Below are 57,671 nucleotides of genomic sequence, written 5' to 3'. Positions count from 1 at the left end.
GGGCAGCAGACAGCCGGCCGCCGCCCGTCTCAAGCGCGACTCTTCTTCCGGTAATCGAACCAGAAGGACAGACCCACGCTCGCCAGAATCACGATAGTCGCAATCACGGTCGAGTGCGTGACCGGCTCCCCGAGCAGCAGTGCGCCCAGCGCCACCGCGACCACCGGATTCACGTACATGCAACTGCTGGCGATGATCGGACTCGTGTGCCGGATCAGAAAGCCATACGCAACATAGGCGGTCATCGTGCCGATCAGCATCAGGTAGACGAAGGCCACTATCGGCAGAAAATGCACCTCCATCATCCGCTCGCCCGAGACCCACGCCACCATTGTCGACATCGCGCCGCCCAGGCCGATCTGCAACGACGTCGACAGAAACAGGTCCGACGGCAGCTTCAGCCGCCCGGCCAGGTGCGCGCCGCCTGCCCAGAAGAGCGCGCCGCAGAGAATCGCAAGACTGCCGCCCGCCGACCCCGGCGTGCTGTCGCCGTGACTCAGGATCGCGATGCCGACGAGGCCGAGGCCCACCGCGAACCACTCGCCTCTGCCGATCTTGCGCCCCGCCACCGCCGCGATCACCGTCGCGAATAGCGGCACGGTCGCCACCATAACCGCCGCAGTGCCGGTGCCGACGGTGCGCATGCCATAGGCCAGCATGCCGCTCGACAAGCCGACCAGCATCGTGCCGACAAGGCCGGCATTGCGGATTTCCGCCGCACTCGGCCAGACCGGATTGCGGCGCGCCGCGAAGACGAAAAGCCCTACGCCGGCAAACAGATTGCGCAGCCCCGAGAGCAGCAGCGGCGGAAACGAACCGAGCGCGACGTGCACGGCGAGATACGTCGAGCCCCACACGAGATAGACGACGGCGAGCGCGAGCGTGATCTGTCCGTTGCGGGACTGCGGCAAACGGATCGGGAAACCACGCGGAAAACGGCTTGGGAATTGCAGCGACATGCGTTCAATCCGCCGGTGCCGCTCGAGGTGCTGCGCCCCCGCTGAAGACCCTGTGGCGGGATGGCGGACATCGCATCGGCGATGCGGTCTGACGGGCGAGGCTGGCGGACATGTCGGTGGAACGGAAGGACGATAGATGGCCAATGGGGCCACACCGCCGCGGCAGTCGAAAGAAATCGATCCGCGGCTGACACGCGCCAAACGTTTGGCGCGAATCGCATTATGCAGTAAGCGCCCACCGCGTCGTCTGAAAGAATCGTCACTTATTTGCGTGCCTGCAACAAAAAGCCGGGGACGTTTCCCCGGCTTTTGCCGCACAGGTAAAACCGGCGCTAAAGCTATGCGGCCGGCATCGACAGCAAGGCTCAGTTGGCCATCGCGCCCGACGCTTCGTGCTTCATGCCCATCCCGTCGCTGCCCTTTTTCATCTTGTCGTGCTTCATCGTGCCCTTCTTCATGTTGTCCTTCGACATGTTGTCTTTGGACATCGAATCCTTCGGCATGTCCTTGGACATCGAATCGTTGGACATGGCGCCGCTTGCCTGAGCGAACGCGGCGCCGCCGCTGGTCAGGAGGGCGACGGCCATTGCTGCGATTGCGAACTTTTTCATGGGATGACTCCGTTTCGTTATGGATGAATCTGAACCGGCTCGTACCTCTTGCCGGGGTGTTTCCGAAGCTTCTGCCGCTCGGGGTCGAGCATCCGGCTTTGCATGCGCCGACCCGCGCGCGTCAGGAGCCTCCGAACCAGTTGTAGCCCTGGTCGACCCAATAGCCGCCGGGAAACGTGTTGGTGACGAACATCTCGACAATGTGCTTCGGATTCTTGTAGCCGAGCTTGGTCGGCATGCGCAGCTTCATCGGGAAGCCGTATTTCGCGGGCAGGCGCTCGCCGTCGTACGAGAACGTGAGCAGCGTTTGCGGATGCAGCGCGGTCGGCATGTCGATGCTTTCGTAGTAGTCGTCGGCGCATTTGAAGCCAACGTACTTCGCGCTCGTGTCCGCGCCGATGCGCCGCAGGAAATCGCTGAACGGCGTGCCGCCCCAGCGGCCGATCGCGCTCCACCCTTCCACGCAGATGTGCCGCGTGATCTGCTCGGCATGCGGCAGCGCGTACAACTCAGGCAAGGTCCAGACACGCTGACCGGTGACGAGGCCGCTGATCTTCAGCTTGTAGTCGGACGCGTCGACATCGGGCACGTCTTCAATGCCGTAGAACGCGTTGAACGGGAACGGCCGCGTGATTTCCGCTTCGGTATAGGTCGGCGCGAGCTGCTTCGGATCGAACAATGCGGCTTGCGCGCGGTCGTTCAGACGCGACACGGCCGTCAGGAATGCGTTGACCGAATCGTTGTCGGTGAGCGAGCAGCCGGTCAGCATCGAGAGGCCGCCGAGCGTGAGAAGCCGCTTGCCGAACAGGCGCCGCGACGGCATCGCGAGTTCGCGCCGTGCGTCGATCAGGATCGACTCGCGGTCGAGCTTATGAGCCAGATTCAGGCCGGGCTTTCGATCGGGGTTTGTAGTGGGCTTAGTCATGATTCGATGTCCTTAAGCTTCGCGTATCCGTGGCGCAGCGGCTCAGCGTCCGCGCAGCATCGCCAGCAGCGAGCGCGGCACGAGCGCCACCATCGCCAGATGCACGCCGATGAACGCGGCCATCAGCGACATGGCGCAGAAATGGACGACGCGCGCGTTGTCGTAGCCGCCCATCAGGCCGCGCAGCAGCGGAAACTGCACCGATTTCCAGATCGCGAGGCCCGAGAGCACGAGCACGATCAGATCGCAGACGACGAACAGATAGGCGAATTTCTGCACCGCGTTGTAGACGCGCAGATCGGCGTGCGAGAGCTTGCCGGTCAGGGCCGCGATGAAGTCGTGCAGCACGGCGCGCGGCGAGACCGGCAGGAACTTGCGCACGAAGCGTCCGCTCAGCAGATTCAGCGCGAGATATAACAGACCGTTGAAGACCAGTAGCCACATCGCCGCAAAGTGCCATTGCAACGCGCCGCCGAGCCAGCCGCCGAGCGTGATTGCCGGGGGAAACGTAAAGCTTTTGAAGATCGGCGACGCGTCATAGATGCGCCAGCCGGACAACATCATCACGATGGCCGCGAGTGCGTTGAGCCAATGCGTGACGCGCACCCACACCGGGTGAATCGTGCCGCTCCTCGGCGTGGCGGGCGGAGCGGTTTCGCGAAGTGCATGAGGCGTTGCCATGAAAATCTCCCTTGAATGAGGGCGCCGCGCGGTCAACGACAGGCGGCCAGTTCGGCCACTTGCAGCACGTCGCCGGTGGCGGCGTTTTCGACGAAGGCGACTACGCCGAAGTTGTCAGCGGGGGCGTTTGCATCGGCATCGTCGATGCGAACATCGCGGTGGATTTGTGCGTTGCCCGCCACCAGCGGCACGGGACCGATCCATTGCCGCACGACGCGTTCGTGATGCAGCGTTGCACCGCTGTTTTCGCCGGCTTTGACCTGCGAGTTCAACGCGTTTTCGTAGACCGCTACATAGGCGTTCAGCTGGCCGGCTGTGGTGGCCGCCTTGGTGGTGAATTGCGCATCGACGTTGAATGCGCCCTTCGTCTGGGTTTTCAGTGCCAGCGCCACGTTTGCCTGCGCCGGTTCGGCGACAACCTGGCCGATGCGGCTCTGAAAACTGTCGCGTTGTGACCAGCTGCGCAGTTCGCGGCCTGATACGAAGATCTCGGGCGTGTAGATGGTGTGGCCGCCGGCGAGGTCAGCGAGGGTTTGCTGACGTTCGGTAAAGCGATGCTGCGAGAAGCGGTCGGTCCAGCCGAGGCTGTTCCAGTAGTCCACGTGCAGGGCCAATGGCACGATGCTTTGGGTTGTGCCGCTGTTTTTCCACTGGCTCAGCCAGTTGTCGGCTGGCGGGCAGCTGTTGCAGCCTTCACTGCTGTAGAGCTCCACTAGCGCTACGCGGTGGGATGGGCTATGGGACGTGCACATGGCCGTGGCTGCGGTTGCCATGCCGCTGGCCGACAGCGTACTCAGCGCTACGGTGAGCGCGATTACTCGGGTGAAAGGCCGATCGGCTCGGCGGGTTCGTGCGATTTGCATGGCGTGCTCCATCAGGATCTGCACGTTTGTCGAACCACGAGACCGCTTATGACAGCCGGTTCTGATTTTTATTTTAGTTTTGGATGTTCGCTTCTCCGAGGCAATTAAAAAGACACCCCGGCCCGTGCTAACATTCACCTTTCGATTACGCCGATCCAAGCTTTTTCCCGGCGCTCACCCTAATACCTTTCGCTTTCTGCCGGTTACACCGATGCGCTTTCCGATCTCCCGTGCCTTCAACCGCTTGCGCCCCCGCCGCGCAGCCGGTGGCGCGCGCGCGGACGTATCAGCGCCTCACGCCGGCCAGCCGTTCCGAACGCTCCCGCTTCTCGCCGCCCGGCGCCCGATCTAACGCAGCTCCCTCCATCGCCGGGGCCGCGTCGTCGGGTTCCGGGCCGATCTCATCCGCACGCTGTTCCCTTACATGCAGATCGAATTGGAGTACCCGTCATGAAAAAGACGAAAACCTGTTACCTCACCGAACTCGACGTCGCCCGTCTTGAAAAGCACGCGGCCGCGCCCGGCGCCGACGCCAAATTGCAAGACATGCTCGACGACGTTCTCGAACGCGCCGTGATCGTCGAATCGCGCGATATCCCCGCGAATGTCGTCACGATGAATTCGCAAGCCACGCTGGTCGACGAAACCAGCGGCGAACAGATGACCTGGACGGTCGTCTATCCGCCCGACGCGGACTTCGAGCACGGCCGCCTGAACGTGTTTTCGCCCGTTGGCCTTGCCTTGCTCGGCGCCAAACGCGGCGAACGCATCCGCTTCACGCCGCCGAGCGGCACGGAGAAAGTGCTGAAGCTCGAAAAAATCCTGTTTCAACCTGAAGCCGCCGACGATTTCACGCTGTAAGCAAAGCACGCCCGCCTCCCAACGCTACTGCGCCGTAGCATGCCAGGCAGCCCTATCACAATAAGAATAGTGCGCGGCTGACCGGCGTTATCTCCGATATCTGACTTTTTCAAGACGGGTTGCCAAGCAGCGCCCCGGCGGTGTATCGTGTGCGCTGCTAACGCGGGGGTCCTGCGTGGCACGGAGGTAGGAGGTCCGTGTTGCGTGGGTGAGAAATACCCTTTGAACCTGATCTGGATAATGCCAGCGCAGGGAAGCGTACGGATTTCGCACCGGGTCTACTGTTTCATCTCTCGCGACTTCCGACTACTTCCGTCTCGTCTCCTGCTTAGCCGCCCCACATTGCTTTGCATGAGGAGATATGCATGAACGCCAACCCGAAGTTCCTTTCCGCCGACGCCCACGTCGATGCCGCCGCTGTCGCGCCGCTGCCGAATTCCCGCAAGGTCTACGTGACCGGCTCGCGCCCCGATATCCGCGTGCCGATGCGCGAAATCTCCCAGGCCGATACGCCGGATAGCTTTGGCGGCGAGAAGAATCCGCCGGTCTTCGTCTACGATACGTCGGGCCCCTACTCCGATCCGGAAGCCAAAATCGACATCCGCGCCGGTCTGCCCGCGCTGCGTCAAGCCTGGATCGAAGAGCGCGGCGACACCGAAGCGCTGACGGGTCTGTCGAGCGACTTCAGCCGCGAACGCGCCGCCGATACCGCGACCGCCGATCTGCGCTTCAAAGGCCTGCACCGCACGCCGCGCCGCGCGATCGCCGGCAAGAACGTCTCGCAGATGCACTACGCGCGCCAGGGCATCGTCACGCCGGAAATGGAATACATCGCGATTCGCGAGAACCAGCAGCGCGCCGCGTACCTGGAAAGCCTGAAAACGAGCGGTCCGAACGGCGAAAAGCTCGCCGCGATGATGGGCCGCCAGCATCCGGGCCAGGCGTTCGGTGCGAGCGCATTCGGTCCCGACGGCCTGAAGGAAATCACCGCCGAATTCGTGCGCGAAGAAGTCGCCCGCGGCCGCGCGATCATCCCGAACAACATCAACCACCCGGAAAGCGAGCCGATGATTATCGGCCGCAACTTCCTCGTGAAGGTGAATGCGAACATCGGCAACTCGGCGGTGACGTCGTCAATTGGCGAAGAAGTCGACAAGATGACGTGGGCGATCCGCTGGGGCGGCGACACGGTGATGGATCTGTCCACCGGCAAGCACATCCACGAAACGCGTGAGTGGATCATCCGCAATAGCCCGGTACCGATCGGCACGGTACCGATCTATCAGGCGCTGGAAAAAGTCAACGGCAAGGCCGAAGACCTGACGTGGGAAATCTTCCGCGACACGCTCATCGAACAAGCCGAACAAGGCGTCGACTACTTCACGATCCACGCGGGCGTGCGTCTGCAATACGTGCCGCTGACGGCCAAGCGCATGACCGGCATCGTGTCGCGCGGCGGTTCGATCATGGCGAAGTGGTGTCTGGCTCACCACAAGGAAAGCTTCCTGTACGAGCACTTCGAAGACATTTGCGAAATCATGAAGGCGTATGACGTGGCCTTCTCGCTCGGCGACGGCCTGCGTCCCGGCTCGATCTACGATGCCAACGACGAAGCGCAACTCGGCGAACTGAAGACGCTCGGCGAACTCACGCAGATCGCCTGGAAGCACGACGTGCAGACGATGATCGAAGGCCCGGGCCACGTGCCGATGCAGCTCATCAAGGAAAACATGGACCTGCAACTGGAATGGTGCGACGAAGCACCTTTCTACACGCTGGGACCGTTGACCACCGATATCGCTCCGGGCTACGACCACATCACGTCAGGCATCGGCGCTGCGATGATCGGCTGGTTCGGCACTGCGATGCTCTGCTACGTCACGCCGAAGGAGCACCTCGGTTTGCCGAACAAGGACGACGTCAAGACCGGCATCATCACCTACAAGCTCGCCGCGCACGCCGCCGATCTGGCGAAGGGCCATCCGGGCGCGCAGGTGCGTGACAATGCGTTGTCGAAGGCGCGTTTCGAATTCCGTTGGGAAGACCAGTTCAATCTCGGTCTCGACCCGGACAAGGCACGCGAATTCCATGACGAAACCTTGCCGAAGGATTCCGCCAAGGTTGCGCACTTCTGCTCGATGTGCGGCCCGCACTTCTGCTCGATGAAGATCACGCAGGACGTGCGCGAGTTCGCAGCGCAACAAGGCCTTTCCGACGACGATGCACTGAAGAAAGGCATGGAAGTGAAGTCGATCGAGTTCATGAAGAAAGGCGCTGAGATTTATCAGCGGCAGTGAGGTCGGAAGGTTCGGATCGCGGGCGCACTAGGACGCGTGCGCCATCAGCGCTCTCTGCATCACTGCATTGCAGTATGGAAGCCCGCCACTGGCGGGCTTTTGCGTTTCTGGGCGGCCTGACACACCGCATGCCAGGCGCCAGGGAACATGTGATTACGAAACCCGATAGTTTGCTGACAAGCTCACCCATCTGAATACCGGCCGGGGCGAAACGATCAAATGTATGGACGGCGCGGAGTGTCCCGGTCGCGGCGGGAGACGCTCCGCAATGAGGTGAAATAAGCCGTTACGGTTTTGCAATCCTCCTGGCGCTCCGGCGGCGTAAGCTCAAGCCATGACGCCCCGGATGGCGGCGTCCGATGTAACCAGGAGCGCGTCATGAAGTCCCCCGTCATCAACTCGTTTTGCGCGATCCGCCCGCGGCTGCCGCGCGGCTTGCCCCGTATTGCACAAGCAGGGATTGCGCTCACCGGCGCGGCCTGCATGCTGACCTTGTCCGGCTGCTATTACCCTTACGGCTACTATCCGGGCTACTACCCGTACTACGCCACGGTCCCGGCAGCCGGCGCCCAGCGCGAAGTACCCGTAGGGACTGCCGGCGACCCGGCAAGTCAGCAACAACAGCAGGCTCAAGCGGCGCAGCAAGCGCAAGCCAATTCGCAAACCCTGCCGCCTGCCTACGTGGTCGCTCAACCGCCACCCGTGTATGTTGCGCCGGCTTATCCCGCCTACTATCCGCCTCCTGTTTACCCCGCCTACTACGGGTATCCGGGCTGGTATGGGCCGTCTGTCTCGATCGGCTTCGGTTTCGGCGGCTATTGGGGGCGCGGCCACGGCGGATGGGGTGGTCACGGCCACTATCACTGAGTCGTGCTGCCCCGACTTACCCGCCGTGCCCCTCGTACGATGCGGGCGCATGGCGAGTCCGGGCTTTCCAGCGCACGCATCATGACGTGCCCCGCCCGGCCCGCACGACGCTGCGCGCGCCTTTCTTCCCTCCTTCGCCCGTAGTTTCCCTTCTTGACGCCCTACGCCCGGGCTCTATGCTTGGGGAAGCCACACAGTACTCGTTTAAATATGCGAACCGGCGCGTCATGCAAGCGTCGCGGACGCCCATCCGTCATGCCATAGCGACGCGCCCGCAGTGCGTGGTCTTGCGTCGAGTTCGAACAACAACGAAGGAGACGCGATGTTTCACCAACTACTCACACCCGTCGGCAATTCGCTATTGCCATCGTTTCTTGTCGCCGCGCTGCCGATCATCGTCGTTCTGCTACTGCTTGGCTGGGCGCGCAGGCCGGCCTGGCAGGCGTCGCTCGCGGGACTGATCGTCGGCTTCATCGTGGCGGTCTTCTTTTGGCAATTTCCAGTGGGGCTTGCGGTCGATTCGGTGGCCAACGGCGTGGTGTTCGCCTGCTGGCCGGTGATGTGGATCGTGTTCGCGGCGATCCTGCTGTACAACATCGCGCAACGCTCAGGCCGCTTCGCGGCTTTCCGCATGTGGATGATCGACAATCTGCCGAACGACCGGCGCGTCGTGCTGGTCGTGGTCGGCTTCTCGTTCGGCGCGCTGCTCGAAGGGATTTCCGGTTTCGGCACGCCGGTTGCGATCACCAGTTCGCTGCTGATCCTGCTGGGCTTCCCCACACTCGAGGCGCTGACCTTCACGCTCATCTTCAACACCGCGCCGGTCGCGTTCGGCGCGCTCGGCGTGCCGATCACCGTGCTCGGCGCGGTCACGCACCTGCCGGCCGACTCGCTTGCGAAGATGGTCGGCCGCCAGTTGCCGTTCTTCGCGTTCCTGCTGCCGTTCTATGTGATCGGCGTGTATGCAGGCTTTCGCAACATGCTGCGCGTGTGGCCGGTGCTGCTGGTGTCGGGCGCGAGCTTCGCGCTGACGCAGTTCGTCGCATCGAACTACGTGAACTACAGCTTGACCGATGTGTTGTCGTCGATGATGTCGCTGATTCTGACCATCGCGTTTCTGCGCGTGTGGAAGCCGGCGGCCGATCCCAAATTCGCGATCAATATCGACCGTGTCGGCGAGGTGCGCGGCAAAATCGGCGGCACCCAGGGATGGTATCCGTGGATCATCGTCTCGGTGGTGGTGATCATCTGGACCGTCGCCAAAATTTTCCTGATCGGCGACGTCAAGGTGCCGTGGCCGGGACTCGACAAGGCGGTGTTCATCACGCTGTATAACACCCCGTACGGCGCGACCTGGGACTTCCAGCCGTTGGCGACCGGCACGGCGATTCTGGTGGCCGCCATCATCACGTCTTTCGTGGTGAGGCTCGGCGCGCGCGAATTCGGCGCGGCCATCGTCGACACGTGGGTCCAGACGCGCATTGCCATTCTGACGGTGGCGACGATTGTCGGCCTCGCCTATCTGATGAATTACTCGGGGCTCACTTATACGCTCGGGCTGGGTGCCGCGTCGGTTGGAGCGTTCTTTCCGCTGGTGTCGGCATTTCTTGGCTGGGTCGCGGTGTTCCTGTCCGGCAGCGATACATCGGGCAATGCGCTGTTCGGCAACCTGCAGGTGGTGGCGGCCCATCAGCTGAACCTCAACCCGATCCTGATGGCGGCGACCAATTCGTCGGGCGGCGTGATGGGCAAGATGATCTCGCCGCAAAACATCTCGACCGGCGTGGCGACGACCGAACTCAAAGGCAAGGAAGGCGTCGTGTTCGCCAAGACCTTCAAGCATTCGATTCTGTTGACGGTGGTACTCGGCGTGCTGGTATGGCTGCAACAGAATTTCCTGCAGGGGATGATTCCGCACTGAGGTGTGCGTGCTCGCACGCTGGTTGGATGCAGCGGGCCAACGCCTTGGCGTCGTCAATGCCGGCGCGACGGGCCCGCTCCGCTAGCTGACCTCTAAGTGGATTAATCGGCGGGCGCACCCCCAGGGTGCGCCCCCCTCCTTTTAAAGATAAGGTCCACCCGCCCCAAGCGGGCCGCGCTGCTGGTGCACTGCCGTAAAATAACTCACGTCCCCGGAACACACCCCTCCCCGGGTCCGCCTGCGCCTCTCAATCGCGTCAAATTCATCGTAATTTTTCTCACAACAGCGTGAAAATTGTTCGTTTTGCGGACGCCTCGGTTACGCTTACGATCACGACTATCAAACGCCCTCCTCCCTCGAATCTTGCCGTTTCATTCCTGCCTGAAACGTTTCGCGCGATCGCGCTGCTACGATGCACAGGCGTCTCGACTCAACCGCGCGCGGCGCCACCACGATGAATGCTAAAAACCTGCTGCAGTTGTTATTCCTGGCCGCCCTATGGGGCGCCTCGTTTCTGTTTATCCGCGTCGGTGTGAGCGACTTCGGCGTCGCACCGCTCATGGCGCTGCGTGTCGGCATCGGCGCCGTCTTCCTCTCGGTGGTACTGATCGCGCGGCGGCCGCTGCGCCAGTCCGCCGCGATTCTGAGCACGCGCGCGTTGCCGCTGCTGGTGGTCGGCATCCTGAATTCGGCGGCGCCGTTCTGCCTGTTCGCGTATGCCGAGCTGACGCTGTCGGCGGGTGTGACGTCCGTGATCAATGCGACCACGCCGCTATGGGGCGCGGTCGTCGGCTTTCTATGGCTGCGCGATCGCCTGAGCGCGCTGCGCACGCTCGGTCTCGTGATTGGCTTTCTCGGCGTCTTGATGCTGGTGTGGGATCAGATCGCCTCACCGAACGGCTCGGCCGCCACACCGCTTACCACGGCACTCGCGGCCGCCGCGGCACTCGGCGCCACACTGCTGTACGGCATCGCAGCCAATTACACGAAGCGTCACCTCACCGGCGTCGACGCATTGACGATCGCGGCTGGCACGATGATCGGCGCCACCGTCGTGCTGCTGCCGCTCGCGGTGATCTATTGGCCGGCTGCGCCGATCTCGCTGCACGCCTGGGGCGCGGTGATTGCGCTGGGCGTCGCGTGTACCGGCGTTGCGTACATGCTGTTCTTCCACCTGATCGCGGTGGCAGGGCCGGCGCGCGCGATTACGGTGACCTTCGTGATTCCGATTTTCGGCATTCTGTGGGGCGCGCTGTTTCTCGGCGAAAACGTGTCGCCGGGCATGCTGGAAGGCTGCGGCGTGATTCTCGTCGGCACTGCGCTTGCCACCGGCGTGATCAAACGTCTACCGTGGGCCGGGCCGCGCCGCGCCGACACCTGACCCGCTGGGCGGCGCGTCCGGCGTCGCCCTCTCTTTCCCCTCCGCATCGGGCCAACTCGCCGCCCACACCCGGTAAGGGATCACGTCGAACATGGCCACCTCCCGTTGAGATCCGGTTCATGCCGGTGTTTCATACGGAAGCAAAACACGCGCACGCAAGGGCTGCGGTCTATGGATCGTGGCGTGAGAGAAAATCTGGGCATGAAAAAACCCGCCCGGACTGTATTCCGGGCGGGTTTTCAAACAGCGTTTTGCTGCGTGCTACGACTTCGCTCAGTGCAACTGGTCGACCATCAGACTCATGATCTGCTTGGCCTGCGGGCTCTGATCGATACCGCCCTTGTCGTCGACCACGGCCACACGGGTCTGGTCAGGCGTCACCGCGCGCACGTTCACACGATACTGCTTGGCGACCTTTTCCTTCCTGCCGTGGAACACCTGGCTCCAGAAGCCCTGCTCCGCCGAAGTCATATCCTTCGGATCGACGTAGCGCACGAAGTACAGCCCGCGGCTCGCATCGCGATCGTCGACGGTGAAGTTGCTGCGGTCGAGCGCGAGGCCCACGCGCAGCCAGGCACGGTCATACGGCTCGCCGAGCGTCAGCTCGGTGGACGAGAACTGTGCCGGCGTGCCGTTCGACGAGTTCGCATCCGGCATGGCCGGTTGTGCCGATAGCGCGACATTTTGCGCCGCCGTGGCCGCAGCCGCCGACTTCGCGCCCGCCGTAGCCGCGTTCGGTGCCGTTTGCGCGCCCGCCGGCGACATCTCGGCGCTTTGCGTTTCGCCTGACTTCGTGCGCGAATCGGCCAGCGCGAGCGCCGCCATCAGCCGCTTCAGGTATTCCTGTTCGAGGCCCGGATCGTTCGGCTTCGCTTCCCACTTGGTCGAATCGTTGTTCGGGCCGGTGATCGCCTCGCGCATGCCCTTCTGGCTGACAAACACGTAAGTGCCGCCGTTTGGCGCCTTTTCGAGACGCGTACGGTACTTGTTGCGCTCCGAGCTCACGTAGCTGTTGCCCATTGCCTTGGACAACGTATTGCGGATCAGGCCGTCGTTGATCTGCGCGTGCGTTTCGTTCCAGTCGGTTTCCATCACGCCCTTGTCGCGCTGGTCGACCACCAGCAGGAAGCCCTGCTCCTGCCAGAAGCGGCGAATCTGCGCCCAAGCCTGATCGGGCGCCTTGTTGTCGATCACGAGCCAGCTTTCCGTGCCGTCGCGCTGGATGTGCATGCCGCTGACCGGCGGCACCACCGCGAGGGTATTGCCGGCCGGTGCTTGCGCCTGGACCTGCTTGAGCGTGGACAACGAGGTTTCGCCGCCTTGCGGGGGCAACGAACGTTGATCGGACGTCTCATCGATCATGTTCGGCGGTACGGCAAGAGACACTTGCTTCGATTTCGAGTCGCTCTTGTAGTCGATTTTGGTCGGCGACGAGGTGCTGCAGCCGGCGACCAGACCGCCTGCCATCAGCATTACTGCAAACCGCTTGGTAAGACGAAGATCAGTCATGTTCGGGGAATCCTTCCGCTACGCCACGGCAAGTTTCCGTGGATCAACCCAACATTTTACCGATCCCGGCGAGTCGTGTGCAAAAACCGGGGTTTGCCTGCGAATTGAGCAGCGCGCGGCGGGTAAAACGCTTACGGCAGTGAAGAGCCTGGATACCGCTGAAGCACGCTGTCTGTCGCGAGTCCTCTTTGAAGAAAAACCCCCATTTCGCGGCAGCGATCATCCCCTTCGGCCCAGATTTAACAATCTACAACACTTCCTAATCGACCGTCAGGTATGCCCTACATCAACGTTAGGTCATTGTTTTAAAAGACACTTTCCGTCCTCGTCGTGCGTCCATTTTTGAGACCACCTGAAGTCAGGCAAAGCGTTCCTGACAACGATCAGGAAACCTGAGTGTTATCTTGAATTGGACATCTCAATAAAAATTTCGCGCCTGACTACGAGACAGATTGCCATGCCAGATCCCTGTTTTTCCCGGACCGTTGCCGCCTCGGTGACGGCAGTTGCTGTGCTGTTCGCAAACGCCGACGCGCGAGCCGAATTGGGTGGCACCGCGCCCATCCAGGCAGATTCGACAGCCGCCGCGCCTCAAACCTTGCTGAACGGCGCGCTGCGCGTGCGCACATCGACCGACGCGGGCAATACCACCATCAATGAGTACGCGACGAGTACCGGCCAGATCATCGCCTATACGTGGCAGGGCCCGACCATGCCGGACCTGCGCACGCTGCTGGGAACGTACACCGGCTCCTATCTGACAGGCGCCGCCACTTCGACGCCGGACGGCAATCTGCACGCCTCGCGGGTGGCCCGCCCCGACGTGATCGTGGAATCCGGCGGTCCGATGCGCGGCTATGTTGGGCGCGCATGGTTGCCCGCCGCACTGCCGCCCGGCGTCACAGCCGACGACTTCCGCTGACGCCGCGCACGTCATCAAGAAAACGCCTCGACGATCGATTGCCGACACCATCATGAAGACCCATTTTCATCTCCATGCCCTGCTTCTGGTTTGCGTGACACTCGTCGGTTGCGGCGGTGGCGGCGGCACGCCGGCTGACACGTCCCAAACAGGGTCGGCCAGCAGTCCGAGCGCCGCGAGCCCGTCGGCCGCCAGCGCGCCTTCCGGAAACGCCGTCTCCAGCGTGCCCCCCTCGGTGCCCCAGTCGAACACGCCGAACGTCCAGCCGATCACGGTCAGCACTGCACCGGGCCTGACGCGCAACATGCTGACCACCAGCGTTACAGTCTGCCAGCCCGGCACCGGCAACTGCGCGACGATCGACAACATTCAGGTCGACACCGGCTCGCATGGCTTGCGAATTCTCGCGTCCGCGCTGCCGGCGAGCCTCTCGCTGGCAGCAATAGGCTCGGGCAGCGGCATCACGGGCGAGTGCGCCGTATTCGGCGGGGGTTACACCTGGGGCGCGGTGCGCAACGCGGACGTGCGCATGGCCGGTCAGTTGGCCGCCGCGATTCCGATCCAGCTGATCTCCGACCCCTCGCTGCCCACCGTGCCCACCGATTGCGCGGGCTCGGGCCGGGCGATGCTGACCGTCTCCAGCCTGCGCGCCAACGGAATTCTCGGGGTCGGCCTGTTCGCGGCCGACTGCGGCAGCGGCTGTGTCAATACCGCGCTGCCGCGCTGGTATTACAGGTGCGACGCCAGCGGCGCCTGCCTCGCGAGCACGCAAGCGCTCGCGCAGCAGGTGACCAATCCGGTCAGCCGCTTCGCACTCGACAACAACGGCGTGGTGATCGACCTGCCGGCGATTGCCGACGCCGGCGCGGCCAGCGTGTCAGGCTCGATGATCTTCGGCATCGGCACGCAGGCGAACAACACGCTCGGCAGCGCGAGCGTGGTCAAGACGAATTCGCAGGGGTTCGTGGTCACCACCAGCGGCGGCCAGACTTATGCGCAAAGCTATGTCGACAGCGGCTCGAACGGGCTCTTCTTCAACAACAGCCAGTTGCCGCAATGCGGCTTCTGGTACTGCCCGAGTTCGACTCAGACGGCGCATGCCGCGATCGTGGGTACCGATGGCGCGTCGAACCCGGTGTCGTTTGCGATCGGTAATTCGGCCGCGCTGTTCGCGTCGTCGAATAACGCCTTCAACAACCTGGCCGGTATTGCCAGCAGCGGCTTCGGCTGGGGCCTGCCGTTCTTTTTCGGACGACGGGTCTACACGGCAATCGCGTCGCGCTTGACGTCGGCCGGCCCCGGTCCGTATTACGCGTTCTGAATGTTCGACATGGGAATCCGCCTTGCACAAGATAGTGCGCCAGGCGGATTCGCTTAGGCACCCAAGCTTACCCCCTACCACGTGCCAAACTCCCGCGCCGAAACAGAATAAAACCTACAGGCCAATGGAATTTTCCCGCACGGAAAATTCCCAAATTCTCATCCCGCGCTTATTTGATACGTCCTGACTGCAATAATCGTCGTTTCCGGCTAACGTCATCTCGATATCGTTAGTCCTGCATATCTAACAATAGTCAAACGATGGAAGTCACCTTTTCGCTCGACCAGTTCGAGCAACTCGTCTACACGCAGCAGCACGCACAAGCCTCCGTCCAGCTCATCGCCGCGCTGGCGCTGCTTCAACATAATCGTGGCGAGCTGGACGGCAGCTTCAAAGCCTCGGGCATGTCCGGCCTGTCTCCCGAAGAACAACGCCAGCGTTTCTGCACGCGCCTGACGAGCGCGGTATCGACATTGTTCGCCGCCCCGGATTTCCGGCCGCCCACCGAGTGCTTCAGATTGTTTCTCACGCTGCATGAATGGATCGGCATGCTGTTCTCGGCCACGGCGTCGGGCAATGCGGACCACGTGATCCGTCACCTGAATCCCCGTGGCCCGGCGGATGCGCAGTTTCTGCCGGGGGACAGCTTCATCGAGAAGCTATGCGTGCTCTATTCGACCGAGTCCGAACTGGAACTCGACTTCGCCGCGCTCTGGGCATACGACAAAACCATCGCCGCCTGTCTCGCCCTCGTATTGCTGGCGCCGATTTTCAAGGGCAGCGCGAGCGCGCACCTCAAGCGCGAGGCGCTGCTGGAGTGGCTGCCCGGCAGGCTGCAGCAGATCGACAACCTGGACGACCTGCCCTCGGCCCTGCTGCACAACGCGTATATGTTCTGCAGCTATGCCGACACGCCCCGGCGGCATGCGATCAAACAGGACATCAACGCGCTGGTGCGCCGCAAACTGGGCCAGTTGGGCTTGACCGATCTGCCCGCGCCGCAGCGCGCGCCTGCCAAGGATAAGCCGCGGCGCGGCAAGAAGCCGCTGATGGTGGTCGTGCTCGAATGGTTCAGCGGCGCCCATTCGATCTACCGCACGCACTCCCGCACGCTTGAAGCCGCGCGTGAGCATTTCGAGGTAGTGGGCTTCGGCTTCGGTTACGCCGTTGACGAAATCGGGCGGGACGTCTTCGACCGCTTCATCGAACTGGAGCAGCCGGACTATATCGGGGAGTGCCTGAAAACGATTCGCGACTTCGCCGAGGCCGAGCAGCCGGACGTGTTGTACATGCCGAGCGTCGGGATGTTCGTGCTCACGGTGTTCCTGTCCAACCTGCGCATCGCGCCGTTGCAGATTGCGGCGCTCGGCCATCCCGCCACCACGCATTCCGACAAGATCGACTACATCAGCGTCGAAGAAGATTATGTCGGCGATCCGGCCTGCTTCAGCGAACGCCTGATGAAGCTGCCGAAAGACGGGCAACCGTACCGCCCGTCCATCGCGCTGCCCGACATCGTCGCGCAGATTCCGCCGCGGCGCGAGCCGCTTCAGGTCGTCATCACCGCCAGTGCGATGAAGCTCAATCCCAGCTTTCTCGATGCTTGCCGCGCAATCGGCGAGCGTGCCGCGACGCCCGTTGAGTTTCACTTCATGAGCGGTGTGCCGTCGGGTCTGCCGTTCAACCGTCTGCGCGCGGTCATCGCACGTGCCGTACCGAACGCCGTCGTGCACGACTTTCACGATTACGCCGCGTATCTGGCGCGCGTCAATCAATCCGACCTGTTTCTCAGCCCGTTTCCGTTCGGCAACACCAACGGTATCGTCGACGCGTTGACGCTCGGCTTGCCCGGCGTATGCAAACGCGGCCAGGAAGTGTTCGAGCAGATCGACGGCGCGCTATTCGAGCGCGTGGGCATGCCGTCGTGGACCACCACGGACAGCGTCGAGGCTTACATCCTCGCGGCCGTGCGAATGATCGACCAGCATGACGAGCGCGCCGCGTTACGGCAACGCCTGATCGATACGCAGGCGGTGCAGCGCTGCTTCGAAGGACGGCCACAAGCGTTCGGCGAAAGCGTGCTGAAACTGATGCGCACAAACAAAAACCGCCACGCGAAGGCGACGGCTTGAGGTGTGCGGCTGATCTGGCGCAGACGAGAACCGCCCGCGCCAAGAGGAAGCGAGGCCCTACTCGGTGGCTTCGCTAGCAGCGTCATCGGCCGGCGCGGCGAGCTTCTCCGGTGCCAACCAGCTGAATACGTCCAGCGCGGAACCGTGGAACGTGCACTCGGCGGCAGCCGCCGTGGTGATTTTCTTCGGCTTTGCGGACTTGAGGGAGGCTGCGTCGGTCCCGGACGCGGCGAGGCTCGCCGAAGCAGTCGTAGCACCCGAAGTTGACGGGGCTGTCACGCCGGAGGCAGCGGAACCTGCGGATGCCACAGATGCCGCAGATGCCGCGCGCACAGCCGACGCCGCGCGCACGCCTGACGCTGTGCGAGGCCCATTCGCCACTTGTGCGGCGGAAGCGGCCTCGGATGCCGCCGAGGCGGCCGCAACCTCCGAAGCCGTCACCACATGCTCGATCGATCCTTCGACGACCACCCGCGAGCCGTCGATACCGGCGCCCGTATGCGCGATCTTCAGCGTATCCGACGACGTTTCAGCCAGCTTGCTTCGCATCAACTGCTCGCATGCATCCGAGTTCTTGTAGACGGCCGTGCAGGCCGCCAGCAGCGTGGCAGCGGTCGTGACGCAGGCGATAGAGAGAATCCGAATCTTCATTGATGTTCCGTTTTTCAAGCCGTCGGCAATTGTAGCTTACGGGCTGGCGGATGAGCACCGGGCCGGCAGCGGGGCGGCTTCGCACCGCATGACGAAGAGCGAAAATCACAGCGTGCAAACGTCGCCCACGACAAAGCGACAGCTTGACTGCAACGCCTCGCATCGGCATCGTGTTGACCGGCCGCCAGGCCTCCGGCGCGCCACGGCCTCTTTCAATGGGTCCGCCTTCATGGGTGCAGATCCGTTTCCCCACTGTGCATCAACCGGCATTCCCGCATGTTCAGCCTTGCCCTGCTCGCCGTCGCGGCTTACGCGGCCACCAATATCGACAACCTGTTCGTGCTGCTCGCCTTCCTTGCGGAGAACGGCAGGCATCGGCGTCGCGTGATCGCCGGGCAATTTGCCGGTTCGCTGACCTTGATTGTGGGATCGATTCTGCTCGCCGCGTTGCTGACGCGCCTGCCCACCGGTTATGTCGGTTTGCTCGGCATCTTGCCGATCGGCGTGGGCCTGAGCAAAGCGTGGACACGCTTTCGCCCCGGCAGCGCGGATTGGGCGGAAGAGGCTCACGCTGCGGAGCGCGCCAATGCGCCGCCCATGCCGACCCGAGCTGATGGCGGCTCGTCATGGTGGACGGTCGCGTGCGTGGCGGTCGCCAACGGCTCGGACAATCTCGCCGTCTACGTGCCGTTGTACGCGAGTCATTCGCACGGCGAGGGCATGTTCATCTCGCTGGTGTTCGTCGCGATGATCGGGCTGTGGTGTGCAGGCGCGGTGTGGCTGGTGGAGCATCCGTTGCTGGGCGCGCCGATCCGGCGTTACGGCACCGCGCTGCTGCCATTGATCCTGCTGGTGATCGGCGTCTCGGTGATCGTGCAGAACGATACGTTGCGGATCGTGTTCGGCATCTGAGCGTCACATCGAACCATCGACCCGCGTGTCGGGCCATCGAATCGTCCGACGAGCGGACCAGTTCAGCGGCTTTCCGGCCGACAGCAGCATCGACCGGGTGCTGACCTTCCGTAATACTCATAACTGGATCAAGGACGGCCAGATCGACGCGAATCTGCGCGCCTTTTCGCGGCACTCAAACCGGGCGGCATCCTCGGCGTCGAGGAGCATCGCGCGGCGCCAGGCACCTCCTTGCAACAGACCATCGAGACAGGCTACGTCACCGAAGCCTATGTTATCGAACACGCGCGGGCGGCGGGTTTCGACTTGCTCGGCGAGAGCGAGGTGAACAGCAATCCGCGCGACACGAAAAACCATCCGAACGGCGTCTGGTCGCTGCCGCCCACGTACAAAGGCGGCGAGGTCGATCGAGCGAAATAGGCGGCAATCGGCAAATCGGATCGCATGACACTGCGGTTCGTGAAACCGGCCCATTGATTGAGGACGGCCCTTGACGCCGTCCTAATAATGTGTTTCCATTGCGCCCTATGTACCGCGCCCAGACCATCCTATCGCTACTACTAGTCCGCTCTACCGGGCTAGGTCTGCTGCTGCGCGCTTCCATCTGAATCACACGAAGCACCGCTCAATTCCCCAGTAACTGACCCAGCCCCGGTTTTCGACCGGCGGCCATGCTTTGTCTTTTCGTCGTCCGGTCGACACCCAGCTTGTCGAACCTACGGATGATGAAAATGTTGAAAAACCCCGCTACCCGATACCGCTCGTTCAAACCCATCAATTTGACGGACCGCCAGTGGCCGTCGCGCACCATCACCCGCGCGCCGATCTGGATGAGCACCGACCTGCGCGACGGCAACCAGGCGCTGTTCGAACCGATGAACGCGCAACGCAAGATGCGCATGTTCAAGACGCTGGTGCAGATCGGTTTCAAGGAAATCGAAGTCGCGTTTCCGTCCGCATCGCAGACCGACTTCAATTTCGTGCGTGAGCTGATCGAAGGCGGCCATATCCCCGACGACGTCACGATCGAAGTGTTGACGCAGGCTCGCGACGACCTGATCGAACGCACCTTCGAATCCTTGCGTGGCGCGCCGCGCGCGATCGTCCATCTGTATAACGCCACTGCGCCGGAATTCCGCCGCATTGTGTTCGGGCTGGAAAAGAGCGGCGTGAAAGAACTCGCGCAAAATGCCGCGCGCACGATGAAGCGTCTCGCCGATGCTTCGCCGCAAACCCACTTCACGCTGCAATACAGCCCGGAAGTGTTCAGCGGCACCGAACTCGAATTCGCAAAGGAGGTGTGCGACGCTGTGTTCGACATCTGGCAACCGACGCCCGAACACAAAGCGATCGTCAACCTCCCTGCTACCGTCGAAATGGCCACGCCGAACGTCTACGCGGACCAGATCGAGTGGATGCACCGCAATCTCGCACGTCGCGATTCCTTGATCGTTTCAGTGCATCCGCATAACGATCGGGGCACTGCGGTGGCTGCTGCGGAGCTGGCGGTCATGGCGGGCGCGGATCGTGTCGAAGGATGTTTGTTCGGCAATGGCGAACGTACCGGCAATGTGGATCTCGTCACGCTGGCTTTGAATCTGTACACCCAGGGCGTCGATCCTGAACTCGACTTTTCGAATATCAATGAAGTCGCGCGTACCGCCGAGGAATGCACGCAGTTGCCGGTGCATCCGCGTCATCCCTATGTTGGCGATCTGGTGTTCACCGCTTTCTCAGGCTCGCATCAGGATGCGATCAAGAAGGGTTTTGCCGTGCAGAAGCCGGACGCGATCTGGGAAGTGCCGTATATGCCGATCGATCCGAGCGATCTCGGGCGTACTTATGATTCGGTGATTCGCGTGAATAGCCAGTCAGGCAAGGGTGGGATTGCCTATCTGCTCGAGCAGAGCTACGGGGTGGTGTTGCCGCGGCGCCTGCAGGTTGATTTCAGCTCTGCTGTGCAGCGGTTTACCGATTCTAGCGGTCACGAAGTTACGCCTTCGCAGATCTGGGAATTGTTCCAGCAGGAGTATGTGCGGAGCGTCGCGCCGATTCACTATGTCGGGTATAGCCTGTCCGAGCGCGAGGGTCGCGAACATATCAAGCTCACTGTCGAGATTAATGGCTCGCGGCGCGTGCTGAGCGGTGAAGGTAATGGTCCTCTTGATGCGTTGATGCACGCGTTGGGGGTGCCTGTGCGGATTCAGCACTATGAAGAGCGGGCTTTGGCTCAGGGCGCGGATGCTCGCGCGGTGGCTGTTGCTGAGATGGCCGGGGCTGATGTGGCCGGGAGCGCGTTTGGGGTTGGTATTGATGCCAATCTGGTGACTGCTTCTATTCGGGCTGTTATTAGTGGTGTTAATCGGGCTTATGCACGGGTTAGTGGCGAGGCTCAGGGGCGGTTTTTTGAAGCTGCCTTCAGCGATGACGCGGAGCGGGTGGTGGTTTGAGGGTTTTTGGTCTGTTTACTTGATTTGTTTGTGGTCTATTAGTGTCCCCCCGTGCGGGGGGACCTATTTTTCTTTGCCTGCCGTGCTGCCTGCTTCTGTCGCCGACGGATCTTCTCTCTGGTTCGCACTATTCTGTCCACGCGTCCGGCAAGCTATGCGTTAGCGTCGACACGAACCGCTCAGTTTCCGGCTCGCGCGGATTCATGAAAATATCGCGTGACGGGCCCGCCTCTACCACCGCACCGTTATTCAGAAACACCACGTCTCGCGCAATCGTCGCGGCAAGCCGCAAGTCATGCGTCGCCATCAGCATCGTCATGCCCTCGGTGGCGAGTTGTTTGAGTACTTCCACCACTTCCACAGCAAGACCGGGATCGAGTGCCGATGTGGGTTCGTCGCACAGCAACACTTCCGGCGATGGTGCCAACGCTCGCGCAATCGCGACGCGCTGCTGTTGTCCACCGGAAAGCGTCGAAGGCCATGCGTCCGCCTTGTGCGCGATGCCGACCTTCTCCAGCAATTCGTCCGCACGCGCTCGCGCTTTTTCCTTGTCCCACTTCAGTACGGTCAGCAGGCCTTCCATCACGTTCTGCCGCACGGTCAGATGCGGAAACAACTGGAAATTCTGGAACACCATGCCGGTGCGGCGGCGAATCGTCAGCACCGTTTCGCGTGAAGGTCTGTGATCGCGGCTGAATTCGAGGCGCTGGTCGCCAAGTTCGAGTGAACCGGCTTCAGGAATTTCCAGCAGATTCACGCAGCGCAAGAGCGTGCTTTTGCCGCTGCCCGATGGGCCGATCAGCGCAGTGACGTTGCCCGAGGCGAGTTGGAGGTCCACCGAACTCAGCACCCGATTCTCGCCGAAATACTTGTCGATTTTTTCCAGTCGGATCATCAGTTGCCCGCCTGGAAAAGTGCGTGACGGCCAAACTTGCGTTCGAGCCTGACTTGCGCGGACGACAACACCGAACTGAACACCAGATACACGAGCGCCGCCTCGGTATAGAGAATCAACGGTTCATAGGTCACCGACGCGATCCGTTGTGCCGCCTGAAACACCTCGGGCACCGTCAATACCGCAGCGAGCGAGGTGTCCTTCACCAGCGCGATGAACGAATTCGACAGCGGCGGCAACGCCACGCGCGCCGCTTGCGGCAGGATGGCGCGGCGCAGTGCCTGCGCACGCGTCATGCCCATCGAATACGCCGCTTCCCACTGCCCCTTCGGGATCGACTCGATCACGCCGCGTATCACTTCCGAGTTATACGCGCCGACATTCAACGAAAACCCGATAATCGCTGCTGTCAACGGATCGAGCACGATGCCCACGTTCGGCAGTCCGTAGAAAATCACGAACAGTTGCACCAGTAACGGCGAGCCGCGAAACAGCCACACGTAGAAGCGCACGATCGCCACTGCCCACGCTGGCCCGAACAACCGGACCAGGGCGACAATGAACGCCAGCACGATCCCAATCGCGAACGATGCCAGCGTGAGCGGCACGGTGAAAACGAGCCCCGCATAGAGCAGGGGCCACAGTGACTGCACCATCAAATGCAACCATGCCGGCATGATTCAGACTCGCACGTGACGCTTATTTGGAAACGTCTTTACCGAAGTACTTTTGCGAGATTTTCGCGTAGGTGCCGTCTTTCTTGATGTCGGCGAGCGCCTTATCGATTGCGGCCAGCAGTTCCGGGTTGCCCTTGCGGATCAGCACCGCGGATTTGTCGCTGCTGTCCGACGAAGTATCGAGCGCAGCGATCTTCACCTTCGCATCCGGCTTGTGTTTCTTGAAGTCGAGGAACGACAGCGAATCATTGACGGTCGCATCGACGCGCCCAGACGTCAACAGATCGATCGATTCATTGAAGCCCTGCACAGGGATCACCTCCGCACCGTGCGCGGCGGCGATCTTGCCGAAATTGCTGGTCAGCGTGTTGGCCGACTTCTTGCCCTTCAGGTCGTCGAAATTCTTGATCGTGGTGTTATCCGAACGCACGATCAGCGCCGCGTGCGATGTAATGTACGGGTCGGAAAAATCGTATTTGGCTTTGCGTGCGTCGGTGACGGCGACTTCATTGATCACCGCATCGTAACGATTCACGTCGAGACCCGCGATCAGACCGTCCCACTTGCCTTCGACGAATTGCGGCTTGACGCCCAGGCGTTGCGCGATCGCCGTGCCGATCTCGACGTCGAAGCCCGTCAGCTTGTCGGATGCATCGTGAAACGTGAAAGGCGCATAGGTGCCCTCAGTGCCGATCTTGAACACGCCGGCGGCTTTGATTTGTGCGAGTTCGTCGGCGGCGAATGCCGAGCTGACGGTTACCGCTTGCAGCAGCGCGATAAGCAGAATGGAACGAATCGACTTCATCAGGTGGCTCCGTAAAGTTTGCTACGTCGGGTGAGTGGGCTTGTGTACGGCATTCCGCCGGCTGTCAGGGTCGGCAGAGTGGGCGGACTGTAGCAAACGGTCTGCCTTTTTACAAAGGATCAGGTTTCCGATCAATATGCGCTTGCGTGCTAAGTGGACAGCCAGGACATCTCATTCAACACGGAATTCGACTCTACAACAGATATGACAGACGCGGCATGCATCGCAACACGGAACACATGCCGCACGCCATCGGGGAAAACGCGGGAGGGGTGTCGCCGCTGCAACCGCGCGGCATTGAAAACGGGGCAAGCGGGCGGCATCACGGCCGCCCGCCAGATTGCAAACTGCTTACCGCTCCACCGGATGCGGCTCCTTGAGCTTGTTGGCCACCCGGATCGCATCGAAGTAAGCCGGATTCGGCGGGCGCTTCTGATAACGCCCGGCACCACGCACTGCCCGCAGTTCGCCATCGGTCCATGCAAGCGCGCCGCGCGTGAGCGTATGCATCGCCACGCCCTGCACCGTCATCCCTTCGAACACGTTGAAGTCGACCTTCTGATGATGCGTCTTCACCGAAATCGTCTTGCTTGCTTTCGGGTCCCACACCACCAGGTCGGCATCCGCGCCCACCTGTACCGCGCCTTTACGTGGATACAGGTTGAAAATCTGCGCGGCGTTGGTCGACGTAATGCGCACGAATTCATTCGGCGTGAGACGGCCTGAATTCACGCCGTGATGCCAGAGCACCGCCATACGATCCTCAACGCCGCCGCAGCCGTTCGGAATCTTCGTGAAGTCCTCGAGGCCCATGGCCTTCTGCGAGGCGCAGAACACGCAGTGATCCGTTGCGGTGGTGTGCAATTGACCTGCTTGCAGACCACGCCACAATGCCTCGCGATGCTCCGCGGAGCGGAACGGCGGGCTCATCACGTGCGCCGCCGCCCGCGTCCAGTCGGGATCGCGATACACCGCTTCGTCGATCACCAGATGGCCCGGCAGCACTTCGCCGAACACGCGCAGGCCTTCGCTGCGGGCGCGCGCAATCGCGTCGACCGCATCTTTCGAGGACACGTGGACGATATAAACCGGCACGCCCAGCACCTGCGCAATCCGAATCGCACGATTGGCGGCCTCGCCCTCCACTTCAGGCGGCCGTGACAACGGATGCGCCTCGGGACCTGTGAAGCCCTTGGCAAGCAACTGACGCTGCAACTGAAACACCAGTTCACCGTTTTCCGCATGCACGGTGGGCAGCGCGCCGAGTTCGAGCGAACGCGAGAAGCTGTTCACCAGCACTTCGTCGTCGGCCATGATCGCGTTCTTGTAGGCCATGAAGTGCTTGAAACTCGACACGCCGTGTTCATGCACCAGCGTGCCCATGTCGCGATAGACCGAATCGTCCCACCACGTCACCGCAACGTGAAAGCCGTAATCCGCCGAGGCCTTCTCCGCCCAGCCGCGCCATTCCTTGAAAGCCTCCATCAGCGGTTGCTTCGGACTCGGAATCACGAAGTCGATGATGCTGGTGGTGCCGCCCGATAAACCCGCGGCCGTGCCGGTATAAAAATCGTCGCTGGCCGTGGTGCCCATGAACGGCAATTCCATATGCGTATGCGGATCGATACCACCAGGCATCACATACTGCCCACCCGCATCAACGATCGTGGCGCCCGCGGGCGCCTCCAGGTCCGCTCCGATCTGCAGGATCGTGCCGCCGTCTTGCGGGTCCGCACACAACACATCGGCGCGATAAGTGTTCTCCGCATCGATAATCGTGCCGCCGCGAATCAGGGTCGTCATGTTGCCGCCTCCTTATGAACTGCTGGTTTCGGTGCTACGTACTTCGTTCGATTCATGCACACACTCATGCACACACTCATGCACTCGCTACGCGCGCGCTCGATCCCTTGCTCAGCTTCATCCACGCGCTGTATACGATCGACGCCAACGCGAGTCCGACAAACCATGCATACGTATAGAGCGTATTGAAGATCGGCGGCACATTCGGGAACGACGCCGGAAACGCAGTGTGCAGAAAGCCCGGCAAATTCGGCAGCACGCCGATCACGAGCGCCACCACTGCGCCGATATTCCAGCCGCCGGTGTAGCTGTACTCGCCGTGCTCGTCGAACAGTTCGCGCGGGTCCAGCCGTGTGCCGCGGATCAGGAAGTAGTCGACCATCAGAATCCCCGCCACCGGCCCCAGCAAGGCCGAGTAGCCGACCAGCCACGTGAAGATATAGCCCTGCGTGGTGGCGAGAATCTTCCACGGCATCATGACGATCGCGATGGTCGCGGTAATCATGCCGCCGACGCGATAAGAAATACCCTTCGGCCACAGGCTCGAGAAGTCATACGCCGGGCCGACGAGGTTCGCCGCCAGATTGCAGCACATCGTATCGAGCGTCAGGATGATCAACGCGACACCCACGCCGATGCCGGTCATGCGGCTCGTCAGATCGATCGGGTCCCAGATTGCCTTGCCGTAGATCACCACGGTCGCCGACGTCACCACCACGGAGATCACCGAAAGCAAGGCCATCGGCACCGGCAAACCAACCGACTGGCCGATGATCTGATCGCGCTGTGTTCTGGCAAAGCGCGTGAAGTCGGGGATATTCAGTGCGAGCGTCGCCCAGAAACCCACCATTGCCGTGAGGCCGGGCCAGAACGTCACCCAGAACATCCCCTCTTTCTTGCCGCCCGCCACGAATTGCGACGGCGCCGACAGCATCGAGCCGAGGCCACCCGCCTTCGAGGTCGCCCACCATACCAGCGCGATACACATCACGATCTTGATCGGCGCGGACCAGCTTTCCAGCCAGCGGATCGAATCAGTGCCGTGCACGATGAAGTAGATCTGCAAAGCCCAGAACACCAGAAAGCACGCGAGCTGCGCAAGCGAGATGTCGAGGAACGGCAAGGCCGCGCCGTGCAGTGCGTTGCCGGTCAGAATGTTCAGCAGCGTGTAGATCGCGCTGCCGCCAAGCCATGTCTGAATGCCGTACCAGCCGCACGCGACAATCGCCCGCAACATAGCCGGCAATTTCGCACCCTGCACGCCGAAGGAGGAACGCACCAGCACCGCATACGGAATGCCGTGCTTCGCGCCCGCATGACCGATCAGCAGCATCGGCACCAGCACGATCAGATTGCCGAGGAGCACCGTCGCCACCGCCTGCCATGGCGACATGCCCTCTTCCGTCAAACCGGCGGCGAGCATGTACGACGCGATGTTCATCACCATCCCAACCCAGAGCGCGGCGAAGTGATACCACCTCCACGTACGCTGCGCGACGCCGGTCGGCGCAAGGTCGTCGTTATAAAGACTGCTGCCCTGCGCGCCGGCCGCAAACTGCGGGTCGACGGGTTGCACTGTCTGCTTCATCGAAAGATCTCCACTGATCGTTGAGGCCTGCGCGGCTTCTTGTGGCGCGTCAGGCCTTGAGGGAACCACAGGTTCAGTACAAGCGTTTCGCTTCAATAACAGTTTTGATATTTCAGGCTGCTTTTGCCGCATGGGCGTGCGCATGTGCATGCTCAGCGGTTTCAGCCGCATCTGCCTTGCCGCTCTCTCCGGCAGTCACCCGCGCCGGGTTGTTCGGATGCGTGGTCCAGTTCGCGTACTCGCCGCTATCCACGCGTTCCATCGTGATGCACTGCTCCACCGGGCATACGTGCATGCACAGATTGCAGCCCACACATTCGGAGTCCAACACTTCAAAATGCCGGACGCCATCTTTTTCTTTCATGATGGCCTGGTGGGCAGTATCTTCGCAGGCGATATGGCAAAGGCCGCATTGAATACATTTGTCCTGCTCGATGCGCGCCTTGATGTCGTATTTGAGGTTCAGGTACTTCCAGTCCGTGACATTCGGTACGGCGCGGCCGCGAATGTCGTCGAGCGTCGCGTAGCCTTTTTCGTCCATCCAGTTCGAAAGGCCATCCGCGAGATCGGAGACGATACGGAATCCATAGTGCATCGCCGCCGTGCAGACCTGCACGCTGCCCGCGCCGAGCACCATGAATTCGGCCGCATCGCGCCACGTCGAAATACCGCCGATGCCGGAAATCGGCAGATTCGGCGTTTCCACGTCGCGGGCGATTTCGGCGACCATGTTCAATGCGATCGGCTTGACGGCCGGACCGCAGTAGCCGCCGTGCGTGCCTTTGCCGTCGACCATCGGCAATGGCGACATCGCGTCGAGATCCACCGCGACGATCGAGTTGATGGTGTTGATCAGCGATACGCCATCCGCGCCGCCCTTATAAGCCGCGCGTGAACCGGTGCGAATGTCGCTGATATTCGGCGTGAGTTTGACGAGGCACGGCAGCTTCGTGCCTTCCTTGACCCAGCGCGTGACCATCTCCACATACTCGGGCACCTGGCCCACGGCCGCGCCCATGCCGCGCTCGCTCATGCCGTGCGGGCAGCCGAAATTCAGTTCGACCGCATCAGCGCCGGTGTCCTCGACAAGCGGCAAAATCCATTTCCAATCGCGTTCGTTGCACGGCACCATGAGGGAGACGATCATCGCGCGGTCCGGCCAGTCGCGTTTGACTTGCGCGATTTCACGCAAGTTGACGTCGAGCGGGCGGTCGGTAATCAGTTCGATGTTGTTCAGGCCCGCGATGCGTTGCCCGTTCCACTGCACCGCGCCGTAGCGCGAGCTGACGTTCACGACATGCGGGTCGAGACCCAATGTCTTCCACACGACTCCGCCCCAGCCCGCTTCGAACGCGCGGTTCACGTTATAGGCTTTATCGGTCGGCGGCGCAGAGGCGAGCCAGAAAGGGTTCGGCGACGTGATGCCGGCAATCGTACAGCGCAAATCGGCCATGTTCGGCTCCTTGGGGACTGCTGTTTTTGTCTGGTGTGATACGTGGCTTACGCAGCTTGGTGCAATCTCATGCGGCCTTGACGGCTGTGCGGGCAAATTGCGCATCGATTGCGGCAGCGGCGACTTTGCCGTCCTGCACAGCCTGCACCGTCAGATCGATGCCGCCGGTAGCCGCACAATCGCCGCCGGCCCACACGCCGGGCAGTGAGGTTTGTCCTTGTGCATCGACCGCGATGCGGTTGCCGTCCAGCGTCAAAAGCTCGCGTTCGATACCAACAGGCATCAAGGTTTGCCCGATCGCTTTGAGCACCATGTCGGCCGCGACTACGAAGCGCTCCTGGTTGCCTTCGCTCGACGTGCGTTCGAATTCGACCCCGGTTATCGCGCCGCCTTCTCCGATCAAACGCATGGGCGTTGCGTGCGTCACGAGCGTGACCCCGTTGGTCTGCGCGAACTCGCGCTCGGCCCACGTCGCGCTCATCGATTCGACACCGCGGCGATAAACCATCGTCACAGACATCGCGCCGAGCTTGTGGCTCTGCACCGCGGCATCCACCGCGGTATTGCCGCCGCCGATCACGACGACACGCCGGCCGACCGGTACGGTGCCCAAGTCGCCGGCGCTGCGCACCTGTTCGATGAAATCCACTGCGTTCATCACGCCGCCCAGATCTTCGCCTTCCATGGCCAACGCGCGCACGCCAGTGAGGCCGATCGCGAGGAATACCGCGTCGTGTTGCTGGCGCAGCGTATCGAGGTCGACATCGCGCCCTAGCGCAACACCGTGCTTGATCTCGATGCCGCCGACCGAGCACAGCCATTCGACTTCGCGCTGCGCAAAATCGTCGACGGTTTTATAAGCGGCGATGCCATATTCGTTCAGGCCGCCCGCTTTTTCATGAGCGTCATAGACGGTGACGCTATGGCCGGACAACGCAAGCCGATGCGCACACGCAAGCCCCGCCGGTCCCGCACCGATCACGGCAACATGCCGCCCCGTTTCAGCCGCACGCTTGAACAGCACCTCGCCACGCGCCATCGCCCAATCGGTCGCATGACGTTGCAGCGCGCCGATTGCCACCGGCTTCGCATCCTGATGGTTGCGCACGCAAGCTCCCTCGCAAAGAATTTCGGTCGGGCAAACGCGCGCGCACATGCCGCCCATCGGATTCGCCGACAGAATATCGACGGCCGCGCCCTTCAGATTGCCGTTGCTGATCTTGCGAATGAAACTGGGAATATCGATCTGCGTCGGACACGCGTTCACGCACGGCGCGTCGTAACAGTAGTGGCAGCGGTTCGCCGCCGCAGCCGCGGCACTCGCGTCGAGCAAAGGCGCGATGTCGGAGAATTCGCAGGAGAGCTGATCGGGCGACAGGCGCTGGGCGGCAATGTCGCCGGTTTGCTTGATGGCCATACACGTTCCTTCTTCGATGTGAGGACGTAGCCGTACCCGCCGGCTGCGCTTAAGCGCAGCCGGGACGGCATGTTTTATGAGCACGACGGTGAGGCGGGTCAATCAGCCGCGACCGCTACCAACTACTGAAGCGTTATGAAACCGGCTCGCACGCTCGTCCGAGCATGGCGTGCAGCAACACGTTGGCGCCGGCTTCGATCCATTCGAAGCTGGCGTCCTCGATCTCGTTGTGACTGATGCCGTCGACGCATGGCACGAACACCATCGAGGTCGGCGCGACTTGCGACAGATAGCAGGCATCGTGTCCCGCACCGGACACGATGTCGCGATGCGGATAGCCGAAGCGTTCGGCTGCGGCGCGCACCGACTTCACGCAGGCTTCATTGAAAGCGACCGGTGCGTAGTAAAAGATCTGCTCGAGTTCCGTTTCCAGACCGATCCCGCTCGTGATATCCGCCACGCCTTGACGCAATGCGGCATCCATCTTCGCGAGCACGGCGTCGTCCGGATGACGGAAGTCGACGGTGAAGAACACGCGGCCCGGAATCACATTGCGTGAGTTCGGATAGACCTGCAACATGCCGACCGTCGCGCAACCGAAGGGCGCGTGGTCAAGCCCGATACGATTGACCAGATCGACCACGCGCGCGGCGCCGAGCAACGCATCGCGACGGCGCGGCATCGGCGTCGGGCCCGCATGCGCCTCCTGCCCCGTCAACGTGATTTCGTACCAGCGTTGCCCTTGCGCATCGGTCACCACGCCGATCGTTTTCTGCTCGGCTTCAAGAATCGGCCCTTGTTCGATGTGCAATTCGAACGCCGCATGCAAGGGACGTCCACCGCACGGAATATCGCCGGCATAGCCGATGCGCTTGAGTTCTTCGCCAATGGTCTTGCCGTCCACGTCCTTGCGCGAGAGGCCGTAGTCCAGCGTGAAGACGCCGGCGAACACGCCTGAGGCCACCATTGCCGGTGCGAAGCGCGAGCCTTCCTCGTTGGTCCAGATCACCACCTCGACAGGATGCTCGGTCTCGATACCGTGATCGTTCAGGCTGCGGATCACTTCGAGTCCGCCGAGCACGCCGTAGATGCCGTCGAAGCGGCCGCCGGTCGGCTGCGAATCAGCGTGCGAGCCGGTCATCACCGGCAGCGCATCGGGGTTGCGCCCGGCGCGGCGCATGAACACATTGCCCATCTGATCGACACTTACCGTGCAGCCCGCTTCCTTCGCCCAACTGACAATCAGGTCGCGCCCCTGTTTGTCGAGGTCGGTCAGCGCGAGGCGGCAGACGCCGCCTTTGGGCGTCGCGCCGATCTTCGCCATCGTCATCAGGCTGTCCCATAGTCGCTGGCCGTCGATCCTGATCGACGTAGCGGGTTCTGTGTGCTTCAGCGCTTCGGATACCGCGTTCATTCGTCTCGCTCCTTTCGGTCAACCGATATGAAACTGGTGCATGGGCGGCGGGTTTTGGGGCGTACCCGCACGACTGCGGTGCACCTTCGATGCCTTCCATCGCCGCTCATACAGAGGGCAAACCCTGGGACATCGCCTGCTCTTTCAATCCTGTCCAGTTGGACAGGTTGTAGACGATTAAGCCCGCCAAATCAATGCTTTTCGTGCGGTAAGAAACATAGCGAGAAGCGTGCCATTGCACTGCAGCACGCGTTTATCGACTACCTTGAATGCCTGTGTCCATCGCCGCTCAAACGACTAGAATGAAGCGCGACGCGGCAGACATGCCGATGAAGACCAACATGAGAGACGACACGTGACTGCCGACATCACGGAAAACGAAGAGATAAGGGATGAAACTCGCGCACCTTTGCGGCGGCGCAAGGCGCACATTCGCCAGTCGAATGAAGCGCATTTATTGGCGTGCGCCGAAGCGGTTTTCGCGGAACGGGGACTCGACGGCACCAGTACGGCGATGATCGCCGAGCGCGCAGGCTTACCGAAAGCCAACTTGCATTACTACTTCCCGACGAAGCTCGCGTTATATCGGCGCGTGCTGGAAGATCTCTTCGAAGACTGGCATCGCGCAGCGGATACGTTCGAATGCAGCGACGATCCGGTCGAGGCAATCGGCGGATACGTGCGCGCAAAAATGGAATTGTCGCGCCGCCGGCCGCTCGGCTCGAAAGTGTGGGCAAGCGAGATCATCCACGGCGCGGAGCATATGGAGGACATTCTCACGGGACGCGTGAAGCCATGGCTGGATAGCCGGGTGAAGGTAATCGACGACTGGATCGCGCGCGGACTTCTCGCCCCGGTGAATGCGCAAACGCTGATGTACATGATCTGGGCGACCACCCAGCATTACGCCGACTTCGACGCGCAGATTCGCGCGCTTAGCGGCAAGCGCGCGCTGACGCAGAAGGCGTTTGAGGCGACGACCGAGGAGGTCGTGGAGTTGGTGATCCGGGCGTGTGGGGCGGTGTCGCCGGCGCAGCACGAAGACGGCGCGGACCCGGCGAGATAAAACGTGTAGTCCCTGATGCTCTTCACAAGTAACAGGGTCCTCGCGCGCTATTTCGTTATATCGCCTAAGAAGGCGTGGCGCTTCAATACGTCTCCAGATGCAGCCGCCCTTCCCGCTTCAGCTTCATCCACAACGCTTCCCAATCGAGTTGATGCTGTTCGCCGATTTCCTTGAGTGCCTGCAGCACGCCATCTTCCATACCCTTCAGACCGCACACATAGATGTGCGTGTTGTCGTCCTTGAGCATGTGCGCGACATCCACCGCACGCTCACGCATCGCATCCTGCACGTAGCGCTTCGGTTGACCCGGCGTACGCGAAAACGCCAGATTCGTATCGATGAAATCTTTCGGCAGATTCGTCAGCGGTCCAAAGTACGGCAACTCCTCTTTCGTACGCGCGCCGAAGAACAGCATCAGCTTGCCTGTCGCGCCCTTCAGACGACGCCGCCTGCGATACTCCGTCATCGCGCGCATCGGCGCTGAGCCGGTGCCCGTGCAGATCATCAGCAGATGCGAGTTCGGATGATTCGGCATCAGGAAGGTGCCCCCGAACGGGCCGATCACGTTGACCACGTCACCCTTCTTCAGATCGCACAGATAGTTCGAGCACACGCCGTCGAGCGCGTCGCCGTGCTTCTCGGTGACGCGCTTGACGGTCAGCGAGACGTTGTTATAGCCGGGCCGCTCACCGTCGCGCGGGCTCGCAATCGAGTACTGACGCGCGTGATGCGCGCGACCATCCGCAGTGGCGCCTGGCGGCAGGATGCCGATCGACTGGCCCTCAAGCACAGGGAAAGGCATCGAACCGAAATCGAGCACAATGTGGTGGATGTCGCTATCGGTCGATCCGTCGGTAAGCCGGTAGTTGCCGACCACCGTCGCGGTAGTCGGCTCCCTGTGCGTGTAGAGATTCACATAGGGTTTCGCCGCGGACCACGGCGGCACGACCGAACCGCGCACGGTATCGACTTCGATTCCGCTTGCTTGCGCCGGTGTATCGCCTGACGATCCCGCCGCTGCCGCTGCATCTTCCGCAGCCGGCACAGCCATCGTGTTCTGCTCAGGCAACACGTCCCACTTAAACTGTTCTTCGATGGGATACGCATCGGCTTTCAGCACCGTGCGCCAGTTATCGATCGCGCCGGTGGGACACGGCGGCACGCAAGCCATGCAACCGTTGCAGATATCCGCCTTGACCACATAGTTGTTCTCGTCGTGCGTGATCGCATCGACCGGGCAAGTCTCTTCGCAAGTATTACAGCGAATGCAGATTTCCGGATCGATCAGATGCTGCCTGAGGACTTCGATCGATACTGGGCCGTTCATGACTTCCTCCACCCTATATTCGTGAGAATACGACGCCGCACGTTCTCAATCGCCGTACTCAGTTAAAGCGTACGTATTCGAAATCGACCGGCTGACGATTCACGCCCATCGCCGGCGGCGCAATCCAGTTCGCGAACTTGCCGGGTTCGGTCACCGGGCCCATCAGCGACGCGACATACGCGCGGTCTTCCGGCGTGGCGAGCCACTTTGCTTCATTCGCGGCCCATTCGGTCTCGCTGACCACGCGTCCATCCGGCGACACGCGGGTGCTGGCAAACGTGCCGATCTGCCGATTGAACGCTTTATGCGGCACCGTCATGCGGAAATCGATGCCGGCCTTTTCGAGCACCTTGTTCCAGCGACCCACACCCGCCACCGAATCCTTGATGTAGTCGTCGCGCAGCACTTCATTCATCGCGTTGAGCATCGGCACTTCGCGTTCGACCAGTTTGCCGTCCTGCACGTCGAGCAGTTTGTAGCTTTGACCGTTCAATTGATGATCGTCGTCGCGCTTGTTCTCTTCATAGCGTCCTTTCAGACCCGAGCTATAGAAGGTGGCCGCATTCGAGGAATGATCGGCGCCGAACAGGTCGATCGTTACCGAATAATGGAAGTTCAGATAGCGCTGAATGGTCGGCAGGTCGATCACGCCCGCTGCGCGAATTTTTGCGACGTCGTCCGTGCCGAGCTCATTCATCACCTGCGCGGTGCGCTGGATTACGCGTGACACGCCCGATTCGCCGACGAACATGTGATGCGCTTCTTCCGTCAGCATGAACCTGGTGGTCCGCGCGAGCGGATCGAAGCCCGACTCGGCCAGCGCCGACAACTGGAACTTGCCGTCGCGATCGGTGAAGTACGTGAACATGTAGAACGCGAGCCAGTCCGGCGTTTTCTCATTGAAAGCGCCGAGAATGCGCGGATTGTCGGCGTCGCCCGAACGGCGGCCGAGCAACGCTTCGGCTTCCTCACGGCCATCGCGACCGAAGTAGCGATGCAGCAAATACACCATTGCCCACAGGTGACGGCCTTCTTCCACGTTCACCTGGAACAGGTTGCGCAGGTCGTACATCGACGGCGCGGTCAGACCGAGATGCCGTTGCTGCTCGACCGAAGCCGGCTCGGTATCGCCCTGCGTGACGATGATGCGGCGCAGATTCGCGCGATGCTCGCCGGGCACGTCCTGCCACGCAGCCTCACCCTTGTGCTCGCCGAAGTGAATCTTGCGGTCCTGCTCGCCCGGCGTGAGGAAAATGCCCCAGCGATAGTCCGGCATCTTCACGTGATCGAAATGCGCCCAGCCGCCCGCATCCACGCTCACCGCCGTGCGCAGATACACGTCATAGCCATGCGAGCCTTCCGGGCCCATATCGCCCCACCACGACAGAAAATTCGGCTGCCACTGTTCGAGCGCGCGTTGTAGCGCGCGATCGTCGGCGAGGTTGACGTTGTTCGGGATCTTTTCGCTGTAGTTGATCGTTGACATGGTCGGTTCCTTGGTCGGAATGCAGAGCTTGCGTATGAGAGGCGCGTATCGGGCAGTGAGCGTTGCTTTCAGCTACGTCGCGTCGCGTCGAAAGAATCAAACGCGCGAGACGTCGAATTGCGCCTTGCTGCCCTTGCCGTACACCTTGAGCGCGCCTTTCTCGCCCACTGCGTTCGGCCGGTTGAAGATCCAGTTCTGCCATGCGGTGAGGCGCCCGAAGATGCGTGTCTCCATCGTTTCCGGGCCGTTGAAGCGCAGATTCGCCTCCAGCCCGGTCAATGCATCCGGCGACATCGCCGCGCGTTCTTCGAGCGCGATGCGGATTTCGTCGGCCCAGTCGATATCGTCAGGCGACGCGGTCACGAGGCCGAGGCGCTCGGCTTCGACAGGCTTGATCGGCTGACCGATCTTCGCGCGCACTGCGTCGAGCGGTTCGGCTTCTTCATAGAAGCGGCGGGCCAGCCGCGATTGATGGGTGACCATCGGATAAAGACCGAAGTTGACTTCCGACAGCGTGATCGCCGGCTCTTCATCTTCATTGCTCGGCAGCGCGGCCATATAGCTGCGGTCGGCGGCGAACGCAAGTTCCGCCAACGTGCCGGCAAAGCAGGAGCCCGGTTCGATCAGCGCGAACAGCGAACGCGACGACACGTCGATACGCGCCAGTGTGCGGCGCAACAGGCCGATGGTCTCGCGCACGAACCAGTGGTCCTTGTGCTGCATCAGCGTGGCATCGGCGGCGAGTACATTGCGTGCGTCGCCTTCGGTCTTGAAGACCCACGTGCCGACATCGAGTACGTTGGTGCGCATCGTCAGAATCGCGTCGTCGAGTTCGCGGGCGAACTGCAGCGGCCACCAGCTCGTGCCGGCCGCGACGATCGCGCCGATATCCGTGGGTTGGGCGGCTTGAGGCGCTTTCGCCGTGAACGTGGCGATGCGCTTCGCACGATCGATCGTGACGTCGAGCGTTTGATAAGTCAGGCCGTCTTCGCGATCGGTGCGTTCGATACGTGTGAATATCACGCCCGGTGCGTCCGAGGGACGATCGCTTTGCCCGGCGAGTTCGAGTGCGCGCGCCTGAATCGCCTGGTCGAACTGGTTCGGCTTCACGACTTCATCCACGAGACGCCATGCTTTCGCGCGCTCACCCCGAATGCCTTCGACCACCGTGCAGAAGATGTCCGCACGATCGTGGCGCACCTTGCGTTTATCGGTGACGCGCGTCAGCCCGCCCGTACCCGGCAGCACGCCCAGCAGCGGCACCTCCGGCAGCGAGACCGACGACGAGCGGTCATCCACCAGATAGATTTCGTCGCAAGCGAGCGCGAGTTCGTAACCACCACCGGCGCAGGCTCCGTTCACGGCAGCGAGAAACTTCAGACCCGAATGACGCGACGAGTCTTCCAGACCGTTGCGCGTTTCGTTGGTGAACTTGCAGAAGTTGACCTTCCACGCGTGCGTCGACAGACCCAGCATGAAGATGTTCGCGCCCGAGCAGAACACGCGGTCCTTCAGGCTCGTCAGCACCACCGTTTTCACTTCGGGGTGCTCGAAGCGGATGCGCTGTATCGCGTCGTGCAGTTCGATATCGACGCCGAGGTCGTATGAATTCAGCTTGAGCTTGTAGCCGTCACGGATCCCGCCGTCTTCGGCGATATCGATGCCGAGCGTCGCGACGGGACCGTTGAAACTCAGCTTCCAATGCTTGTACTGCGAGGGATCGGTACGGTAGTCGACCGGCGCGATGGCGTTTTCTGCTGTGGACATGGGGCGTCTCCTGACTGGACGATGCAAAATTTGTTTTTTGAACAATAGTGCATCAATAACCCCATGTAAAGCACTTTAGTGCATGTTTGCTAGTAAACCCTGGCATCCCACCTCACTTCAATTCACCCGCGCGTCCTCCGGCGATTCCGCCGCGAGCCTCGCGGCAAGCCGGTCGCGCAACTGCAAGTAGGCGTCGGCCAAGGTTTTCTCGCTGGTGTCGAAGGTCATGTCGGCGCGGCCGTACAACTCGCCACGCCCGGCCAGAATGCGTTTGAGGTCGTCCATCGCTTCCTTGTTGCCGGACATCGGCCGCAGGTCGCCTTGCGCGACGACCCGGCGCATATGCTCTTCCGGCGTGGCTTGCAGCCATATGGTGAAGCAATGCGACAGCAGCGCGTTGAAAGTGCCCGACTCCGACACCAGCCCGCCCGGCGACGCAATCACGGCGCGCTCATGCTCCTGAATCACCGCCTCGAGCGCACGGTGTTCGTAGCGCCGATAGGCGCTCGCGCCATAGAGCGAATGGATCTCCGACGGCGGACAGCCGGCCAGTTGCTCGATCACGCGAGTGAGTTCGATGAACGGCACCTTGCGCTCCTGCGCCAGCATGCGGCCGAAGGTCGATTTGCCCGCGCCGCGCAGGCCAATCAAAGCAATCCGATCCTTGCGATGCGGGTCACGCGGCGCCTGCGCGAACATCTCGGCCAGCGCCACACGGGCGCGTTGCAAGGCCGCCTGGTCGCGGCCTTGCAGCAGTTCGCGGATCAGCAGCCATTCAGCGGAAGCGGTGGTTTCGTCGCCGATCACTTCGGCCAGCGGGCAATTCAGCGTCGCCGCGATCTGCCGCAGTACCAGCACCGATGCATTGCCCACGCCCGATTCCAGATTGGCCAGATGACGCTCCGAGAGGCCGGTTTCGGTCGCCAGCGTCTTGCGGGTCATGCCGCGGCGCGCGCGCAGCAGGCGCACGCGCTCGCCCATCGCCGTCAGAAAAGGATCGCGTTCCTCGCGCTCGCCGCCGCGCTCCGCCCGTTCGGCGCGGCTTGCGTCCTCGTCAGCGGGCTCATCCAGTGGCGGGGGAGAGTAATTTTGGTTCATGTTTAACTGCCTATTGACTTCGATACATGTACTATAGTGCTTGACACGCACTTCGTGAACGGTTAATTTTCGCCAAATATTGATCCGATAACAAACGCTGTCGCGGTTTTTGGGCGGCGTTCATGGAGACGACGCGGTAACACGCATGAATTAAGGTGCGTGCGCCCGCTAATCTGGAGGCTCGCATGTCCCCACATGACTTCCAACGCCTGATCGCAGGCGTGACAGCGCAACTTGCCGGCCGCCCGCTCGACGGCTCGCTGGCCACATGGCTGAACGACACCTATCCCGCGGACGGCGCGACCTTCCGCGATCTCGCCCATGCCTGCCGCACCGGTGTGGCCGAGGGCTGGCTCTGCAACCGCGAAGGCGGCGGCATTCGCTATGGCCGGATCTTCAAGGCGCTGCCGGATACCCACGGCTTTTCCGTCGACGTGGTCGATATGAAAGATATTGCCGGTCCGCATCACGTTCACCCGAACGGTGAAATCGATCTGATCATGCCGCTCACCGAAGGCGCGACCTTCGACGGTCATCCCGCGGGCTGGTGCGTGTACGGCCCGGGCAGCGCCCACCGTCCGACTGTCGCGAATGGGCAGGCGCTGGTGCTGTATCTGCTGCCGCAGGGCGCCATCGAATTCACCGCCGCCCCCACTTCTGCCTGAGACCTCGTCATGACCGAACTTTTGAAGAACTACGTAGCAGGCCAGTGGGTCGCAGGCGAAGGTGAAGGCGTAACGCTGACCGATCCAATCACCGGTGAGGCTCTCGTGCGCGTATCGAGCCAAGGCCTCGATCTCGCCCACGCATTCGGCTTCGCTCGCGAAGAAGGGGGCGCCGCCTTGCGCGAACTGAGCTATGCGCAGCGCGCGGCCCGGCTCGCCGGGATCGTGAAACTGCTGCAGGCCAGGCGCGACGATTACTATGCGATCGCCACGGCCAACTCGGGCACCACGCGCAACGATTCGGCGGTGGACATCGACGGTGGGATTTTCACGCTGTCGTACTACGCGAAGCTCGGTGCGTCGCTCGGCGACGTGCATGCGCTGCGCGACGGCAATGCCGTATCGTTGAGCAAGGATCAATCGTTCAGCGTGCAGCACGTGCTCACGCCGACGCACGGCGTCGCGCTTTTCATCAACGCGTTCAATTTTCCGTCGTGGGGCTTGTGGGAGAAAGCCGCGCCCGCGTTGCTGTCCGGTGTGCCGGTCATCATCAAGCCGGCCACGGCGACCGCGTGGCTTACTCAAAAGATGGTTGCCGAGGTGGTCGACGCCGGGATTTTGCCGGACGGTGCGCTGTCCGTGATCTGCGGCAGTTCAGCCGGTTTGCTCGACCAGATTCAGGCATTCGACGTGGTGTCCTTCACCGGCTCCGCTCAAACCGCCGCGACACTGCGTGCCCACCCGGCTTTCGTCGAGCGAGGCGCGCGTCTGAATGTCGAAGCCGACAGTCTCAACAGCGCCATCCTCTGCGCCGATGCAACACCCGGCACGCCGGCTTTCGAACTGTTCATCAAGGAAGTCGTGCGGGAAATGACCGTGAAGTCCGGGCAGAAATGTACGGCGATCCGACGCGCGTTCGTGCCCGAAGCATCGCTCGAAGCGGTGCTCGATGCGCTCAAAGCGAAGCTCGCGACAATCGCCGTCGGCAATCCGCGCAACGAAGCTGTGCGGATGGGCGCGCTCGTGAGCCGTGAACAGTACGAGAATGTGCTGGCCGGTATTGCCGCGCTGCGTGAGGAAGCCGTGCTCGCGTACGACGGCTCGGCCGCGCCGCTTATCGATGCGGACGCAACGATCGCGGCGTGCGTCGCCCCCCATCTGTTCGTCGTCAACGATCCCGACAACGCGACGCTACTGCACGACGTCGAAGTATTCGGACCGGTGGCGACTGTTGCGCCCTATCGCGTCGCCACCGCAGCAAACGACGCCCTGCCCGAAGCTCACGCCGTCGCACTCGCGCGACGCGGCCAGGGCTCGCTTGTCGCGTCGATCTATTCGAACGACGACGCACATCTCGGCCGCCTGGCACTGGAACTCGCCGATTCGCACGGCCGCGTGCATGCGATCTCGCCTTCGGTCCAGCAGAGTCAAACGGGCCATGGCAACGTCATGCCGATGTCGTTGCACGGCGGACCGGGCCGCGCAGGCGGCGGCGAGGAACTCGGCGGCTTGCGCGCGCTGGGCTTCTATCACCGACGTTCGGCCGTTCAGGCATCGAGCGCGGCAATCGACGCCCTGACGCAAACGACCCATTTGCCGACGGCGTAGCGGCACGAGGCAAGCAGTAAGCACGCAAGCATCGAGCGGATCATGAGCACATAACAGCCGGACCGCCCCACCCGATGGAGGAGACATATGGAAGCCCTGTTGGAACCGGCTGCGAGTCAGCCCGCCGCGACGGTCGAAGCGCCGCCCGCGTTATTCAATTTCGCGGCCTACCTGTTCGGACTGAATGAATCGCGCGCCGGCAAAACCGCTTATATCGACGACACCGGCACCATCACCTACGGCGAACTTGAAGAACGGGCCCGGCGCTTCGCGAGCGCATTGCGTACCCTCGGCGTGCATCCTGAAGAACGTGTGCTGCTGGTCATGCTCGATACCGTGGAACTGCCGATCGCCTTTCTCGGTGCGCTCTATGCGGGCGTCGTACCGGTAATCGCGAACACGCTGCTCACCGCGGCCGATTACGTGTACATGCTCACGCATAGCCATGCACGCGCCGTGATCGCATCGGGTACGTTGCTGCCGAATGTCACGCAGGCGATGGATACCGCCGAACATGACGGTTGCCAGCTGATCGTGTCGCAGCCGCCAGAAAGCGAGCCTTTAGTGGCGCCGCTACTCAAAGATCTCATCGACGCCGCCACGCCGGCCGTCAAAGCGGCCGCGACAGGTTGCGACGATATCGCCTTCTGGCTGTATTCGTCGGGCTCGACCGGCAAACCGAAAGGCACCGTCCACACGCACGCGAATCTGTACTGGACGGCTGAGTTGTACGCGAAACCCATTCTTGGGATCGTCGAAAGCGATGTGGTGTTCTCGGCGGCCAAATTGTTCTTTGCTTATGGTCTGGGCAACGGTTTGACCTTCCCGCTTTCTGTCGGCGCTACGGCCGTATTGATGGCGGAGCGTCCCACTGCCGACGCCATTTTCACGCGCCTCGTGCGGCATCGCCCAACCGTTTTCTATGGCGTGCCCACGCTCTACGCGAGCATGCTCGTGTCGCCCAACCTGCCCGCGCGTGCCGATGTCGCGATGCGCGTTTGCACGTCAGCCGGTGAAGCGTTGCCGCGCGAAATCGGCGAGCGTTTCACGGCGCACTTCGGCTGCGAGATTCTCGACGGCATCGGCTCGACCGAAATGCTGCATATCTTCCTGTCGAATCGCCCCGGTGCTGTCGAATACGGCACGACGGGCCGCCCTGTGCCCGGCTATGAAGTCGAACTGCGCGACGAAGCCGGCCATGCGGTGCCCGACGGCGAAGTCGGCGATCTCTATATCAAAGGGCCGAGCGCGGCGCTCATGTATTGGAGCAATCGCGAGAAATCGCGCGCCACGTTCCTTGGCGAATGGATTCGCAGTGGCGACAAGTACTGCCGCCTCGCGAACGGCTGCTATGTGTATGCGGGCCGCAGCGATGACATGCTGAAAGTCAGCGGTCAATACGTATCACCTGTCGAAGTGGAGATGGTGTTGGTGCAGCACGACGCGGTGCTGGAAGCGGCGGTGGTCGGCGTCGATCACGGCGGCCTCGTCAAGACCCGCGCGTTCGTGGTGTTGAAGCGCGACTTCCCGCCGTCTGAGATACTCGCGGATGAGTTGAAGGCTTTCGTCAAGGAACGGCTCGCGCCACATAAGTACCCGCGCGATATTCTGTTCGTCGACGATTTGCCGAAAACCGCAACCGGCAAGATCCAACGCTTCAAACTGCGCGAACTGTCATAAGGTGATCCATGCAGAACCCCGCAACCGCAACCATTGCTAGCGGCTTCGCCGAGTTGCCCGTCACGGCATCGCATGGACCGTTACGCATCGAATATTGCTGGGTAAATGAAGCGGCAGGCAATGCACCGATCGCCGTATTCCTGCATGAAGGACTCGGTTCGATTGCGATGTGGCGCGACTGGCCGCAAGCATTGTGCGAGCGGCTCGGCATGCGTGGCCTCGTCTACTCGCGGCCCGGCTATGGCCTTTCGACGCCGCGTGAGCGCGACGTCAAATGGCCCGTCGATTTCATGACGGCGCAAGCCCGCGATATCCTGCCCGCTTTGCTCGATGCGCTCGATATCGACATGCAGGAACGCAAGCACATGTGGGTCATTGGCCATAGCGACGGCGGCTCGATCACGCTGCTGTATGCGGCGCTGCACCCGGAGGCATTGGCCGGCGCCGTGGCGATTGCACCGCACGTGTTCGTCGAAGACATCTCGGTGGAAAGTATCGCGCAGACCAGGCAGCTTTACGAAACCACCGACCTGCGCAGCAAACTCAGCCGCTATCATGCCGATGTCGATTCCGCGTTCTATGGCTGGAACGACATCTGGTTGAATCCGGCGTTCAGGGAATGGAGTATCGCTGACGAATTGGCTTACATCCGAAAGCCGCTGCTCGCCGTGCAAGGCCACGACGACAACTACGGCACGATGGCGCAGATCGATACGATCGGCGAACGTGTACCGCATGCGCAACTGGTCAAACTCGACGCTTGCGGACATTCGCCGCATCGCGATGCGCCGGCTGCGTTGAACGAGGCGATTGCGGCGTTTGTCACGCGGCAGGGTTGAACGCCAACGCGTCGAGATCGAGGCGATCGTCGCGATCCCGGATTGACGGCTAGCCATGTCCTCACTATTTTTCACCGCCTCTTCACAAAACTTACACAGGTCAACGATTATTCTTCCGCATCGTTGACCTGGGCACGCGAATGCCCTGGCGCTCCCTCCCCCGTGCCGGAGACATTCCATGTCCGTTGTGTCGAAGCCAAGTGCTGCCTTACCTCGCAAACGTTTGGCAGGCGCACTGATCGCCATGTTCGTGTGCGGGTCGCTCGGCGCCTGCGGCAACGACGACGACAAAGTGTCGCAAGCAAATCCGGTGAATTCTACCGATCGCGCCGGCGACACCGGCAGCACGTCGCAAGTCCTGTCAGCGAACCCGTCGTCCGCCTCACCGACGTCTCCCGCACTCACGATTCAAACCCCGGGGCTGCCCGCATCAAGCTCAGACGCGGCCTTGTCCGCTGCCGCATCGACGCCGCTCGCCACACCCGTCATTCACACCGTAGATTGAGTTCCGCGCCCCATGCGTCGCGCCGCCCACGCTCGCGCGCCGCGTGGTTCGTTTCTCTTCTGAAGATCGAAAGCCAAACCCATGACTTCAAAAAATCGCCGTGATTTTCTGCGTTCCGCCGCTCACGCCGCGGGTTCCGCCACCGCGTTGAGCATGTTGCCGCTGGGCATTCGCAACGCCCTCGCCATTCCGGCCAACAATAAAACCGGCAGCATTCGCGATGTCGAGCACATCGTCGTGTTGATGCAGGAAAACCGCTCGTTCGACCATTACTTCGGCACGCTCAAGGGCGTGCGCGGCTTCGGCGATACGCGCGCGATCAACCTGCCCAACGGCAAGCCGGTGTGGTATCAGCCGCTCGCCGCGGACGCAGGCTATGTGTTGCCGTTCCGCCCCACCGCGCCGAATCTCGGCCTGCAATTCCTGCAAGACCTCGCACACGACTGGAACAGCACGCACGCGGCATGGAACGGCGGCCGCTACGATCAATGGGTGCCTTCCAAGGGCACCACGACGATGGCCTACCTCACACGCGACGACATTCCGTTTCACTATCAGCTCGCCGACGCCTTCACGATCTGCGACGCCTACCATTGCTCGCTGATGGGCCCGACCGATCCGAACCGCTACTACATGTGGAGCGGCTGGGTCGGCAACGACGGCAGCGGCGGCGGCCCGGTGATCGACAATTCCGAACTCGGCTACGGCTGGTCCACGTATCCGGAAGTGCTGCAAAACGCGGGTATTTCGTGGAAGATCTATCAGGACATCGGCACCGGGCTCGATGCGAACGGCGCATGGGGCTGGACGCAAAACGCGTACATCGGCAACTACGGCGACAACTCGCTGCTGTACTTCAACCAGTACCGCAATGCGCAGCCGGGCAATCCGCTGTACGACAATGCGCGCACGGGCACCCACGCGGCGAAGGGCGACGGCTACTTCGACATCCTCAAGCGCGACGTACAGAACAACGCGCTGCCGCAAGTCTCGTGGATCGTCGCGCCGGAGGCGTATTCCGAGCACCCGAACTGGCCGTCGAATTACGGTGCGTGGTACATCGATCAGGTCCTGCAGATTCTCACCTCGAATCCCGAGGTGTGGAGCAAGACCGTGCTGCTGATCAATTACGACGAGAACGACGGCTTCTTCGATCACATGGCGCCCCCGTTCGCGCCGGCCTCTAGCGCAAACGGTTTGTCGACGGTCGATACCAGCAATGAAAACTATCCGGGCAACGGCAAAACGCCGGCAGGTCCGTATGGGCTCGGACCGCGCGTGCCGATGCTGGTGGTCTCGCCGTGGTCGAAGGGCGGCTATGTGTGCTCGGAACTGTTCGACCATACCTCGGTGATCCGTTTCATCGAAAAGCGCTTCGGGCAGCAGCACAATCTCGGCGAGTCGAACATCACGCCGTGGCGCCGTGCGGTGTGCGGCGATCTGATGTCGGCATTCAACTTCAGCAATCCGAACGACGCGTTCCCGGCACTGCCGAGCACGAGCGGCTATGTGCCGCCCGATCAGAACCGCCACCCGGACTATGTGCCGCTGCCACCGGCCGTGCAGGCCGTGCCGAAGCAGGAACCCGGCGTACGCCCGGCTCGCGCCCTGCCGTACGAGCTGTTCGTGCGCGTGCACGGCGAAGGCTCGGCCAACACGCTGACGATGCGTTTCGTCAACACGGGGCGCACCGGGGCTGTATTTCTCGTCTACGCAGCGCATGGCCTCGACGCGCCGCGCACGTATACGGTCGAAGCCGGCAAGCGTCTGCAGGATCGGCTCCCGTTGAATGTCGACGGCACGTACGATTTCACGGTGCACGGCCCGAACGGCTTTCTGCGTCGTTTCGCGGGCAAGCCGGTCGCGAGAAGCTGGTGGAACGGCGCCGAAATCGCGCGGCCGGAAATCGCCGAGGGCTACGATGTCGCGAACGGCAATCTGCAATTGCGGCTGGAAAATGTGGGCAGCGCGCGCTGCCAGTTCACGATCGTCAACGCGTATGACGCGGACAACATCGTCAGGCATTCGGTTCGCGGCGGCGATACCGAAGAGCTGTACCTCGATCTGCGCAACGCACACGGCTGGTACGACCTGGCGATTACAGTCGACACCGACCCGTCGTTTGCTCGGCGCTTCGCCGGACACGTGGAAACCGGCAAGAGCAGCATGAGCGATCCGGCGCTGGGCAGTTAAGTTTCAAATCGACCCATGCCAGAAGAAGCGGCCGCTGCAATAAAAGCAGCGGCCGTTTTTTTTCAGATCGCCGGGCGCGACACGCGTGTTCCTGCGCGGTTCGATTTCGGCGTCTATTGAAAAGCCCGTATCGCGCGAAAAATTGGACAGCGTGGCGGCGCGCCGCCCCAAGCGGCTTTCCCGGCGTCGGTCAGCAATTGAAAGCATGACCCGCTCAAGTCTGCGCTGCCCACGCCGTATACCGGGTATGAGGCCCCCGCCTCACCGACTCCGGCTCACCGTTTACTCCGAAAGACTCCCAACATGTTCTCCTCCATTCGCGCGCGCATCGTCGCCCTGTGCGTCGCTATCGTTGTGGTTGCGCTCGCTGCCAACGCGGTCCTCAACTATGTCGTCGCCAACTCGTATAACGCCGAAGCCATTGAAAACAGTTTGAACGCCGTGGAAAGCGGCCATGCAGACGGTATCGCCGACTGGGTCGCATCCAATAGCCAGATGATCAACTCGCTGCAGGACGCCGTGCTTCAGCCCGATCCGTCCGCCGCGTTGAAGCAGATCGCCGCAGCCGGCAAGTTCACCAATGTGTACGTCGGCTACGCGGACAAGACCGCGAAGTTCTCCGACCCGACCGGCATTCCGCCCGACTACGATCCGACCGGCCGCCCCTGGTACAAGCAGGCTGCCGCAGCGGGCAAGCCGGTGGTGACGCCGCCTTATGTGGACGTGGGCACGGGCAAGCTGGTCGTCGCATTCGCGGCGCCCGTGGTGCGCGATGGCGCCGTGAAAGGCGTCGTATCCGGCGACGTCGCGATGGACAGCGTGATTGCCAACGTCAAGGCGATTCACCCCACGCCCGCCAGCTTCGGCATGTTGGTCGACGCGAGCGGCCATATCGTCGCGCATCCGGACGCGAAGCTGACCTTGAAGCCGGTGTCGGACCTCGCGCCGGCGCTCACCAGCGACAAGCTGGCCGCGCTCTTCAGCGCCGAGCACCCTGTCGAAGTCGACGTGAACGGCAGCACGAAACTGCTGCGCGCCGAGGCCATTCCCGGCACGGACTGGTACGCCGTCGTCGCACTCGACAAAGCGGAGGCGACTGCGGGCATGCGATCGTTGTTGACCGCTTCGATCATCGCTCTGATCGTGGTTGCCGGTATCGCCGCCGCGGTCGTGGCCGCGGTCACCGCCGTCTCGTTCCAGCGCCTGTCGAAAGTACGCGATGCGATGGACGCGATCGGTTCGGGCGAAGGCGATCTGACGCAACGTCTGCCAGCCGTCGGCAACGACGAAGTCGCCCAGATCGCGCGTTCGTTCAATACCTTCATCGACAAACTCAGCCACGTGATGCGCCAGATTCGCGATGCCAGCGAATCGGTGCGTGTGGCCGCGAATGAAATCGCCGCCGGCAACGTGGATCTGTCGGGCCGCACCGAATCGGCTGCGGCGAGCCTGCAACAGACGGCGGCGTCGATGGAAGAAATCACCTCGACAGTCACGCAATCGGCCAGCGCCGCGAAGCAGGCCGACGATAGCGCCGTGTCCGCATCGCAGGTCGCCTCGCGCGGCGGCGTGGTGATCTCCGAAGTGATTACGACCATGGGCGAGATCGAGCATGCGTCGGTGAAAATCTCCGACATCATCGGCGTGATCGACGGCATTGCGTTCCAGACCAATATCCTCGCGTTGAACGCCGCGGTGGAAGCCGCGCGCGCGGGTGAGCAAGGCCGCGGTTTCGCGGTGGTGGCCGGCGAAGTGCGCAGCCTCGCGCAGCGCAGCGCGCAGGCCGCGAAGGAAATCAAGGTGCTGATCGAAGCAACCGTCGCGAGCGTGACATCCGGTTCGGGCCAGGTTCACCAGGCCGGTGAGACGATGACGGAGATCGTCAACAACGTCGCCAACGTGACGACCATCATTTCCGAAATCACCCAGGCGGCCAACGAGCAAACGCGCGGGATTCAGGAAGTGAACCGCGCGGTCAGCCAACTGGACGAGATGGTTCAGCAGAACGCCGCGCTGGTCGAGGAATCGACAGCGGCCGCGGCCGCCTTGCAAAGCCAGGCGGCGAGTCTTGCCAGCGCAGTGACGCAGTTCAAGCTGGACTAAGGCACGCCAAGCGAAATCGCAGCGACGTTTTATAGCCGCCCCGCAAGCCGCGCGCTTTCCCGCGCGGCGCTTTTTGCATGTTGCGCGATGCTTCCTGCACGGCGCCCGTTCGTTGCACAACGTCTGTTACGCGCCAGTTACGCGCTTCTTACGACTCGAAGTCGAGCCCGCCGATCAATGTCACCGGCTCGGCTTGGGTATGCGAGAGAAAATCCAGTTCGCGCGCGTGCCGCCAGGCTTCGAGCTTGCGCGGCAATGCAGCCAGATAGCTGGCGAAGCGCGCCTGCCCCGCCGCCCCCATCAGCCTTTCGATTTCGTCGCTATCCCAGGTCAGAAACAGATTCAGCGGATGCGGGTAGTGGCGCAGGTCTTCGATCGGCGCTGCATGAATCCGCACGCGCGTGGGATGCCCATGGCCGCCATAAGGCAGCACTTCGGTATGCACGGTCGTGGCGAAACAGGCGGCGAGAGCCTCGGCGATGCGAGGCGCAAACTGTTCATCGAAACGAGCGGCACTCTCTGGACGCATCTATGTCTCCGACGCTTCTGCGCAATAGGCAAAGCATCGTAGCATGCGAAACCAGCCGCGCTCGCGGTAGAGCCGGTGTGCGCCTATTCCGTTCCTGCGTCAAACCGTCTTCAGAATCCGCGGCCTCGCCTCGTTGACCGCCGCGGCCGACTCGGGCACGGCATCGGGAACGGTCGTACCTTTCTCCGTGCGCATCGACAGGTAGCGCAAGCAGCACACCCGCAGGAACGACGCGAAGTTGGTCGGCATCTCGCCGCGCAGCGCAATCAGCTCGTCGTATAGCTTCACGGCGAACTGACTGGTGGTCATGCTTTCGCGTGCGGCGATTTCGTGCAGCACGTCCCAGAACAGATTTTCGAGGCGGACCGTCGTGATCACACCGTGAATCCGCAACGAGCGCGTGCGCGATTCATAGAGAATCGGATCGGCGTTGATGTAAATACCACACATGACGCTTACTCCCTGTTTTCAGGCATCCGTGCCGCGGCCGGCTTCACTCAACCGCGGCACGCCGCCATCCTTCGCCAACATACGCCGGCATCCGTCAGTCGACAATCGCATCGAACCCGAACGCAGCGCTCACCTCGTCATCGTCTTACACCCTACGTTTGTTCATCTGCGCCGCGATGTGATCGGCCTGGCGGATCGCCAGCGTCACGATTGTCATGGTCGGGTTTTCCGCTGCGCCGGTGGTGAACTGGCTGCCATCAGAGATGAACAGATTCGACACCTCGTGCGTCTGGCCAAAACTGTTGCACACGCCGTCTTCGGCGCGCGCGCTCATCCGCGCTGTACCGAGGTTGTGCGTGGACGGATACGGCGGCACCCGATAAACGGTCTTGGCGCCCGCCGCTTCGTACACCGCCGTGCCCTGTTTGAACGCATGCTCGCGCATCGCTTCGTCATTCGGGTGATCGTCGAAATGCACGTTGGCCACCGGCTGGCCGTACTGATCCTTCACGTCGGTATTCAAGGTCACGCGATTGCTCTCGCGCGGCATATCTTCGCCGACGATCCACATGCCCGCCGTGTACGCGTATTGATCCATCGCCTGACTGAACGTCGGCCCCCAGGCGCCCGGGTCGAGAAAGGCTGCGTAAAACGGCAGGCCGAGCGAGATGGTCTCCATGTGATAGCCGCCCGCAAAGCCGCGTTGCGGATTGAACACCGCTTCGTCCTCGATGATGCCGGCCATCGTGGTGCCCTTGAACATATCGACCTTGTCGTTGAACACCGCATACACGGAGCCGGTGGTGTGGCGCATGTAGTTGCGCCCCACCTGTCCCGATCCATTCGCGAGGCCTTGCGGGAATTTGCTCGAATGGGAGTTCAACAGCAAACGCGGTGTCTCGATCGAATTGCCCGCCACAGCAACAATGCGTGCCTTTTGCCGCTGCAATTTGCCGTTGCCGTCGTAGTAGAGCACTTCTTTGGCCTTGCCGCGTGCGTCCGTTTCGACGCGCACCACATGCGCCTGAGTACGCAACTCCATATGCCCCGTAGCCTGGGCGCGCGGCAGCTCGGTGTAGAGCGTCGACCACTTGGCGCCCGTACGGCAGCCCTGAAAGCAGAAACCGCGCTGGAAGCAATGGGCGCGATCGTCACGCACCACGCTATTGATCGCCATGTGGCCGGTATTGCATTCCTTGTAGCCGACTTTCATGGCGCCGGCGGACATCACCTTGAAGTTGTTATTGCCCGGCAGGCCCGGCAGACCTTGAGTGCGCGTCACGCCCATCTTCGCTTGCGCGCGGTCGTAATACGGATCGAGCTCTTCGCGCGTGAGCGGCCAGTCGAGCAGGTTGGCGTCCTTGATGTCGCCGTAGGTCGTCTTCGCCTTGAACTCGTGCGGCTTGATGCGCAGGCTGGCGCCGGCCCAGTGAGTCGTCGTACCGCCCACCGTCTTGCAAATCCATGCGGGCAGATTCGGAAAATCCCTGGCGACGCGCCATGTGCCGGACGTTGTGCGTTTGTCGAGCCATGACAGCATCTGAAATGCGCCCCATTCGTCTGTCGTGAAATCGCCTTGCGTATGCAACTTGCCCGCTTCCAGCACGACGACGTTGATGCCCTTCTGTGCCAGTTCGTTGGCCAGCGTGCCGCCTCCCGCACCCGAACCGATGACCACGACGACCTTGTCGTCGTTATGCGAAAACCGCACTTTGTTGTTGTCCTGATCCATGTTTTGTCTCCGCTGTTCTGACTATTAGCTATCCGTCGGGATCGGGCCGCTGGCGCCGGCCGGCGGATTGGGCAGCCACGAGAGACTGTTGAAACCCTTGTTCAGGTAACCGCCGTCTCCCTCCGAGGCGCCATAGCCGAAATGCGCATACGCCATCGTGTTGCTATATAGCGAGACCACCGCCGTACCGCGTATCGTGTTGAAAAACGGCGAACCCGCGAGCGCCGCGACGTCTTCAGCCTGAGCGGCCGGCGTGCGCGTGAGCCAGTTCGAGCCGGCTTTCGCGTCGAGCTGTTGGACGCCGTCCGCGAGTTGCCGACGCACAGCCGGGTCCGCTTTCGCCTTGGCGTCGAGGTCCTTGACCACCAGGGCATAGACAGCGTTATCGAGCGTGGCGTGCGGATAAAGTTGGCGCGTGAACGCCAGGATCACTTCTCCCTGGTGCGTGTCCAGCCCTTGCAGTTCGAGCGCCCAGGCGCGGCTCGGCGCGAGCGTCGACAAGATCGATGAGAACGCCAGCGTGCCCATCAGCACGCCTGTGCCTCTCAACAGTTCGCGCCGCGTGAGCGGGATACGCAGCGCCGCGCCGGCAGCCTGCGCCGCGCGCTGCTCGTGGCCGTGTTCATGGTCATGGTCATGGTCATGGTCATGGTCATGATGATGCGCATGATGTGCGTGCTCGGACTCGACGATCGGAATGACCGTTGTCTTCATGTCTGTCTCCTTGTGGGGCATGGCTACTACGCGCGGCGGCCGCCTGGTTTGGTTGTGCTATTGATAATGGCCGTAGCGTTCCAGCACTTCGATCTTGTAACCGTCAGGGTCCTGAATGAAAAAATAGCGCGCCAGCAACTCACCGTTGTCGTTGTGGAATTCGCGCAGATCATTGGGCGTCATGCCGAGGTCGACCAGGCGCTGACGTTCGCTTTTCGCATCGTCGACGCAGACGGCAACGTGACCGTAGCCATCGCCATGCGAATACGGTTCGGCGCGGCCTTTATTCCACGTCAGTTCGATTTCGGTGTCGGCTTCCTCATTGCGCAAATAGACGAGCGAGAAATCCGGAAAATCGAGCCGATGCGAAATATCGAAGTTGAAAGTCTTTTGATAGAACTGCAGCGAGCGCGGCAGATCGTGCACGCGAATCATCGTGTGGATGAGTTTGGCCATCGGGTCCCCTCCTGTTTGAATCAAGTTTAGGAGGCTGCCCACGCGAGTGGTAATGCACGGCTAAATCGCATTAGGGACTTGCCCTATGTTGCACGCGCGTCGATTACGCGGCTTTCGCGGGCGCGCGAGTGGCGCGAACGGCAGTGGGCATGGTGCGGTGGCGAGTTGCAATGCAGCACGCGGCGCGTGCCGCGTGCTGCATGCGGAATGGCGTTACGGGCCCGGACGCCGGCCGCGAGGATTCTCCGCATCTTGCGCGAGTCCCGCACGCAGCGCTTTGCGAATCACCTTGCCGGTTGCGGTCAACGGCAGGCTTTCGACGAAACGGATCTCGCGCGGATACTCGTGCGCGGCGAGGCGCGTTTTGACATGTTGCTGAATCTCGCGCACCAGTGCCTCGTCGCCGACGAAACCGGGATTCAGCACCACAAACGCCATCACGATCTCCGTACGCTCGCGATCCGGCGCGCCGATCACCGCTGCCATCGATACCGCCGGATGACGCAGCAACGAATCTTCGATCGAAGCCGGCCCGATCCGGTAACCGGCGCTCGTGATCACGTCGTCGTCACGCCCGACGAAGCGGATGAAGCCGTCCGCGTCGCGCGTGCCGAGGTCGCCGGTGATCAGAAACTTGCCGCGGAATTTTTCGCGCGTTGCCGGCTCGTTGCCCCAGTAGCCGAGGAATATCACCGGATCGGGTGCGGCTACCGCGATATCGCCGATTGCGCCTTGCGGCAGTTCGTTACCCTCGGCGTCGACGATCGCCACGTAATGCCCCGGCACCGCGCGACCGATCGCGCCGAAGCACGGCTCGAACAACGCCGCGCACGACGACACCACGACGTTGCACTCGGTTTGACCATAGAACTCGTTGATCGTGACGCCCAGCGCTCGACGTCCCCAGCCAATCAATTCCTCGCCGAGCGATTCGCCGCCACTCGCTACCGAGCAGAGCGCCAGCGGCCAGCGTTCGGGACGCTCGACGCCGCGCATCATCTTCAGCGCGGTAGGCGGCAAAAACGTATGCGAGACCGCGTGGCGCGCCATCAGATCGAAGGCCGCCTGGCCGTCGAATTTCGCAAAGCGGCGCGCCAGCACCGCGACGCCGTGATGCCACGACGGCAGCAGCACGTCGAACAGCCCGCCAATCCACGCCCAGTCCGCGGGCGTCCACATCAGCGTGGCCTGCGCGGGGAAGCCCTGCTGTGACATCTCGACGCCCGGCAGATGGCCGAGCAACACGCGATGCCCATGCAAGGCGCCCTTCGGTTTGCCGGTGGTGCCTGACGTGTAGATGATCACCGCGGGGTCGTCAGCGCCGGTGTCGGCCGGCATGAAGTCGGCGGATGCGCTGTTCAGCGCTTGCCAGAAGGAACGCGCCGGGGCTTGAATATCGCTATTGTCACTGTCTATATCGACACTGAATACACTGCGCAGTGCGGGCAACGCAGCGCGGATTTCGTCGATTTTCCGCACGCCGGCGTGGTCGGTGATCAACGCGACCGCGCCGCTATCGCCGAGACGATGCTCGATCGCGTCGACGCCGAATAGCGCAAAGAGCGGCACGGCCACCATGCCGGCTTTGTAGGCGGCAAGATGCGCGACGGCCGTTTCGATGGATTGCGACAGGAAGATGCCAATGCGGTCGCCGCGTTGCGCACCGGATGCCAGCAGCGCGTTCGCGAAGCGGTCGGACAGCGACTTCAATTCGTCGAATGTATAGGGTGTGGACTTGCCTTCGGCATCTTCGTAGATCAAGGCGAGGCGGCCCGAACCATCGGCCCATTTGTCGCATACGTCGACGCCGATGTTGTAGCGCGTGGGGATGCCCCACGTGAAGTTTGCCGTCAGCGATTCGTAGGTCTGGCCGTCGAGGTTCATCGTGTTGCTTTCCTGTGGCTGTCTGGGTTGCGCGGGGTTTCTTGCGTCAAGCATACCCGTGAGTGAGGGGCCCGTGCGGATGCCGCGTTCTTCTGCGCGTCAACGCAGCGAGTCCATCCTTGCTCTGTTCGCCTGCCGCGCACGGATCATCAGCGCGCGGAAGGAAAAACGCTTCGTTGCGGCTCAAGCGGTCACCCCTCGGCCACTTCCGCGCGCCTGCTCCAGGATGAACTCGATAAAACTCGCCGCAGCCCGCGTGTGATGACGATTCGGCATATAGAGCATGTACATGTGCGTGCCGAAGATGCTTAAACGCCATTCATCGAGTGCAGTCACCACCGCCCCACGCCGCAGATCGTCCTGCACCACGTAGTCGGGCACCAGCCCCACCCCCAGCCCAGCCAGCACCGCCTGGCGCAAAAACAAAAAGTTTTCGGAAATAATCGTCGGCTCAAGCAGCACTTCGTGCCGCTCATCGCGCAGATAAGCCGCCACCCGCAACTGCCTGCCGACCACCGCCGACGTGATCAACGGCGCAGTGCGCAGATCATCGAGCCGCACCGGCATGCCGCGGCTTTCGGCAAATGCGGGCGAAGCACAGGCCACATATCTCACCGGTCCCATATCCCGCGCGACAAGGTTCTGCGGCGGCTCGGACATCACCCGCACCGCGATATCGATCTCATCACGCATCAGATCCTCGACGCGATTTTCGAACATCACATCGAGCACGATGCCCGGATAAAGACGCTTGAACGCGATCAGCCAATCCGACATGACCAGTTGGCCATAGCCGCTCGGCACACTCAACCTCACCCGCCCCTGCAAGCTCTGCCCGAGCGTGGTGACCGATTCGCGCGCGGCCAAGAGCGCGTTCTGGATCGTGCGGCCATGTTCGTACAGTTGCAGACCGATCTCGGTCGGCTCGACCCGGCGCGTGGTGCGCCTCACCAGTTGCAGCCCGATCGAGCGCTCAAGCTGGTTCAGGTGGTAGCTCACGTTCGCGCGGCTCATTTTCAGCCGCCGCGCGGCCTCGCTCAGATTGCCGGCGTCGAGAATGTCCACCAGCAAAGTCAGAGAATTGACGTCCATCACGCAACCTTTGTCAAAACAATTTTGACAGTCTGTCAATGGACCATGTCATTGTCAATAAACCTTGGCCAACCCACAATCGGAGAATTCGCCAGACCCGGCATACCCCGAAAACAGTCAGGAGACGACACGATGACTCTCAACCCTTGCGCCGACGTTGTGACGCGCGAATTGCGCGGCAAGGTTCTGCTGGTGACGATCGACCACGCGCCCGTCAACGCCCTCTCTGCCGATGTGCGGCGCGGCCTGCTCGCCGCCATCGACGCCGCGGATACCGACACGGCCGTCGAAGCCGTGCTGATCGTCGGCGCCGGACGCAACTTCATCGCCGGGGCGGATATCCGCGAGTTCGGCAAGCCGCCGGTACCGCCGTCGCTGCCGGATGTCTGCAACCGCATCGAAGCCTGCGCGAAGCCGGTGGTGGCCGCGATCCACGGCGCCGCGCTCGGCGGCGGTCTGGAAGTGGCGCTCGCGGCGCACTACCGGCTCGCCGTCGAGGGTGCGAAGCTCGGTTTGCCGGAAGTGCAACTCGGCCTGCTGCCCGGCGCCGGCGGCACACAGCGCACGCCGCGTTTGATCGGCGCGCAAGCCGCGCTCGATCTGATCCTGAGCGGCCGTCACGTCGGCGCGAAGGAAGCGCTTGCACTGGGTCTCATCGACCGGCTCGGCAGCAGCGACGACCTCCTCGCCGAAGGGCTCGCCTATGTGCACGAACTATTGGGCGCCCATGCTCAGGTACGCCGCACGCGTGATGCCGCGGCACTGAGCGACAGCGTCGCGAGCCTCGCCGCCGTCGCTGCGGCGCGCTCGGAGACGGCGAAGAAGTCGCGCGGTCTGTTCTCCCCGCTAAAGATCGTCGATGCCGTAGAGGCCGCCGTAGAGCAACCTTTCGAAGACGGGCTGCGGCTCGAACGCAAACTGTTCTTGCAATGTATCGACAGTCCGCAACGCGCGGGGCTGATTCACGCGTTCTTTGCCGAGCGCGAAGTGCTGAAGGCCCCGGAAACCCGCGATGCGAAATCGCGCGCGCTCAACACGATCGGCGTGGTGGGCGGCGGCACGATGGGCGCGGGCATCGCCGTCGCCGTACTCGATGCAGGCTTGCCGGTGACGATGATCGAACGCGACGACGCATCGCTCGCACGCGGCCGCGCACATATCGAAAAGGTGTACGACGGCCTGATCGCCAAAGGCCGCATGAGTGCGGAGAAAAAAGCGGACGTGATGACGCGCTGGAGCGGCAGCACCTCGTACGACGCAGTCGCCCGCGCCGATCTGGTAATCGAAGCGGTATTCGAGGACCTGTCGGTGAAACAGGCCGTATTCGCCGAACTCGATCGCGTCTGCAAAGCCGGCGCGGTGCTCGCGACCAACACGTCGTATCTCGACATCGACGCAATTGCCGCCGGCATCTCACGCCCTTCGGACGTGATCGGCCTGCACTTTTTCTCCCCCGCCAACATCATGAAGCTGCTGGAAGTGGTGGTGCCCAGGCAGGTCAGCGCCGACGTGGTCGCCACCGCATTCGAACTCGCGAAGAAGCTGCGCAAAACGCCGGTGCGCGCGGGCGTGTGCGACGGTTTCATCGGCAACCGGGTGCTCGCCGTGTATCGCAGCGCGGCGGACGCGATGATGGAAGACGGTGCGTCGCCCTATCAGATCGATGCGGCGGTGCGGGCGTTCGGCTTTCCGATGGGACCGTTCCAGGTGGTCGATCTGGCGGGCGGCGATATCGGCTGGGCCACCCGCAAACGGCGCGCGGCCACGCGCAATCCCAAAGCCCGCTACGTGCAGATCGCTGACCGCCTTTGCGAACGCGGTTGGTTCGGCCAGAAAACCGGGCGCGGCTTTTATCTGTACCCCGAAGGTTCGCGCAGCGGCACGCCGGACCCTGAGGTCGAGGCCATCATCGAGGCCGAGCGTGAACGCGCCGGCATCTCGCCGCGCACTTTCACCGACGAAGAAATCATGCGCCGCTACATGGCCGCGATGATCAACGAAGGGGCCAACGTCGTGCACGAAGGTATCGCGCTGCGGCCGCTCGACGTCGACGTGACCTTCCTGTACGGCTACGGCTTCCCGCGCTATCGCGGCGGCCCGATGAAATACGCTGACATGGTCGGCCTCGCCACGATTCTCGCCGACATCCGCGAGTTCGCGAAGGAAGATCCGCTGTTCTGGCAAGCGTCGCCACTGCTGGTCGAACTGGTCGAGCGCGGCGCCGATTTTGCGAGCCTCAATCAGACGGCTTGAGACGGCACGTCATCTGGAGCATGCTCGACCGGTGGCCGCCCGCTCACCCGCCGGTCCGTTAAACATCTAGGGAAGAACCCGCTATGGATCTGAACTTCACCCCCGAAGAAGAAGGCTTCCGCGCTGAAGTGCAGCGCTTTTTGCGTGACAGGCTCCCGCAGCGTCTCGCCGACAAAGTGCACGGCGGCCGTCGCCTCACGCGCGACGACATGGCCGAGTGGCACGCCATTCTCAACGCGCAAGGCTGGCTCGCCAATCATTGGCCGAAGGAGTACGGCGGTCCGGGCTGGAATGCCGTTCAGAAATTTATCTTCGAGAACGAATGCGCATTGGCGGGCGCACCGCGTGTCGTGCCGTTCGGCGTCAACATGCTCGGCCCGGTGCTGATCAAATACGGCAGCGAGGCGCAAAAGCGCCATTGGTTGCCACGCATTCTCGACGGCTCGGACTGGTGGTGTCAGGGCTACTCGGAACCCGGCGCAGGTTCGGACCTCGCATCGGTAAAGACCACCGCTGTACGCGGCAGCGATGCGCCAGGCGAGCACTACATCGTCAACGGTCAGAAGACGTGGACCACGCTCGGCCACTACGCGAACATGATTTTCTGCCTCGTGCGCACCGCGACCGACGTGCGCAAACAGGAGGGCATCAGCTTCCTTCTGATCGACATGAATACGCCGGGCGTCGAAGTGCGCCCGATCATCACGCTCGATGGCGAGCACGAAGTCAACGAAGTGTTTTTGACCGACGTGCGCGTGCCCGCGGAGAACCTCGTGGGCGAAGAGAACAAGGGCTGGACCTACGCCAAATATCTGCTCACGTATGAGCGCACCAATATCGCGGGCGTCGGCTTCTCGGTGGCCGCGTTCAATCGGCTGCGCAAGATCGCCGCGAAACAGCAGCGCAACG

Annotated in this window: 46 protein-coding genes, 2 pseudogenes and 1 riboswitch (1 of these 49 cut by a window edge); of the genes and pseudogenes, 21 read left to right on the top strand and 27 right to left on the bottom strand. The window is 62.2% G+C overall.

Features of this window, described 5'->3' with window-relative positions; translation table 11 throughout:
• Nucleotides 1–29: 29 nt before the first annotated feature.
• From ACAX43_RS24490 to ACAX43_RS24470, 5 genes are all read right to left on the bottom strand, one after another.
• A complete protein-coding gene (locus tag ACAX43_RS24490; protein ID WP_370710990.1) occupies nucleotides 30–959 on the bottom strand; it encodes an EamA family transporter in 930 nt (309 codons plus the stop codon).
• Nucleotides 960–1,324: 365 nt separating this feature from the next.
• Complete coding sequence (locus ACAX43_RS24485) at nucleotides 1,325–1,570, bottom strand: pentapeptide MXKDX repeat protein (RefSeq protein WP_370710989.1); 246 nt, start codon at nucleotides 1,568–1,570, stop codon at nucleotides 1,325–1,327.
• Between the two features lie 121 nt (nucleotides 1,571–1,691).
• Nucleotides 1,692–2,495 (bottom strand): molybdopterin-dependent oxidoreductase, encoded by an 804-nt coding sequence (locus tag ACAX43_RS24480; protein WP_370710987.1) that lies wholly within the window; start codon nucleotides 2,493–2,495, stop codon nucleotides 1,692–1,694.
• 42 nt (nucleotides 2,496–2,537) lie between these two features.
• Complete coding sequence (locus ACAX43_RS24475; RefSeq protein ID WP_370710986.1) at nucleotides 2,538–3,176, bottom strand: cytochrome b/b6 domain-containing protein; 639 nt, start codon at nucleotides 3,174–3,176, stop codon at nucleotides 2,538–2,540.
• A gap of 32 nt (nucleotides 3,177–3,208) precedes the next feature.
• Entirely contained in the window at nucleotides 3,209–4,039 is an 831-nt protein-coding gene (locus ACAX43_RS24470; RefSeq protein WP_370711130.1) for a DUF1223 domain-containing protein, read from the bottom strand.
• Between the two features lie 450 nt (nucleotides 4,040–4,489).
• Here ACAX43_RS24470 and ACAX43_RS24465 point away from each other — a divergent pair, with 450 nt between their 5' ends.
• The 5 genes from ACAX43_RS24465 to ACAX43_RS24445 all read left to right on the top strand — a co-directional run bounded on the left by ACAX43_RS24465 (nucleotide 4,490) and on the right by ACAX43_RS24445 (nucleotide 11,366).
• The gene (locus ACAX43_RS24465; protein ID WP_370710985.1) at nucleotides 4,490–4,900 is read left to right on the top strand and encodes a GreA/GreB family elongation factor; all 411 of its coding nucleotides are present in this window, start codon (nucleotides 4,490–4,492) and stop codon (nucleotides 4,898–4,900) included.
• 154 nt (nucleotides 4,901–5,054) lie between these two features.
• Nucleotides 5,055–5,173: riboswitch (TPP riboswitch) on the top strand.
• 92 nt (nucleotides 5,174–5,265) lie between these two features.
• Entirely contained in the window at nucleotides 5,266–7,197 is a 1,932-nt protein-coding gene (gene thiC / locus ACAX43_RS24460; RefSeq protein ID WP_370710984.1) for a phosphomethylpyrimidine synthase ThiC, read from the top strand.
• 378 nt (nucleotides 7,198–7,575) lie between these two features.
• The gene (locus tag ACAX43_RS24455) at nucleotides 7,576–8,064 is read left to right on the top strand and encodes a hypothetical protein (RefSeq protein WP_370710983.1); all 489 of its coding nucleotides are present in this window, start codon (nucleotides 7,576–7,578) and stop codon (nucleotides 8,062–8,064) included.
• Nucleotides 8,065–8,386: 322 nt separating this feature from the next.
• On the top strand, nucleotides 8,387–9,985 hold the full coding sequence (locus ACAX43_RS24450; RefSeq protein ID WP_370710982.1) for an L-lactate permease: 1,599 nt from the start codon (nucleotides 8,387–8,389) through the stop codon (nucleotides 9,983–9,985).
• 454 nt (nucleotides 9,986–10,439) lie between these two features.
• Nucleotides 10,440–11,366, top strand: coding sequence for a DMT family transporter (locus ACAX43_RS24445; RefSeq protein WP_370710981.1), 927 nt, complete (start codon nucleotides 10,440–10,442; stop codon nucleotides 11,364–11,366).
• Nucleotides 11,367–11,639: 273 nt separating this feature from the next.
• Here ACAX43_RS24445 and bamC read toward each other — a convergent pair whose 3' ends face one another.
• On the bottom strand, nucleotides 11,640–12,875 hold the full coding sequence (gene bamC, locus ACAX43_RS24440) for an outer membrane protein assembly factor BamC (RefSeq protein WP_370710980.1): 1,236 nt from the start codon (nucleotides 12,873–12,875) through the stop codon (nucleotides 11,640–11,642).
• 457 nt (nucleotides 12,876–13,332) lie between these two features.
• Here bamC and ACAX43_RS24435 point away from each other — a divergent pair, with 457 nt between their 5' ends.
• Complete coding sequence (locus tag ACAX43_RS24435; RefSeq protein ID WP_370710979.1) at nucleotides 13,333–13,797, top strand: DUF2844 domain-containing protein; 465 nt, start codon at nucleotides 13,333–13,335, stop codon at nucleotides 13,795–13,797.
• A 66-nt stretch (nucleotides 13,798–13,863) separates the two neighbouring features.
• Here the strand turns inward: ACAX43_RS24435 and ACAX43_RS24430 are convergent, their stop codons facing one another.
• The gene (locus ACAX43_RS24430) at nucleotides 13,864–14,103 is read right to left on the bottom strand and encodes a hypothetical protein (RefSeq protein ID WP_370710978.1); all 240 of its coding nucleotides are present in this window, start codon (nucleotides 14,101–14,103) and stop codon (nucleotides 13,864–13,866) included.
• On the opposite strand from ACAX43_RS24430, the gene ACAX43_RS24425 reads away from it, so the two are divergent.
• Together ACAX43_RS24425 and ACAX43_RS24420 are read left to right on the top strand one after the other, a co-directional pair.
• Nucleotides 14,102–15,118 carry a DUF3443 domain-containing protein gene (locus tag ACAX43_RS24425; protein ID WP_370710977.1) on the top strand — a complete coding sequence of 339 codons (1,017 nt, stop codon included), beginning with the start codon at nucleotides 14,102–14,104 and terminating at the stop codon, nucleotides 15,116–15,118. The genes ACAX43_RS24430 and ACAX43_RS24425 overlap by 2 nt on opposite strands.
• 260 nt (nucleotides 15,119–15,378) lie before the next feature.
• Nucleotides 15,379–17,250, top strand: a complete 1,872-nt coding sequence (locus ACAX43_RS24420; RefSeq protein ID WP_370710976.1) for a glycosyl transferase family 1 — start codon at nucleotides 15,379–15,381, stop codon at nucleotides 17,248–17,250.
• Between the two features lie 57 nt (nucleotides 17,251–17,307).
• Here the strand turns inward: ACAX43_RS24420 and ACAX43_RS24415 are convergent, their stop codons facing one another.
• Complete coding sequence (locus ACAX43_RS24415) at nucleotides 17,308–17,901, bottom strand: hypothetical protein (RefSeq protein WP_370710975.1); 594 nt, start codon at nucleotides 17,899–17,901, stop codon at nucleotides 17,308–17,310.
• A 276-nt stretch (nucleotides 17,902–18,177) separates the two neighbouring features.
• On the opposite strand from ACAX43_RS24415, the gene ACAX43_RS24410 reads away from it, so the two are divergent.
• The 3 genes and pseudogenes from ACAX43_RS24410 (at nucleotide 18,178) to leuA (ending at nucleotide 21,263) form a co-directional block, all read left to right on the top strand.
• Nucleotides 18,178–18,813, top strand: coding sequence for a cadmium resistance transporter (locus ACAX43_RS24410; protein WP_370710974.1), 636 nt, complete (start codon nucleotides 18,178–18,180; stop codon nucleotides 18,811–18,813).
• 52 nt (nucleotides 18,814–18,865) lie between these two features.
• Nucleotides 18,866–19,233 (top strand): annotated as a pseudogene (locus tag ACAX43_RS24405) (class I SAM-dependent methyltransferase); the annotation flags it as partial.
• A 311-nt stretch (nucleotides 19,234–19,544) separates the two neighbouring features.
• A complete protein-coding gene (leuA, locus tag ACAX43_RS24400) occupies nucleotides 19,545–21,263 on the top strand; it encodes a 2-isopropylmalate synthase (RefSeq protein ID WP_370710973.1) in 1,719 nt (572 codons plus the stop codon).
• 127 nt (nucleotides 21,264–21,390) lie between these two features.
• On the opposite strand, the gene ACAX43_RS24395 is transcribed toward leuA, so the two are convergent.
• The 8 genes from ACAX43_RS24395 to ACAX43_RS24360 all read right to left on the bottom strand — a co-directional run bounded on the left by ACAX43_RS24395 (nucleotide 21,391) and on the right by ACAX43_RS24360 (nucleotide 31,315).
• The gene (locus ACAX43_RS24395) at nucleotides 21,391–22,158 is read right to left on the bottom strand and encodes an amino acid ABC transporter ATP-binding protein (RefSeq protein ID WP_370710972.1); all 768 of its coding nucleotides are present in this window, start codon (nucleotides 22,156–22,158) and stop codon (nucleotides 21,391–21,393) included.
• Nucleotides 22,158–22,835, bottom strand: coding sequence for an amino acid ABC transporter permease (locus ACAX43_RS24390; RefSeq protein WP_370710971.1), 678 nt, complete (start codon nucleotides 22,833–22,835; stop codon nucleotides 22,158–22,160). The genes ACAX43_RS24395 and ACAX43_RS24390 overlap by 1 nt, the downstream gene beginning before the upstream one ends.
• Nucleotides 22,836–22,857: 22 nt before the next feature.
• Complete coding sequence (locus ACAX43_RS24385) at nucleotides 22,858–23,640, bottom strand: amino acid ABC transporter substrate-binding protein (protein WP_370710970.1); 783 nt, start codon at nucleotides 23,638–23,640, stop codon at nucleotides 22,858–22,860.
• A gap of 351 nt (nucleotides 23,641–23,991) precedes the next feature.
• The gene (gene hydA, locus ACAX43_RS24380; protein ID WP_370710969.1) at nucleotides 23,992–25,443 is read right to left on the bottom strand and encodes a dihydropyrimidinase; all 1,452 of its coding nucleotides are present in this window, start codon (nucleotides 25,441–25,443) and stop codon (nucleotides 23,992–23,994) included.
• A 76-nt stretch (nucleotides 25,444–25,519) separates the two neighbouring features.
• Complete coding sequence (locus ACAX43_RS24375; protein WP_370710968.1) at nucleotides 25,520–27,031, bottom strand: NCS1 family nucleobase:cation symporter-1; 1,512 nt, start codon at nucleotides 27,029–27,031, stop codon at nucleotides 25,520–25,522.
• A 112-nt stretch (nucleotides 27,032–27,143) separates the two neighbouring features.
• Nucleotides 27,144–28,484: an NAD-dependent dihydropyrimidine dehydrogenase subunit PreA gene (gene preA, locus ACAX43_RS24370; protein ID WP_370710967.1), complete on the bottom strand. Its 1,341-nt coding sequence runs from the start codon at nucleotides 28,482–28,484 to the stop codon at nucleotides 27,144–27,146.
• Between the two features lie 67 nt (nucleotides 28,485–28,551).
• A complete protein-coding gene (locus tag ACAX43_RS24365; RefSeq protein ID WP_370710966.1) occupies nucleotides 28,552–29,901 on the bottom strand; it encodes an NAD(P)-dependent oxidoreductase in 1,350 nt (449 codons plus the stop codon).
• A 133-nt stretch (nucleotides 29,902–30,034) separates the two neighbouring features.
• Nucleotides 30,035–31,315: a Zn-dependent hydrolase gene (locus ACAX43_RS24360; protein ID WP_370710965.1), complete on the bottom strand. Its 1,281-nt coding sequence runs from the start codon at nucleotides 31,313–31,315 to the stop codon at nucleotides 30,035–30,037.
• Between the two features lie 302 nt (nucleotides 31,316–31,617).
• On the opposite strand from ACAX43_RS24360, the pseudogene ACAX43_RS24355 reads away from it, so the two are divergent.
• A pseudogene (locus ACAX43_RS24355) lies at nucleotides 31,618–32,381 on the top strand (TetR/AcrR family transcriptional regulator).
• A gap of 82 nt (nucleotides 32,382–32,463) precedes the next feature.
• Here the strand turns inward: ACAX43_RS24355 and boxA are convergent.
• The 4 genes from boxA to ACAX43_RS24335 form a co-directional block, all read right to left on the bottom strand.
• A complete protein-coding gene (gene boxA / locus ACAX43_RS24350) occupies nucleotides 32,464–33,708 on the bottom strand; it encodes a benzoyl-CoA 2,3-epoxidase subunit BoxA (protein WP_370710964.1) in 1,245 nt (414 codons plus the stop codon).
• 58 nt (nucleotides 33,709–33,766) lie between these two features.
• Nucleotides 33,767–35,194, bottom strand: coding sequence for a benzoyl-CoA 2,3-epoxidase subunit BoxB (boxB, locus tag ACAX43_RS24345; protein ID WP_370710963.1), 1,428 nt, complete (start codon nucleotides 35,192–35,194; stop codon nucleotides 33,767–33,769).
• Nucleotides 35,195–35,290: 96 nt separating this feature from the next.
• The gene (boxC, locus tag ACAX43_RS24340) at nucleotides 35,291–36,961 is read right to left on the bottom strand and encodes a 2,3-epoxybenzoyl-CoA dihydrolase (protein WP_370710962.1); all 1,671 of its coding nucleotides are present in this window, start codon (nucleotides 36,959–36,961) and stop codon (nucleotides 35,291–35,293) included.
• Nucleotides 36,962–37,078: 117 nt separating this feature from the next.
• Entirely contained in the window at nucleotides 37,079–38,059 is a 981-nt protein-coding gene (locus ACAX43_RS24335) for a helix-turn-helix transcriptional regulator (protein WP_370710961.1), read from the bottom strand.
• Nucleotides 38,060–38,244: 185 nt separating this feature from the next.
• On the opposite strand from ACAX43_RS24335, the gene ACAX43_RS24330 reads away from it, so the two are divergent.
• The 7 genes from ACAX43_RS24330 (at nucleotide 38,245) to ACAX43_RS24300 (ending at nucleotide 47,652) form a co-directional block, all read left to right on the top strand.
• Nucleotides 38,245–38,724 (top strand): DUF4863 family protein, encoded by a 480-nt coding sequence (locus ACAX43_RS24330; RefSeq protein WP_370710960.1) that lies wholly within the window; start codon nucleotides 38,245–38,247, stop codon nucleotides 38,722–38,724.
• 9 nt (nucleotides 38,725–38,733) lie between these two features.
• Entirely contained in the window at nucleotides 38,734–40,332 is a 1,599-nt protein-coding gene (locus ACAX43_RS24325) for a 3,4-dehydroadipyl-CoA semialdehyde dehydrogenase (RefSeq protein WP_370710959.1), read from the top strand.
• A gap of 87 nt (nucleotides 40,333–40,419) precedes the next feature.
• Nucleotides 40,420–42,012, top strand: a complete 1,593-nt coding sequence (locus tag ACAX43_RS24320) for a benzoate-CoA ligase family protein (protein ID WP_370710958.1) — start codon at nucleotides 40,420–40,422, stop codon at nucleotides 42,010–42,012.
• Nucleotides 42,013–42,020: 8 nt separating this feature from the next.
• Nucleotides 42,021–42,851, top strand: coding sequence for an alpha/beta fold hydrolase (locus ACAX43_RS24315; protein ID WP_370710957.1), 831 nt, complete (start codon nucleotides 42,021–42,023; stop codon nucleotides 42,849–42,851).
• Nucleotides 42,852–43,029: 178 nt separating this feature from the next.
• Nucleotides 43,030–43,356 (top strand): hypothetical protein, encoded by a 327-nt coding sequence (locus tag ACAX43_RS24310; protein WP_370710956.1) that lies wholly within the window; start codon nucleotides 43,030–43,032, stop codon nucleotides 43,354–43,356.
• Nucleotides 43,357–43,437: 81 nt separating this feature from the next.
• Complete coding sequence (locus ACAX43_RS24305; RefSeq protein ID WP_370710955.1) at nucleotides 43,438–45,549, top strand: phosphocholine-specific phospholipase C; 2,112 nt, start codon at nucleotides 43,438–43,440, stop codon at nucleotides 45,547–45,549.
• A 303-nt stretch (nucleotides 45,550–45,852) separates the two neighbouring features.
• Nucleotides 45,853–47,652, top strand: a complete 1,800-nt coding sequence (locus tag ACAX43_RS24300; protein ID WP_370710954.1) for a methyl-accepting chemotaxis protein — start codon at nucleotides 45,853–45,855, stop codon at nucleotides 47,650–47,652.
• Nucleotides 47,653–47,800: 148 nt separating this feature from the next.
• Here the strand turns inward: ACAX43_RS24300 and ACAX43_RS24295 are convergent, their stop codons facing one another.
• The 7 genes from ACAX43_RS24295 to ACAX43_RS24265 form a co-directional block, all read right to left on the bottom strand.
• Nucleotides 47,801–48,181, bottom strand: a complete 381-nt coding sequence (locus tag ACAX43_RS24295) for a DUF5594 family protein (RefSeq protein ID WP_370710953.1) — start codon at nucleotides 48,179–48,181, stop codon at nucleotides 47,801–47,803.
• A gap of 99 nt (nucleotides 48,182–48,280) precedes the next feature.
• On the bottom strand, nucleotides 48,281–48,631 hold the full coding sequence (locus ACAX43_RS24290) for a ribbon-helix-helix domain-containing protein (RefSeq protein ID WP_370710952.1): 351 nt from the start codon (nucleotides 48,629–48,631) through the stop codon (nucleotides 48,281–48,283).
• Nucleotides 48,632–48,776: 145 nt separating this feature from the next.
• Complete coding sequence (locus ACAX43_RS24285; protein WP_370710951.1) at nucleotides 48,777–50,363, bottom strand: GMC family oxidoreductase; 1,587 nt, start codon at nucleotides 50,361–50,363, stop codon at nucleotides 48,777–48,779.
• 24 nt (nucleotides 50,364–50,387) lie between these two features.
• Complete coding sequence (locus tag ACAX43_RS24280) at nucleotides 50,388–51,077, bottom strand: tat (twin-arginine translocation) pathway signal sequence (protein WP_370710950.1); 690 nt, start codon at nucleotides 51,075–51,077, stop codon at nucleotides 50,388–50,390.
• Nucleotides 51,078–51,134: 57 nt separating this feature from the next.
• Complete coding sequence (locus ACAX43_RS24275; RefSeq protein WP_370710949.1) at nucleotides 51,135–51,533, bottom strand: VOC family protein; 399 nt, start codon at nucleotides 51,531–51,533, stop codon at nucleotides 51,135–51,137.
• 213 nt (nucleotides 51,534–51,746) lie between these two features.
• Nucleotides 51,747–53,417: an acyl-CoA synthetase gene (locus ACAX43_RS24270; RefSeq protein WP_370710948.1), complete on the bottom strand. Its 1,671-nt coding sequence runs from the start codon at nucleotides 53,415–53,417 to the stop codon at nucleotides 51,747–51,749.
• Nucleotides 53,418–53,600: 183 nt separating this feature from the next.
• Entirely contained in the window at nucleotides 53,601–54,509 is a 909-nt protein-coding gene (locus ACAX43_RS24265) for a LysR family transcriptional regulator (RefSeq protein ID WP_370710947.1), read from the bottom strand.
• A 132-nt stretch (nucleotides 54,510–54,641) separates the two neighbouring features.
• Between ACAX43_RS24265 and ACAX43_RS24260 the strand changes: the two genes are divergently transcribed.
• Together ACAX43_RS24260 and ACAX43_RS24255 are read left to right on the top strand one after the other, a co-directional pair.
• Nucleotides 54,642–56,762, top strand: coding sequence for a 3-hydroxyacyl-CoA dehydrogenase NAD-binding domain-containing protein (locus tag ACAX43_RS24260; protein WP_370710946.1), 2,121 nt, complete (start codon nucleotides 54,642–54,644; stop codon nucleotides 56,760–56,762).
• Nucleotides 56,763–56,845: 83 nt separating this feature from the next.
• Nucleotides 56,846–57,671, top strand: partial view of an acyl-CoA dehydrogenase family protein gene (locus ACAX43_RS24255; RefSeq protein ID WP_370710945.1) — the 5' portion only. The gene runs 383 nt beyond the window's last position; 826 of the gene's 1,209 nt are visible here — the first part of the coding sequence; its start codon is at nucleotides 56,846–56,848; its stop codon lies off the right edge, out of view.

The sequence above is a fragment of the Paraburkholderia sp. IW21 genome (assembly GCF_041321145.1).
In the GTDB taxonomy this organism is placed as follows: domain Bacteria; phylum Pseudomonadota; class Gammaproteobacteria; order Burkholderiales; family Burkholderiaceae; genus Paraburkholderia.
The sequence above is the reverse complement of the archived record's forward strand: the minus strand, read 5'-3'. Positions and strand labels throughout refer to the sequence as shown.

Bases quoted from the DNA above. Each gene is read 5' to 3' on its own strand.
- ACAX43_RS24490 (WP_370710990.1), bottom strand. From the start codon at position 959: ATGTCGCTGCAATTCCCAAGCCGTTTTCCGCGTGGTTTCCCGATCCGT.
- ACAX43_RS24485 (WP_370710989.1), bottom strand. From the start codon at position 1,570: ATGAAAAAGTTCGCAATCGCAGCAATGGCCGTCGCCCTCCTGACCAGC.
- ACAX43_RS24480 (WP_370710987.1), bottom strand. From the start codon at position 2,495: ATGACTAAGCCCACTACAAACCCCGATCGAAAGCCCGGCCTGAATCTG.
- ACAX43_RS24475 (WP_370710986.1), bottom strand. From the start codon at position 3,176: ATGGCAACGCCTCATGCACTTCGCGAAACCGCTCCGCCCGCCACGCCG.
- ACAX43_RS24470 (WP_370711130.1), bottom strand. From the start codon at position 4,039: ATGCAAATCGCACGAACCCGCCGAGCCGATCGGCCTTTCACCCGAGTA.
- ACAX43_RS24465 (WP_370710985.1), top strand. From the start codon at position 4,490: ATGAAAAAGACGAAAACCTGTTACCTCACCGAACTCGACGTCGCCCGT.
- thiC (WP_370710984.1), top strand. From the start codon at position 5,266: ATGAACGCCAACCCGAAGTTCCTTTCCGCCGACGCCCACGTCGATGCC.
- ACAX43_RS24455 (WP_370710983.1), top strand. From the start codon at position 7,576: ATGAAGTCCCCCGTCATCAACTCGTTTTGCGCGATCCGCCCGCGGCTG.
- ACAX43_RS24450 (WP_370710982.1), top strand. From the start codon at position 8,387: ATGTTTCACCAACTACTCACACCCGTCGGCAATTCGCTATTGCCATCG.
- ACAX43_RS24445 (WP_370710981.1), top strand. From the start codon at position 10,440: ATGAATGCTAAAAACCTGCTGCAGTTGTTATTCCTGGCCGCCCTATGG.
- bamC (WP_370710980.1), bottom strand. From the start codon at position 12,875: ATGACTGATCTTCGTCTTACCAAGCGGTTTGCAGTAATGCTGATGGCA.
- ACAX43_RS24435 (WP_370710979.1), top strand. From the start codon at position 13,333: ATGCCAGATCCCTGTTTTTCCCGGACCGTTGCCGCCTCGGTGACGGCA.
- ACAX43_RS24425 (WP_370710977.1), top strand. From the start codon at position 14,102: ATGCTGACCACCAGCGTTACAGTCTGCCAGCCCGGCACCGGCAACTGC.
- ACAX43_RS24430 (WP_370710978.1), bottom strand. From the start codon at position 14,103: ATGTTGCGCGTCAGGCCCGGTGCAGTGCTGACCGTGATCGGCTGGACG.
- ACAX43_RS24420 (WP_370710976.1), top strand. From the start codon at position 15,379: ATGGAAGTCACCTTTTCGCTCGACCAGTTCGAGCAACTCGTCTACACG.
- ACAX43_RS24415 (WP_370710975.1), bottom strand. From the start codon at position 17,901: ATGAAGATTCGGATTCTCTCTATCGCCTGCGTCACGACCGCTGCCACG.
- ACAX43_RS24410 (WP_370710974.1), top strand. From the start codon at position 18,178: ATGTTCAGCCTTGCCCTGCTCGCCGTCGCGGCTTACGCGGCCACCAAT.
- leuA (WP_370710973.1), top strand. From the start codon at position 19,545: ATGTTGAAAAACCCCGCTACCCGATACCGCTCGTTCAAACCCATCAAT.
- ACAX43_RS24395 (WP_370710972.1), bottom strand. From the start codon at position 22,158: ATGATCCGACTGGAAAAAATCGACAAGTATTTCGGCGAGAATCGGGTG.
- ACAX43_RS24390 (WP_370710971.1), bottom strand. From the start codon at position 22,835: ATGCCGGCATGGTTGCATTTGATGGTGCAGTCACTGTGGCCCCTGCTC.
- ACAX43_RS24385 (WP_370710970.1), bottom strand. From the start codon at position 23,640: ATGAAGTCGATTCGTTCCATTCTGCTTATCGCGCTGCTGCAAGCGGTA.
- hydA (WP_370710969.1), bottom strand. From the start codon at position 25,443: ATGACGACCCTGATTCGCGGCGGCACGATTATCGATGCGGAGAACACT.
- ACAX43_RS24375 (WP_370710968.1), bottom strand. From the start codon at position 27,031: ATGAAGCAGACAGTGCAACCCGTCGACCCGCAGTTTGCGGCCGGCGCG.
- preA (WP_370710967.1), bottom strand. From the start codon at position 28,484: ATGGCCGATTTGCGCTGTACGATTGCCGGCATCACGTCGCCGAACCCT.
- ACAX43_RS24365 (WP_370710966.1), bottom strand. From the start codon at position 29,901: ATGGCCATCAAGCAAACCGGCGACATTGCCGCCCAGCGCCTGTCGCCC.
- ACAX43_RS24360 (WP_370710965.1), bottom strand. From the start codon at position 31,315: ATGAACGCGGTATCCGAAGCGCTGAAGCACACAGAACCCGCTACGTCG.
- boxA (WP_370710964.1), bottom strand. From the start codon at position 33,708: ATGAACGGCCCAGTATCGATCGAAGTCCTCAGGCAGCATCTGATCGAT.
- boxB (WP_370710963.1), bottom strand. From the start codon at position 35,194: ATGTCAACGATCAACTACAGCGAAAAGATCCCGAACAACGTCAACCTC.
- boxC (WP_370710962.1), bottom strand. From the start codon at position 36,961: ATGTCCACAGCAGAAAACGCCATCGCGCCGGTCGACTACCGTACCGAT.
- ACAX43_RS24335 (WP_370710961.1), bottom strand. From the start codon at position 38,059: ATGAACCAAAATTACTCTCCCCCGCCACTGGATGAGCCCGCTGACGAG.
- ACAX43_RS24330 (WP_370710960.1), top strand. From the start codon at position 38,245: ATGTCCCCACATGACTTCCAACGCCTGATCGCAGGCGTGACAGCGCAA.
- ACAX43_RS24325 (WP_370710959.1), top strand. From the start codon at position 38,734: ATGACCGAACTTTTGAAGAACTACGTAGCAGGCCAGTGGGTCGCAGGC.
- ACAX43_RS24320 (WP_370710958.1), top strand. From the start codon at position 40,420: ATGGAAGCCCTGTTGGAACCGGCTGCGAGTCAGCCCGCCGCGACGGTC.
- ACAX43_RS24315 (WP_370710957.1), top strand. From the start codon at position 42,021: ATGCAGAACCCCGCAACCGCAACCATTGCTAGCGGCTTCGCCGAGTTG.
- ACAX43_RS24310 (WP_370710956.1), top strand. From the start codon at position 43,030: ATGTCCGTTGTGTCGAAGCCAAGTGCTGCCTTACCTCGCAAACGTTTG.
- ACAX43_RS24305 (WP_370710955.1), top strand. From the start codon at position 43,438: ATGACTTCAAAAAATCGCCGTGATTTTCTGCGTTCCGCCGCTCACGCC.
- ACAX43_RS24300 (WP_370710954.1), top strand. From the start codon at position 45,853: ATGTTCTCCTCCATTCGCGCGCGCATCGTCGCCCTGTGCGTCGCTATC.
- ACAX43_RS24295 (WP_370710953.1), bottom strand. From the start codon at position 48,181: ATGCGTCCAGAGAGTGCCGCTCGTTTCGATGAACAGTTTGCGCCTCGC.
- ACAX43_RS24290 (WP_370710952.1), bottom strand. From the start codon at position 48,631: ATGTGTGGTATTTACATCAACGCCGATCCGATTCTCTATGAATCGCGC.
- ACAX43_RS24285 (WP_370710951.1), bottom strand. From the start codon at position 50,363: ATGGATCAGGACAACAACAAAGTGCGGTTTTCGCATAACGACGACAAG.
- ACAX43_RS24280 (WP_370710950.1), bottom strand. From the start codon at position 51,077: ATGAAGACAACGGTCATTCCGATCGTCGAGTCCGAGCACGCACATCAT.
- ACAX43_RS24275 (WP_370710949.1), bottom strand. From the start codon at position 51,533: ATGGCCAAACTCATCCACACGATGATTCGCGTGCACGATCTGCCGCGC.
- ACAX43_RS24270 (WP_370710948.1), bottom strand. From the start codon at position 53,417: ATGAACCTCGACGGCCAGACCTACGAATCGCTGACGGCAAACTTCACG.
- ACAX43_RS24265 (WP_370710947.1), bottom strand. From the start codon at position 54,509: ATGGACGTCAATTCTCTGACTTTGCTGGTGGACATTCTCGACGCCGGC.
- ACAX43_RS24260 (WP_370710946.1), top strand. From the start codon at position 54,642: ATGACTCTCAACCCTTGCGCCGACGTTGTGACGCGCGAATTGCGCGGC.